Source organism: Collinsella sp. OM04-5 (genome assembly GCF_003439125.1).
In the GTDB taxonomy this organism is placed as follows: Bacteria; Actinomycetota; Coriobacteriia; order Coriobacteriales; family Coriobacteriaceae; genus Collinsella.
The window spans coordinates 1-57,671 of sequence record NZ_QSUU01000014.1; the positions used below are offsets into that span (position 1 = coordinate 1).

The 57,671-nt window shown below is 60.1% G+C and carries 50 protein-coding genes (1 of these 50 running past the window's edge); 13 read left to right on the plus strand and 37 right to left on the minus strand.

Annotated features, from left to right (window positions below; translation table 11 throughout):
* Nucleotides 1-170 precede the first annotated feature (170 nt).
* From groL to DXB53_RS08480, 3 genes are all read right to left on the minus strand, one after another.
* A complete protein-coding gene (groL, locus tag DXB53_RS08470; protein WP_006234938.1) occupies nt 171-1,808 on the minus strand; it encodes a chaperonin GroEL in 1,638 nt (545 codons plus the stop codon).
* Between the two features lie 96 nt (nt 1,809-1,904).
* Nucleotides 1,905-2,198 (minus strand): co-chaperone GroES, encoded by a 294-nt coding sequence (gene groES, locus DXB53_RS08475; protein ID WP_022094351.1) that lies wholly within the window; start codon nt 2,196-2,198, stop codon nt 1,905-1,907.
* Between the two features lie 918 nt (nt 2,199-3,116).
* Nucleotides 3,117-4,754, minus strand: coding sequence for an amidohydrolase (locus DXB53_RS08480; RefSeq protein WP_233503852.1), 1,638 nt, complete (start codon nt 4,752-4,754; stop codon nt 3,117-3,119).
* 168 nt (nt 4,755-4,922) lie between these two features.
* Here DXB53_RS08480 and DXB53_RS08485 point away from each other — a divergent pair, with 168 nt between their 5' ends.
* Nucleotides 4,923-6,386, plus strand: a complete 1,464-nt coding sequence (locus tag DXB53_RS08485; protein WP_117584118.1) for a M20 family metallopeptidase — start codon at nt 4,923-4,925, stop codon at nt 6,384-6,386.
* A gap of 140 nt (nt 6,387-6,526) precedes the next feature.
* Here the strand turns inward: DXB53_RS08485 and DXB53_RS08490 are convergent, their stop codons facing one another.
* The 11 genes from DXB53_RS08490 to DXB53_RS08540 all read right to left on the minus strand — a co-directional run bounded on the left by DXB53_RS08490 (nt 6,527) and on the right by DXB53_RS08540 (nt 17,003).
* A complete protein-coding gene (locus DXB53_RS08490) occupies nt 6,527-7,843 on the minus strand; it encodes a zinc-ribbon domain-containing protein (RefSeq protein ID WP_158551633.1) in 1,317 nt (438 codons plus the stop codon).
* A 150-nt stretch (nt 7,844-7,993) separates the two neighbouring features.
* Nucleotides 7,994-9,016 (minus strand): YitT family protein, encoded by a 1,023-nt coding sequence (locus tag DXB53_RS08495; protein WP_117584120.1) that lies wholly within the window; start codon nt 9,014-9,016, stop codon nt 7,994-7,996.
* Nucleotides 9,017-9,222: 206 nt separating this feature from the next.
* Complete coding sequence (locus DXB53_RS08500; RefSeq protein ID WP_055251999.1) at nt 9,223-9,738, minus strand: Asp23/Gls24 family envelope stress response protein; 516 nt, start codon at nt 9,736-9,738, stop codon at nt 9,223-9,225.
* A gap of 44 nt (nt 9,739-9,782) precedes the next feature.
* Complete coding sequence (locus DXB53_RS10140; RefSeq protein WP_233503061.1) at nt 9,783-10,160, minus strand: DUF2273 domain-containing protein; 378 nt, start codon at nt 10,158-10,160, stop codon at nt 9,783-9,785.
* Nucleotides 10,153-10,698 (minus strand): hypothetical protein, encoded by a 546-nt coding sequence (locus DXB53_RS08510; protein WP_117640268.1) that lies wholly within the window; start codon nt 10,696-10,698, stop codon nt 10,153-10,155. The genes DXB53_RS10140 and DXB53_RS08510 overlap by 8 nt, the downstream gene beginning before the upstream one ends.
* Nucleotides 10,699-10,864: 166 nt before the next feature.
* Complete coding sequence (locus tag DXB53_RS08515; RefSeq protein ID WP_117584122.1) at nt 10,865-11,671, minus strand: YebC/PmpR family DNA-binding transcriptional regulator; 807 nt, start codon at nt 11,669-11,671, stop codon at nt 10,865-10,867.
* Between the two features lie 164 nt (nt 11,672-11,835).
* Nucleotides 11,836-14,019 carry a DUF6020 family protein gene (locus DXB53_RS08520; RefSeq protein WP_233503853.1) on the minus strand — a complete coding sequence of 728 codons (2,184 nt, stop codon included), beginning with the start codon at nt 14,017-14,019 and terminating at the stop codon, nt 11,836-11,838.
* Nucleotides 14,020-14,164: 145 nt separating this feature from the next.
* Nucleotides 14,165-14,986 (minus strand): prolipoprotein diacylglyceryl transferase, encoded by an 822-nt coding sequence (gene lgt / locus DXB53_RS08525; protein ID WP_117584123.1) that lies wholly within the window; start codon nt 14,984-14,986, stop codon nt 14,165-14,167.
* A 109-nt stretch (nt 14,987-15,095) separates the two neighbouring features.
* A complete protein-coding gene (locus tag DXB53_RS08530) occupies nt 15,096-15,374 on the minus strand; it encodes a NifU family protein (RefSeq protein WP_035137589.1) in 279 nt (92 codons plus the stop codon).
* Nucleotides 15,375-15,544: 170 nt separating this feature from the next.
* Complete coding sequence (locus tag DXB53_RS08535; RefSeq protein ID WP_117584124.1) at nt 15,545-16,069, minus strand: dCMP deaminase family protein; 525 nt, start codon at nt 16,067-16,069, stop codon at nt 15,545-15,547.
* An 82-nt stretch (nt 16,070-16,151) separates the two neighbouring features.
* Nucleotides 16,152-17,003: a type III pantothenate kinase gene (locus DXB53_RS08540; protein WP_117584125.1), complete on the minus strand. Its 852-nt coding sequence runs from the start codon at nt 17,001-17,003 to the stop codon at nt 16,152-16,154.
* Nucleotides 17,004-17,292: 289 nt separating this feature from the next.
* On the opposite strand from DXB53_RS08540, the gene DXB53_RS08545 reads away from it, so the two are divergent.
* The gene (locus DXB53_RS08545; RefSeq protein ID WP_117584126.1) at nt 17,293-18,996 is read left to right on the plus strand and encodes an OPT/YSL family transporter; all 1,704 of its coding nucleotides are present in this window, start codon (nt 17,293-17,295) and stop codon (nt 18,994-18,996) included.
* Between the two features lie 201 nt (nt 18,997-19,197).
* On the opposite strand, the gene DXB53_RS08550 is transcribed toward DXB53_RS08545, so the two are convergent.
* Both DXB53_RS08550 and DXB53_RS09970 read right to left on the minus strand, forming a co-directional pair.
* Complete coding sequence (locus tag DXB53_RS08550; protein ID WP_117584127.1) at nt 19,198-22,599, minus strand: CAP domain-containing protein; 3,402 nt, start codon at nt 22,597-22,599, stop codon at nt 19,198-19,200.
* A complete protein-coding gene (locus tag DXB53_RS09970) occupies nt 22,520-22,702 on the minus strand; it encodes a hypothetical protein (RefSeq protein WP_158556519.1) in 183 nt (60 codons plus the stop codon). Before DXB53_RS09970 ends, DXB53_RS08550 begins: the two co-directional genes overlap by 80 nt.
* 307 nt (nt 22,703-23,009) lie before the next feature.
* On the opposite strand from DXB53_RS09970, the gene DXB53_RS08555 reads away from it, so the two are divergent.
* Nucleotides 23,010-24,149 (plus strand): DUF389 domain-containing protein, encoded by a 1,140-nt coding sequence (locus tag DXB53_RS08555; RefSeq protein ID WP_117584128.1) that lies wholly within the window; start codon nt 23,010-23,012, stop codon nt 24,147-24,149.
* A 125-nt stretch (nt 24,150-24,274) separates the two neighbouring features.
* Here DXB53_RS08555 and DXB53_RS08560 read toward each other — a convergent pair whose 3' ends face one another.
* The 10 genes from DXB53_RS08560 to DXB53_RS08605 form a co-directional block, all read right to left on the minus strand.
* Entirely contained in the window at nt 24,275-24,724 is a 450-nt protein-coding gene (locus DXB53_RS08560; RefSeq protein ID WP_147329328.1) for a hypothetical protein, read from the minus strand.
* Between the two features lie 481 nt (nt 24,725-25,205).
* On the minus strand, nt 25,206-29,996 hold the full coding sequence (locus DXB53_RS08565) for a 2-hydroxyacyl-CoA dehydratase (protein ID WP_117584130.1): 4,791 nt from the start codon (nt 29,994-29,996) through the stop codon (nt 25,206-25,208).
* Nucleotides 29,997-30,007: 11 nt separating this feature from the next.
* The gene (locus tag DXB53_RS08570) at nt 30,008-30,718 is read right to left on the minus strand and encodes a TetR/AcrR family transcriptional regulator (RefSeq protein ID WP_117584131.1); all 711 of its coding nucleotides are present in this window, start codon (nt 30,716-30,718) and stop codon (nt 30,008-30,010) included.
* Between the two features lie 121 nt (nt 30,719-30,839).
* Nucleotides 30,840-31,697, minus strand: coding sequence for an HAD-IIB family hydrolase (locus tag DXB53_RS08575; RefSeq protein ID WP_117584165.1), 858 nt, complete (start codon nt 31,695-31,697; stop codon nt 30,840-30,842).
* A 115-nt stretch (nt 31,698-31,812) separates the two neighbouring features.
* A complete protein-coding gene (locus DXB53_RS08580; RefSeq protein WP_117584132.1) occupies nt 31,813-33,075 on the minus strand; it encodes an MFS transporter in 1,263 nt (420 codons plus the stop codon).
* A 100-nt stretch (nt 33,076-33,175) separates the two neighbouring features.
* On the minus strand, nt 33,176-33,838 hold the full coding sequence (locus tag DXB53_RS08585) for a TetR/AcrR family transcriptional regulator (protein ID WP_158551690.1): 663 nt from the start codon (nt 33,836-33,838) through the stop codon (nt 33,176-33,178).
* Between the two features lie 74 nt (nt 33,839-33,912).
* Nucleotides 33,913-34,251: a P-II family nitrogen regulator gene (locus DXB53_RS08590; RefSeq protein ID WP_099432138.1), complete on the minus strand. Its 339-nt coding sequence runs from the start codon at nt 34,249-34,251 to the stop codon at nt 33,913-33,915.
* Nucleotides 34,252-34,405: 154 nt separating this feature from the next.
* Nucleotides 34,406-35,683 carry an ammonium transporter gene (locus DXB53_RS08595; protein ID WP_117584134.1) on the minus strand — a complete coding sequence of 426 codons (1,278 nt, stop codon included), beginning with the start codon at nt 35,681-35,683 and terminating at the stop codon, nt 34,406-34,408.
* A gap of 198 nt (nt 35,684-35,881) precedes the next feature.
* A complete protein-coding gene (locus DXB53_RS08600) occupies nt 35,882-36,901 on the minus strand; it encodes a putative ABC transporter permease (RefSeq protein WP_233503854.1) in 1,020 nt (339 codons plus the stop codon).
* A gap of 3 nt (nt 36,902-36,904) precedes the next feature.
* Nucleotides 36,905-37,462 (minus strand): HD domain-containing protein, encoded by a 558-nt coding sequence (locus DXB53_RS08605; RefSeq protein WP_117584135.1) that lies wholly within the window; start codon nt 37,460-37,462, stop codon nt 36,905-36,907.
* Nucleotides 37,463-37,690: 228 nt separating this feature from the next.
* Here DXB53_RS08605 and DXB53_RS08610 point away from each other — a divergent pair, with 228 nt between their 5' ends.
* The 6 genes from DXB53_RS08610 to DXB53_RS08635 all read left to right on the plus strand — a co-directional run bounded on the left by DXB53_RS08610 (nt 37,691) and on the right by DXB53_RS08635 (nt 44,247).
* On the plus strand, nt 37,691-39,472 hold the full coding sequence (locus DXB53_RS08610) for a 1-deoxy-D-xylulose-5-phosphate synthase (RefSeq protein ID WP_117584136.1): 1,782 nt from the start codon (nt 37,691-37,693) through the stop codon (nt 39,470-39,472).
* Between the two features lie 456 nt (nt 39,473-39,928).
* Nucleotides 39,929-40,921, plus strand: coding sequence for a glutamate ABC transporter substrate-binding protein (locus tag DXB53_RS08615; protein WP_117584137.1), 993 nt, complete (start codon nt 39,929-39,931; stop codon nt 40,919-40,921).
* A 138-nt stretch (nt 40,922-41,059) separates the two neighbouring features.
* Nucleotides 41,060-41,719 (plus strand): amino acid ABC transporter permease, encoded by a 660-nt coding sequence (locus DXB53_RS08620; RefSeq protein WP_006234894.1) that lies wholly within the window; start codon nt 41,060-41,062, stop codon nt 41,717-41,719.
* On the plus strand, nt 41,716-42,549 hold the full coding sequence (locus DXB53_RS08625; RefSeq protein WP_117584138.1) for an amino acid ABC transporter permease: 834 nt from the start codon (nt 41,716-41,718) through the stop codon (nt 42,547-42,549). The genes DXB53_RS08620 and DXB53_RS08625 overlap by 4 nt, the downstream gene beginning before the upstream one ends.
* A gap of 36 nt (nt 42,550-42,585) precedes the next feature.
* Nucleotides 42,586-43,350, plus strand: coding sequence for an amino acid ABC transporter ATP-binding protein (locus DXB53_RS08630; protein WP_117584139.1), 765 nt, complete (start codon nt 42,586-42,588; stop codon nt 43,348-43,350).
* An 87-nt stretch (nt 43,351-43,437) separates the two neighbouring features.
* Entirely contained in the window at nt 43,438-44,247 is an 810-nt protein-coding gene (locus DXB53_RS08635; RefSeq protein WP_117584140.1) for a gamma-glutamyl-gamma-aminobutyrate hydrolase family protein, read from the plus strand.
* A gap of 111 nt (nt 44,248-44,358) precedes the next feature.
* On the opposite strand, the gene DXB53_RS08640 is transcribed toward DXB53_RS08635, so the two are convergent.
* The 8 genes from DXB53_RS08640 to DXB53_RS08675 all read right to left on the minus strand — a co-directional run bounded on the left by DXB53_RS08640 (nt 44,359) and on the right by DXB53_RS08675 (nt 51,287).
* On the minus strand, nt 44,359-45,177 hold the full coding sequence (locus DXB53_RS08640; protein WP_117584141.1) for a hypothetical protein: 819 nt from the start codon (nt 45,175-45,177) through the stop codon (nt 44,359-44,361).
* Complete coding sequence (locus tag DXB53_RS08645) at nt 45,161-45,985, minus strand: hypothetical protein (RefSeq protein WP_117584142.1); 825 nt, start codon at nt 45,983-45,985, stop codon at nt 45,161-45,163. Before DXB53_RS08645 ends, DXB53_RS08640 begins: the two co-directional genes overlap by 17 nt.
* The gene (locus DXB53_RS08650) at nt 45,982-46,743 is read right to left on the minus strand and encodes an ABC transporter ATP-binding protein (protein WP_117584143.1); all 762 of its coding nucleotides are present in this window, start codon (nt 46,741-46,743) and stop codon (nt 45,982-45,984) included. Before DXB53_RS08650 ends, DXB53_RS08645 begins: the two co-directional genes overlap by 4 nt.
* A gap of 144 nt (nt 46,744-46,887) precedes the next feature.
* A complete protein-coding gene (locus DXB53_RS08655) occupies nt 46,888-47,217 on the minus strand; it encodes a helix-turn-helix transcriptional regulator (RefSeq protein WP_089572320.1) in 330 nt (109 codons plus the stop codon).
* Between the two features lie 8 nt (nt 47,218-47,225).
* Nucleotides 47,226-47,765 (minus strand): hypothetical protein, encoded by a 540-nt coding sequence (locus DXB53_RS08660; RefSeq protein WP_147327752.1) that lies wholly within the window; start codon nt 47,763-47,765, stop codon nt 47,226-47,228.
* A gap of 251 nt (nt 47,766-48,016) precedes the next feature.
* Nucleotides 48,017-48,373, minus strand: a complete 357-nt coding sequence (locus DXB53_RS08665; protein WP_117584145.1) for an Hpt domain-containing protein — start codon at nt 48,371-48,373, stop codon at nt 48,017-48,019.
* Between the two features lie 24 nt (nt 48,374-48,397).
* Nucleotides 48,398-50,278 carry a diguanylate cyclase gene (locus DXB53_RS08670; RefSeq protein WP_117584146.1) on the minus strand — a complete coding sequence of 627 codons (1,881 nt, stop codon included), beginning with the start codon at nt 50,276-50,278 and terminating at the stop codon, nt 48,398-48,400.
* A 211-nt stretch (nt 50,279-50,489) separates the two neighbouring features.
* The gene (locus DXB53_RS08675; RefSeq protein WP_117584147.1) at nt 50,490-51,287 is read right to left on the minus strand and encodes an alpha/beta fold hydrolase; all 798 of its coding nucleotides are present in this window, start codon (nt 51,285-51,287) and stop codon (nt 50,490-50,492) included.
* Nucleotides 51,288-51,512: 225 nt separating this feature from the next.
* Between DXB53_RS08675 and DXB53_RS08680 the strand changes: the two genes are divergently transcribed.
* The 3 genes from DXB53_RS08680 to DXB53_RS08690 all read left to right on the plus strand — a co-directional run bounded on the left by DXB53_RS08680 (nt 51,513) and on the right by DXB53_RS08690 (nt 54,406).
* Complete coding sequence (locus DXB53_RS08680; protein ID WP_117584148.1) at nt 51,513-52,289, plus strand: radical SAM protein; 777 nt, start codon at nt 51,513-51,515, stop codon at nt 52,287-52,289.
* 160 nt (nt 52,290-52,449) lie between these two features.
* Nucleotides 52,450-53,337, plus strand: a complete 888-nt coding sequence (map, locus tag DXB53_RS08685) for a type I methionyl aminopeptidase (RefSeq protein WP_117584149.1) — start codon at nt 52,450-52,452, stop codon at nt 53,335-53,337.
* A gap of 133 nt (nt 53,338-53,470) precedes the next feature.
* Complete coding sequence (locus tag DXB53_RS08690) at nt 53,471-54,406, plus strand: D-2-hydroxyacid dehydrogenase (protein ID WP_117584150.1); 936 nt, start codon at nt 53,471-53,473, stop codon at nt 54,404-54,406.
* Between the two features lie 232 nt (nt 54,407-54,638).
* Here the strand turns inward: DXB53_RS08690 and DXB53_RS08695 are convergent, their stop codons facing one another.
* The 3 genes from DXB53_RS08695 to DXB53_RS08705 all read right to left on the minus strand — a co-directional run bounded on the left by DXB53_RS08695 (nt 54,639) and on the right by DXB53_RS08705 (nt 57,107).
* Entirely contained in the window at nt 54,639-55,133 is a 495-nt protein-coding gene (locus DXB53_RS08695) for a PIN domain-containing protein (RefSeq protein ID WP_117584151.1), read from the minus strand.
* Nucleotides 55,126-55,506: a translation repressor RelB gene (locus DXB53_RS08700; RefSeq protein ID WP_117584152.1), complete on the minus strand. Its 381-nt coding sequence runs from the start codon at nt 55,504-55,506 to the stop codon at nt 55,126-55,128. Before DXB53_RS08700 ends, DXB53_RS08695 begins: the two co-directional genes overlap by 8 nt.
* Before the next feature lie 215 nt (nt 55,507-55,721).
* Nucleotides 55,722-57,107 carry a M18 family aminopeptidase gene (locus tag DXB53_RS08705; RefSeq protein WP_233503855.1) on the minus strand — a complete coding sequence of 462 codons (1,386 nt, stop codon included), beginning with the start codon at nt 57,105-57,107 and terminating at the stop codon, nt 55,722-55,724.
* 161 nt (nt 57,108-57,268) lie between these two features.
* Here DXB53_RS08705 and DXB53_RS08710 point away from each other — a divergent pair, with 161 nt between their 5' ends.
* Nucleotides 57,269-57,671, plus strand: the beginning of a protein-coding gene (locus DXB53_RS08710; protein ID WP_117584153.1) for a carcinine hydrolase/isopenicillin-N N-acyltransferase family protein. Its footprint extends 683 nt past the window's final position; 403 of the gene's 1,086 nt are visible here — the first part of the coding sequence; its start codon is at nt 57,269-57,271; the stop codon falls past the right edge of the window.

Consider the following 57,671-nt stretch of genomic DNA (forward strand, 5'->3'; position numbering starts at 1 on the left):
GCGCAAAATGGATTCTAAAAAACACCTTGCCAAATAGGAGCGTCAGGACGCAAAGAGGCTCCGCAGCGCGAAGCGCGATGCGGAGCCTCTTTGCATGTCCGAGGACGTTCCGGAGGGAAGCCCCCGTCACGCCCCCGGATTCCCGGTGGGAGTTCTAGACCTTGTCGGCCTTAGTACATACCGCCGCCCTGCTGACCAGCGGTAGCAGCAGCGATAGCGTCCTCAAGCTGAGTGTTTTTGGGCACATCGGAGACGGTGGCCTCGGTGATGAGGATCAGGCTGGCGACAGAAGCAGCATTCTGCAGGGTGACGCGGCTGACCTTGACGGGGTCGAGGACGCCCATCTCGATCATGTCGCCCCACTCGCCGTTGGCAGAGTTGAGACCCTGGCCGGCGGGCAGCTCGGCAACCTTGTCGACCACGACAGCGCCCTCAAAGCCAGCGTTCTTGGCGATAGTAGCGACCGGAGCGGTCAGAGCCTTCTTGACGATATCGACGCCGATCTTCTCCTCGGGGTCGTCGATCTCGACAGCATCGAGCGCAGGAGCAGCGTCCATGAAGGCGACGCCGCCACCGGCGACAATGCCCTCCTCGACAGCAGCGCGGGTAGCCTGCAGGGCATCCTCAACGCGGTGCTTGATCTCCTTGAGCTCGGACTCGGTAGCAGCGCCGACCTTGATGACGGCAACGCCACCGGAGAGCTTGGCCAGGCGCTCCTGGAGCTTCTCACGGTCGAAGTCAGAGGTGGTGTTCTCCATCTCGCCCTTGATCTGAGCGATGCGGGCGTCGATGGCCTCCTTGGAGCCGGCGCCGCCGACGACGACGGTGTTGTCCTTGGAGATAGTGACGGACTTAGCGGTGCCGAGCATATCGGCGGTGATGTCAGCGACCTTCACGCCCAGCTCGTCCAGAGCAGCCTGGCCACCGGTGAGGACGGCGATGTCCTCCAGGATGCGCTTGCGGCGATCGCCGTAGCCCGGGGCCTTGACGGCGCAGACGTTGAGAGCGCCACGGATCTTGTTGAGGACCAGGGTCGGCAGAGCCTCGCCGTCGATGTCCTCAGCGATGATGAGCAGGCCACGGCCGGCGCGCTGGACAGCCTCGAGAACAGGCATGATGTCCTGAACGCTGGAAATCTTCTGGTCGGTGATGAGGATGTACGGATCCTTCATCACGGCCTCCATGCGGTCGTTGTCCGTGACGAAGTAAGCGGAGACATAGCCCTTGTCGAACTGCATGCCCTCGACGGTGTCGATGGTGATGTCGAACGTCTGGGAATCCTCGACGGTGATGACGCCGTCCTTGCCCACGACCTCCATGGCCTCGGCGATCTTCTCGCCAACCTCGGGGTCACCAGCGGAGATGGTGCCGACGGAAGCGATCTGCTCCTTGGTCTCGACCGGCTTGGCCTGCTTCTTCATCTCGGCGACGGCGGCGTTTACAGCCTTGTCGATGCCGCGACGGATGGCCAGCGGGTTGGCGCCGGCGGCGACGTTGCGCAGGCCGTCGTTGACGATGGCCTGGGCGAGCAGGGTTGCGGTGGTGGTGCCGTCACCCACGGTGTCGTTGGTCTTGGTGGCGACCTCCTTCACCAGCTGAGCGCCCATGTTCTCGATGTTGTCCTCGAGCTCGATCTCCTTAGCGACAGAAACGCCGTCGTTGGTGATGGTCGGGGCACCGAACGTGCGCTGCAGCGCAACGTAGCGGCCCTTGGGGCCCATGGTGACGGTAACGGCGTCGGCCAGAGTGTTGACGCCCTTGGCGAGCTTAGCGCGGGCATCGGTGTTGAACGTAATGTTCTTTGCCATGGTGAGTAATCCTCCAAAAGAAATGTGACTCGCGTCGCCGCTTCCGAGTCCTATGCGACGATCGCGTTCAAAGACGAATCAGAGATTCTGACGAGACTAGGCCTCGACGACGGCGTAGATGTCGTCGGCGCGCATGAGCAGATACTTCTCGCCGTCGACCTTGACCTCGTTGCCACCGAACTTGCCGTAGATGACAACGTCGCCAACCTTGACGTCCATGGGGATGCGCTCACCCTTGTCGTTGACCTTGCCGGCGCCCACGGCAACGATGGTGCCGCGCTGCGGCTTCTCCTGAGCGTTGCTGGCGATGTACAGACCAGAAGCGGTCTTCTGCTCGGCCTCGTCGGGCTTGACCAGGACGCGATCTGCAAGCGGCTTCAAAGACGACATGCTTGTTTCCTCCTTTGTGGGCCGCGCGGTCATGCCGCGCGGGTTAACCCTTTTTGTTTGCGTACGCGTTGAATGGTACCCACGAATGGCGGGTTATACAACACGGAGTCAAAAAATCTTATTTTTTGGCACTTAGATTTTCTGAATGCCGGGGGATAACTTAGCGATGCCTCCCGTGTGGCTCCGGAGGGGCGGGGCATAAGGTTTCCTGCTCGGGCAGTCCTGCTCGCACGAAGGCCACATTAAGTGGCCTTCGGCTCGTGCGGAACTCGCGATAAACCTTATGCCCCGCCCCTCCGGAGCCACACGGGAGGCAGGTTAACTAATTCGGGCCCGGCATTCAGAAAAGTCAGTGCAGCAAAATGGCGATGCGGATAGGAATGTGGGCATGGTCTTCGCTGCGCGCACGGGTCCCCTGGGGAGCACCGTGCATTTTTGGGAGTATTCAGCAAGCCAGGACGGCTGCATACGCGCCGGACATACCTTATTGGTCCCAAGAACGCCTTCAGCGGGCGGTTTTGGTCGGTGGGCAGACCCCGTTGGGACAAATGGGCGTACTTCGCGCCGTACCGGAGCCCAAAATGACGTCAATCTCCGTAACGTTACTCAGCCGCAGCGGCACCGGCAGAGCTCGCGGTGCTGAATACTCCGTTTTTTGCACGGCCCAGGCGGGGGTACATCAGGACCGGAAAGAACATCTCAGCTTTTTTATGCAATCTGCAACTGGAAGTATGCAAAACACCATGAGGTTTCACTGCTGATGTCCAAATTGAACGCACGGAGCAGCACCTCAACCCCGCGCCCAAATCCAACAGAGCAGGGGCGCACATGGCGGATCCTCACCGAAACGCAAACGCGGCTCGAGCGCCATCCCAAAATAAGCTGCCCGAGCCGCGTTTAACGGTAAGACATGAATACTTAGCGCTCGTAGATCAGGTTGCCGGCTAGGTAGGTGGCTTGGACTTTGGTGGCTTGGAGTTCTTGGGGGTCGATGGTGAGTGGGTTTTGGTCCAAGACTACCAGGTCGGCGTATTTACCGGGTTCCAGGCTGCCGAGGTTTTGCTCGTCGCCCGCTGCATAGGCGCTGCCCAGAGTGTAGTTGCGCAGAGCCGTTGCCGCATCGATGCGCTCGCTCGGCAACCAGCCGCCCTCGGGCCAGTGGCTTTTGGGGTCCTGGCGCGTGATGGCCGTGTAGAGCACGTTCATGCTGGTAACGGGCGTGATAGGGCTGTCAGTTCCGAAGGCTTGGCGGATGCCGCGCTGCTTATAGGTTGCGAACGGCCACATGATTCGGCTTCGCTCCAGGCCAAAGTCGCGCTCTGGGCCACCCGGATCGAGCGTGATGTGGCAGGGCTGGCTCGAGGCGACCACGTTGAGCTTGCGCAGGCGATCGATGTCCTGGGGCAGGAGGTTCTCCAGATGCTCGAGTGTGTTATGGCCGTGCTGGGGCAGGCCGTAGAGCTCTGCCGCCTCCTCAAAGATATCGAGCGCAGCATGGATGGCACCGTCGCCGATGACGTGGATACGCACAGTGTGGCCGCGCTCCGCGGCCGCCAGAACCAGCTTACGCATGCGCTCGGCAGGAACTGTCAGACGGCCCTGGTCGCCCGGGAAGCGCGGATTGGTATAGGGCTCGGTGAGATATGCCGTGTGTTCGCTCGACACGCCGTCGAAGAACTGCTTAAAGCCTGGCGCCGAGAGCAGCGCGTTGTTCGCGTAGCGGGTCTGTAGCTCTTCCAAGCGCGATTGGTCATCCAGCAGCGTGGGAAACAAATGGGCGCGGATGCCCAGCTTGCCGGCTGCCTGCAGTTTGTCGTAGACATCGTCGCGGATAAAGTCGCAGCCCGGCATGGGCATGAGCGACATATCGCATATCGAGGTGATGCCCTGCTCGGCCATCCGCCTCATTTGATCGGCGTAAGCGCTTGCGATGCGATCCTCGCCCAGCCACTCAAGGCAGCGCGGTAGCAGCTGCATGGCAGCCGCCTCGTGAGCAATGCCCGTGAGCTCGCCGCTTGCGTCCTTGTCGTAGCCACCGCCCGCTGGCGGCTCGCTGTCGCGCGTGACGCCGAGCGCCTCGAGTGCGCGGCTGTTGAGCCACAGCGTATGGCCGTCGCCCGAATACATAACGCAGGGGCGATCGGGGAATGCCGCATCGAGCGACGCCTTGGTAGGATGCTCGGGCGGGTCCCAACGGTAGTCGCGCCAGCCCTGCGTCACAACCCAAGCGTCATCGGGCAGGTCCTGGGAAAACTCGAGCGCGTGTTGCACCAGCGCCGCCTCGGACGTGCCCATATCCATGAGCATGTACGGCGAGGAGCCGACCGAGGTATGGAAGAAGTGCAGATGAGCGTCATGGAAACCTGGGCAGACAAACTGCTCGCCGTAGTCGATAACCGGCGTGGCGGCAGGCGCGGCGGCAATCACGTCATCGGGCGCACCGACTGCGACGATACGGTCGCCTGCGATGGCAATCGCCAGCTCGCGGGCGGTATCGATGCCGTCTTGCGCGGTAAAGACGTTCTTGGAGCGGATAATCCGATCGATATGTTGCATGGGCATCCCCATCTCTGGCAGGAAATTCAACACCCCCGAGTGTACTCCCCCGCCCTTGTAACAAAACCCCAAGCGGCAAACGGCAACTTTACCAGCCCTAGCGGCAGGTGGCATACTGGAGAGAGCCTGTACGATTTTGCGATCAACCCAGCAAGGAGCAAATCGACCATGACGAAGACCAAGGCACAGCAGATTATGGCGGCGACCGAGGCTCGCGCGGCTGACGACGTCACCGCAGCCATCAAAGATATCGCTACCGAGTTTGAACCCTATATCATCAAGCAGCGCCGGCACTTCCATAAGCACCCGGAGCTGAGCCTTGCCGAGGAGCGCACGACCTCCGACATCGCCAACCAGCTCGACGCCATGAATATCCCCTACGAGCGTCCGCTCAAGACCGGCTTGGTGGCAACGCTTCGCGGTACCGCGTCGGATGCCTATCGCGAGGACGGCACGCCACGCCGCCGCATCCTGCTGCGCGCCGACATCGACGCCCTGCCCGTCACCGAGCAGACCGGCGAGGAGTTTGCCAGCGTCAACGAGGGCTGCATGCACGCCTGCGGCCACGACTGCCACATCGCCATGATGCTCGGCACGCTGCAAATCCTGCGCCATATGACCGACGACATCCACGGCGAGATCCGCATCGTCTTCCAGCCCAGCGAGGAAAACGGCCAGGGCGCCAAGCTCATGATCGGCACGGGCGTGCTCGACGGCGTCGATGGCGCCTACGCCGCGCACATCTGGAGTGAGGTCGACGCCGGCACCGTGAGCTGCGAGCCCGGACCGCGCATGGCCAATACCGACTGGTTCCGCATCGACGTCCGCGGCACCTCGTGCCACGGCGCCATGCCCCAGCGCGGTCACGACGCCGTTATGGTTGCCGCCGAGATCGTCAACGCTCTGCAGACCATCGTTTCGCGCGAGATCAGTCCCTACGAGCCGACCGTCATTACCGTCGGCGAGCTGCACGGCGGCACCGCGCGCAACGTTATCGCCGGCACGGCCTACCTCGCCGGCACGGTGCGCACCTACGGAGATTCGACCCACGAGGAAATGCCGGAGCTCATGCGCCGCATCGTGGAGCATACCGCGGCCGCCTTGGGCGCCGAGGCAGAGCTCACCGACTACACCATCGCCAATTACAAGGTCGAAAACGATGCCGCCTCGAGCGAGCGCTGCCGCCAGGCAGTAATCAAATGCCTGGGCCCCACCGGCCAAGGCCATTATCGCGGCACACTCTCGGGTGAGGATTTTTCAGAGTACCTGCGCCGCGTACCGGGCGTGCTCGCCTTTGTTGGCACGCGCAACCCCCAGATTGGCGCCACGTACGCCCAACATTCTTGCTTCTACAAGATTGACGAGTCGGTACTGGCCAAGGGCTCCATGGTGGCCGCCCAATATGCCATCGACTTTTTGGCCGAGCCCACACAAGAAGAGCTCGACGGCCCCACGATTGCCGCGGTCGCCGAGACCAATCCCGACCTGGCAGCCAAACTGCGCTCTGCCAAGGCCACGGCCGCCGAGGCCCGCGACGCCATGCACGATGCCCGCACGGCGCGCCATGCCGCCATCAAGGGCATCCATGATGCACGTGCCGCCGCTCGCCGCGAGGAGAAGCACGACGAGTAGTCGATCCACGACCATCTCGCAGTCATAGCCGCATCGCGATATCAAAGCGGGGGCGGACGCTTCGGCACGTCCGTCCCCGCTTATTTGTCAAGCGCTATTTCTACCGTTTCTACCCCGTCCCCAAATGGCAGGTGGCAGGGTTACTCGTCCTGCGGGTCCTCGTCGGAGCTTGGCGCAGGCTCGGGCTCAGGCACGGGCTCAGGCGCAGGCTCGGGCTCCGGTTCCGGCATGGGCGCGGGCTCGGGCTCAGGCACGGGCTCAGGTTCAGGCTCAGGCACGGGCTCGGGCGCGGGCTCGGGCTCGGGCTCGGGCGCAGGCGCCGCAGCGGAATCGGATACGGGCGCTGCGTCGGTGCTAAAACCAGCCGGAGCAGACTTCTTCTCAAACGGCAGCACAAAGGTCAGGACGTCATCCTTATCCTCATCAGCCCATTCAGCTGCATAACGCGCTACCCAATAGCCAACGGCACGATGCTTGAGCATCTTGCCAAAGACCGTAAGGAATACCGTGACAAACGCCGTCAGCACCAAGAACAATACGAGCGTGATGCCACCGCCGGTAACAAGCGCCTCAATAGCCGAAGGACGGTAGTAGTAGTTATACATACCGACAGAGGCAATGGCGCCGAAGACGAGCGTCAGGATCCATGTGACAACGTTGGCGACCAGACCCGTCAAAAACTCGGGAAGGAACGAAGCGCAGAACAGCTTGGTCTTGTTGTGCTTAAACGCCGCCCAGACCTTGTCGAGCGAAAACGCGCTCTCGACACGACCGGTCACCGCAAAGTGCATCACGGCAATGTCGGCGAACATCTTAAAGAAGACCCCCAAGACCGCCGTGGCAATCATAGCCAGGACAAGCAGGCCAAGCGAGCCAAACAGCGCTGCCTCGAGTGCATAGGAGCCGTAATACGAATACGAGCCCGCGGCGCCAATTACCACGCTCTCCACCAGCGAAAGCACTACACCGATAACGGGAATGGCAGCGATAACCTCGAGCACGACCGAGATAACGCTCGAAAAGACTCCGAGGCCAAACGACGTGGAACGCATGAGTGGACGATCCATACCGCCATCAACCTTGAGCGACAGATCGCGACCCCACTCAATACCAAAGCCGGAACCACACACGCTCGCAATGCAAGCTGCCAAAAAGCCGATGGCAGCTGCAATGCCGCCAATAACGGGAATAAACAGCACGAGTACCGACACAACACAAATCAGCGCCGGTAAAAAGGCAATCTGGCACACGCGCTGCAGCACGCCCGGAGTCTTGGTCATATCCTCAAACGCCTGAGCCACACAGCCCTTGGACGCATTCGCCACGGGCGGTTGCGGAACAAACTGCTGGGGCTGACCCTGAGGGGCAGAGGCTGCGGCACCGGCATTGGGGGCACCACACGCACCACAGAACTTATCGTTGTCGCCCATGGGGGCACCACACTGCGAACAGAACATCGAGATCATCCCTTCGTATCTTGAGCGAATCATCTGGATCGCAAACGATGTCTTTAGCATCATTATCACCCAATGTGGGGACAAATACTCCAACATGACGCATTTGCAATGCGCAGGGCGCTATTCGATTGTTTGATGAGCTCGACCGCGTTAGTTCGTTCCGCGGAAACCCTTGCCGACGATCTCGGAGCTGTCGACAATCGTGATAAAGGCACCCGGATCGACTTCGCGCGCATAGCGGCGCAGCTGCACGGCCTCGCGACGGCTTAGCACGCTCATGATCACCGTCACGCACTTGCCCGAGAAAGCACCGTAGCCGCGGCTGATAGTCGCCGTACGGTTGAGATGCTTGACGATAAACTCCTCGACCTTAAGGGGCTCGGAACAAATGACCGTGCAGACTTTGCGCAGGTGAATGCTCTCGATGGCCTTGTCGACCACAAGCGTCTTGGCAAACAGGCCGAGCACGCAGTACAGACCGACGCGCGGACCGTACAAGAAGGCCGCGATGGTCACGATGCCGATATCGACCAACAGCAGCGCACGGCCGATCTCAAGCGTGGTGCGGCGTTTGAGAATCATGGCGAGGATGTCCGTGCCGCCCGTCGAGGCACCAATATCAAAGACGATGGCGCTGCCGAGCGCCGGCAGAATCACGGCAAAGCACAGGTCGAGCCACATATCGCCCGTCATCGAGACATCGGTCGGAATAAAGAGCTCAAACAGCGAAACATAGGCGGACAGCGCAAACGAGGCAAAGACACTCCACAGGATTGCCTTGCGCTCCAAAAAGATAAAGCCCAGAACGACCAGGACCGCATTGATAATCCACATAAAGACGCCGACGGGCAGGGTCGGGAACAGCGTGGACAGAATGACCGACACGCCCGAGGTGCCGCCAAAAGCAAAGTGATTAGGGGTTTTAAACGCGACGATGGCAAAGGCCGTGAGGATCAGGCCCAAATTGAGCTCGGCAAAAAAGCGCGGAAAGCCCGGCTCCTGGCTGCGCTTGCGACCAGCGCGCTCGCCCCGCTCGATAACATCGCGATCGACCACGCGTTCCATCGGCACTACGGGAGGACGATGCACCTCCTCGGCAGCACGCGACGCCGCCTCTGCCGCAGCGGCCTCAATTGCCCATGCCTTGCTTTCTGTTTCGTGCTCGTCGGCCATTACGGCAACCCCTCGTTAACAATTTGGAAACAATGCGCCCATTAGAGTAACGCGGAACGTGGGGATTGCAACCCTTAGTTAGACGAGCGGTATGACTATATCGGGAGCGTACAAAAACGGCCGGCCACGCTTTTGCTTGCGCGGTCGGCCGTTTAATGTTTTCGCAGATAAAACCTGCCAAAACAAACCTGTCCCTTTTTGGAAGGTTATTCGTGCTGGCTGGTGCGGTGCTCGTACTCCTCGGGGGTGATGACATCCTCGATGCGCAGGTTGACGCCCGCCACCTCAAGGCCAGTCATCGCGGCAAGGCGCTCGGTGACACGTGCCTTAACATCGTCGAAGATCGCGGGCGCATAGGCGCCGTACTCGATGATGACGGAGATGTTGACGACCACGCGATTATCGTCGGTGACCTCGACCGTCACGCCCTTGGTCAGATTCTCGGCACCAAACTGCTCCTGCACAAAGTGCATGAGGTTACCCTTCATGCCCAGAACGTGCGGAACCTCGCGGGTGGCCATGGCAACGATCTTCTCGATCACGCCGTTGGAATAGGTCAGCGAGTCCTCGGACTCATCCGCTTCCTCGTCGTCCTCATCCGTATCGGACTCGGCCTCGACGAGAGCCTCATCCTCGAGCGTCACATCCTCAGCTTCGGCGACGACCGCCTCGTTCTCCTCGAGCTCGGTATCGGCTACATCGACCTTCGTATTAAAAGCCATGGTTCCTCCTTATGCCCGCCGCGGATGCGACAGTCGAATACATATTAGCGGCCGCTAAACAGACGGCCGAAGAAGTTCACGATCCCGTTCTCGCCGTCGCGAATTTGGCCGATCACAGCGCCGATCAGCACGAAGAATGCAATGACGAGCGTGTCCCACAGGCCCAACGTGAGCACCAACACGGCGAGGATAAAGCCGGCGACGGCGCCGAGCGTGGTGTTGGGATGACGCACAGCATAGCTCCAGACGGCAGCGCCCGTACCCTTGATGAGACCCATAGCCTCGTCAAAATCCGCGGCTGCCGCGTCTTGTAACTCGGTTGCCTCTGCTTTGGAATCAACAGGTTCGCTCGCCGACGTGGCGCTCTGGTCAATCGTCAGGCGCGGCGTACGAGCGGTCTTATCTTGATTGGTATCACTCACCGGAAACCTCCACGGTCTGGACGGTAGTCTTGGACGGCAAAAAACGGACGCGCGCGGTCGTACCCGGCGCGCCGAGCATGGTATCGCAGGCTTCTTCGATGCGCTGCTGCATCGCGGTAGCCAGAGATGCCACGTCCTTATCGTCAAGCGCGATAGCCTCGACCTTAAAACGGACGTGCGAATCGTCGGGGCCTTGGACGCGAGCCTCGACATGCTCGACCATCACGCGGTCGTCGCGCTCGGCAGCAACCCTGGCGCACGAAGAAAGCGCCGCAAGGGTAACCTCGATATTGCGCTCCCCCGCCGGATGCACGCAGGACGGTTCGCGACGGGCGAACATCAGGCGGAAAAAGCTCAGCAGTACGCCGATCGCCACGACGCCGGCGCACGCCGTCACGACGATGCGCGGCATGGGGTCGCGCATCAGCAGCATAAAGCGATACGTATACGGCCCCCAAAACTGGCAGACAAGCGTACCCAGTGCCACGATGGTGGCGGCAAGATACACGATCGCTAGGGCTCGTTTGAGTACGCGCACGCGGCGCTCCCTTCAAATCTCGGCTCTCGAAATGCAGAACGGTTCGCATCATTATAAAAGAGCCGGGTCCGGTGCTCTACGCACGCGGATCCGGCTCATCTATTCCACGAGGCTTGCATGCTCGCTTCATTATGCCCAGATATGCACGGCTCAATCCGTGCTGGCGCTACTCCTCCTCGAGGGCAGCGATGACCTCGTCGGTCATGTCCATGGTGCTGTAGACGTCCTGGACGTCGTCGAGCTCCTCAAGACGGTCGATGAGGCGCTGGACCTTCTTGGCGTCGGCGCCGGAAACCTCGGTCGGGGTGGTCGGGACCATGGTGGTCTCGGAGCCCTTGACCTGGACACCCTGCTCCTCGAGCGCCTTGGAGACAGCCATGACCTCGTTGGCAGCAGTCCAGACGATCCACTCCTCGCCGGCATCCTCGTAGTCCTCGCCACCGGCCTCGGCGATAGCCATCATGAACTCATCCTCGTCACCGGCAGCACCGTTGGCGATCATGGTCTCCTTCTTGGCGTTCTCATCCAGGATCTCCTTGGCGACGACGATCTGGCCCTTGCGCTCAAACTGGAAGGCGACGGAGCCGGAGGTGCCCAGGTTGCCACCAGCGTGGGAGAAGGCGGAACGGACATCAGCGGCGGTACGGTTGCGGTTGTCGGTCAGGCAGTCGACGTAGACGGCGACACCGGCGGGACCGTAGCCCTCGTACACGATGTTCTCGTAGACGGCGGCGTCAGCACCCGAACCAAAAGCCTTGTCGATAGCGGACTTGATCTTGTCCTTAGGCATGGACTGAGCCTTGGCCTTGGCAACGGCAGCGGCGAGGCTGGCGTTGTTCTCGGGCAGCGGGTCACCGCCGAGACGGGCAGCAACAGTGATGTTGCGGCTGAGCTTGGAGAAGAGGGCGGAACGCTTGGCGTCCTGCGCGCCCTTACGATGCTTGGTTGTGGCCCACTTAGAGTGTCCGGACATACGTGTCTCCTATCGGTTTCGACCTAAAGCCCAGCGCAGATGCTCGGGCAATATAAACAAACGTCGTTATGATATACCTACTAGCCTGCGAGATAAACCCCAAAATGAAGGCGTCGTGATGATGTCCCCTTTGGTGCAAAGAAACCTGACCCCAATGCACCAAGTTAGGACCAGAGGAAGTCGCTGCGGGTGACGGTGGCGCCGATGGCGAAGGGCATGCAGGCGATGACCGGATACAGGTAGCGCATGTAGGTCGAGCCGTTGCACGGACCAATCAGGCACACGGCGAGCACGCCCAACAGCGGCACCCAGATCGCCAGCGCACGCCATGAATGACGACGCAGCAGGTAGACCACCACGGCAATCATGATCCACACATAGGTGGCCGAGCTCATGGTGAGCGAAATAAACGGGATGCGCTGCACCGCCACACGGTACAGATTGATCAGGTGGTCGCACCAGCGCACCACGTTGCTGTCAACCGGATGGAAGTCGAAGTACTTGAGGTTGTCGGGACGCGCCATGATCTCGGCACTACGCGCCGTGCTGTAGACCCAGGCATCGCGGGCACTCGGATAAAAGTAGCCGTAATAGTTATTGATGAGCGCCGAGATATAGCACTCGGGATCCTTTTTGAACATCTGCGCCCAGACCTCAAAATAGGCCTTGATGTCCTCCTGCGAGGCGTACTCGTTAAAGCAGTTCTTGACGGCATCGGACTTGTCAGGGTTGTAGCGGCGGCCCAGGTTCTCGTACTTGAGCACGCGATCGATCACGACGCGCTCCTCGTCGGTCACCAAGCCGTCGCAAGGAGCCTCCGCGATAGTGCCGTCCTCCTTTACCGTGGGGTTGACACCCGAGTTGAGGCCATCGTGCTTTTGAACGAAACGAGCCGTCTGCTGGAACGGAATCGAGAGAATTTCGCGCTTGGAGCCGGGCGTGATGTCGTGCGCCGGCATAAAGACCTTGGTGAAGTACATATTAGAGGCAAGGCAGAGTACGAGCACCGCGAGGACGCCAACCCAGCGGAAGCGCGGCGTGGCGCATGAGACCGCGGTGCCCGTCTGCTTAGCCGCACGACGAGCGACATGTACATCCCATGCGCAAAACGCCGCCGCAATCACGCAGGCCGCCAACGGAAAGACCAGGCCGCCATTGCGCAAAAACGTGGAACCCATGGCAGCCAGCGCAAGCAACAGCCAGTCGTGGCGCGCAAAGAGCACGGGGGCTTTCTCGCCCGCCCGCTCGACATTGGCATCACGACGGGGCAAGCCACATGCCACGAGCTTGACGGTCTGTACCAGCAGCACCAAAAACGCGTCGGCAAAGAGCACGTCTTTGGTGAGCAGGGCCGCGTAGTTAGAGAACATCGGCATAAACGCAAAGAACAGCAGGATCGCACCGCGAACCGGCAGGCTCACGCCCAGTTTGCGCAGCGACGAAATGGAATAGGCCATGCAGGCAGCCGTGATGACAAATTGAGCGCAGGTATAGATGATGAGGCCCGCGTTAGCGCTGTTGAACAGCGAAAGCCCCAGCTGCACGCACGAGCCGATGATAGCCGTGTGCACGACCGGGTGATGCCCGTTGAGCAGGACATTGGGGTTGAGCAGGCGCAGGTAGTCGCTCGTGCCGTTGGGATAGTTGAACCACTGGCGAATCTGCGCACCCGTATCTCCCATAAAAAGGCCGGGCAGCGAAGCGATGAGCGTGGGCGCCCAGGCGATCATAAGCACCAGGAAGGGCCCGGCAAAGGGATGGGCCGAGAGCACGGCGTGAGCCACACGCCATACGCGGCCAAAGTGCGCTTCGGAAAACGGAATGCGCCGAGAGCTCAGCCAATCTAGACACTCAAAAGCCAGGTAGAAGGCAACGATCGCCAAGAGCATCCAGCCCGCGCCGCCAATCCAGGCACAGATGATGCGGGCCTTGTCGCCAAGAACAATCTCGGCCGAGTCGGTGAGGTCGTAGCTGCGGCCGAACACCATGCAGATGGCGAAAAACAGCGACGGCAGAATGATCGACGGGCGCCAGGTGTCGCCACGGCCAAAGAATACGTAGCGAAACGGCAGCGTGAGCAGGCAGGCAAGCGCAAGCAGCATGACCGCGTCGGTATGGCCGGCAAACGAGAGGAGCACCTCGTAGCACACGTACAGCATGCCCGAGGCTTTGGGGTCAATCGCCAAGACTGCGTTGCTCGAGACCGGCGCGGGATCGATGGAAAACGCCGTGGTCGCCAACAGCGCGAGCAGAAATGCGATGAGCGTCTGCTTGGCGGGGTAGCGCTTAAACCAGACGATGCGGGCAGCGTCGCGCGCAGCCGTTGTGGAGAGGTCGGAATCCTTCACAGTCCGAAAGCCTTTCTAGAAACCTGCCAAAAAGGGACAGGTTTATTTTGGCAGGTTTTATCTGGGGAAACGTTACGGTTCTGTCATCGTTGCCTAGCAAAACCACCACAAAGGTGCCTGTCCCCTTTGTGGTGGTATGTGGCGGTTAGGCGTCGAGATAGATGCGCTGGGGACGGTTGCGGTGACGGGCAAAGATGATGAGCGCCAGGCCCGCAATTACGAGTGGCAGGCTCAGCAGCTGACCCATGGTGATGACGCCGCCCAGCAGATAGCCCAGCTGGGCATCGGGCACGCGCACAAACTCAACGAGAAAGCGGACGATGCCGTACCCCATCACGAACACGCCCATAAACGTGCCCTGGGGCAGCAGCGGCTTTTTGCGGCTGAGCACCTGCAAAATACAGAAGAGCACGACGCCCTCTAGGAATGCCTCATAGAGCTGGGAAGGATGGCGCGGCATATCGCCCGCGGTGCCGCCAAAGACCACACCCCAAGGCAGATCGGTCGGCTTACCCCACAGCTCGCCGTTGACGAAATTGGCACAACGGCCCAGGCATAGGGCCAGCGGGGCGCCGATCACGGCAAGGTCGGCGACGGTCCAGGCGTCGAGCTTATACATGCGGCACACGATGATGCCGCCCAAGATGCCGCCCACCAGGCCGCCGTGGAAGCTCATGCCGCCCTCGTTGGTGGCAAAGATCTCGAGCGGGTGGGTCCAATAGTAGCCATCGCCGTAAAAGACGACGTAAAACAGGCGCGCGCCGATGATGAGGCCAAAGACCGCGCCGACCACGACGCTCGTCAGGTCATCGATCGTAATGTCGAAGCCCCAACGACGCTGCGTGCGGTACATAACGACCGCCGTGAGCAGAGCACCGACCACGTAGGCCAGGCCGTACCAGTAGATGGTGATGGGGCCCGCCGAGATCGCGACGGGATCAAGCATATGGTAGAGGTCGTTGAGCATATCGATCCCCCTGCTCCCTACATACAAATGCGGCCGCGGGCCTTACGCTCGCAGCCGCATATTTGGGCGTAACGTCTATGCGAAGCGTACCGTCCGCAGCTTTCGCATCTTAGAACGGCGCGTACTCGTCGTACAGGTCCTCGGCCTCGCCGGAAGCATTGACCTGCTCAACGCGGGTAACGCCGGGCACATGCTCCTTCAGGATGCGCTCGATACCCATGGAAAGAGTTAGCGAGCTCATGGGGCAGCCGGCGCAGGCGCCCTGCAGCTCCAACTTGACAACACCCTCGTCGTCGACGCCCACATACTCCATATCGCCGCCATCGGCCTGCAGGTTGGGGCGAATCTCTTCAAGAACCTTCTTAAGCAGCTCTTCGTTAACAGCCACAGGGGCTCCTTTCTCACAATAACGCGGGCACGCCCGCGGACAGGGGCTATGTTACTACAGCCATGTACCCGCTTAGGCGCCAGCCATGCGTGCGGACACGACTTTCACGAGCAGTCAATTTGGGACGGGGCTCTTTTGGCTGTTTTGCCGCCAGCTGGCGTTGGCACGCGCTACTGCCGAGCCTGTCCCCCGGTACCAATCTGGACATCGACGATGACCTGGCGGTAGCTGATGCCGCAGGAGTCGAGAATGCGGCGGCTGATACGGCCGTCATCGGTGTCGGCATATTTATTGTCCAGGTAGACGACCTCGCCCACGCCCACCTGCGCCAGGATCTTGGCGCAGTCGTGGCACGGGAACAGCGTGACGTAAACCGTGGAACCCTCGAGGTCCTTGAGCGAGCCACGGTAGTTGAGCACGGCGTTGGCCTCGGCATGGACCACGTAGTTGTGCTTGTCCTGCAGCGGGTCATCGCTCGTACCCCACGGGAAAAAGTCGTCGTTGAGCGCCGAGGGCGTGCCGTTGTAACCCACCGAAAGGATGCGGTGGTTGGTGCTGGCGATGCACGCTCCCACCTGCGTGTTGGGGTCCTTGCTGCGGCGCTGCGCGGCGATGGCCACGCTCATAAAGAACTCGTCCCAGCTAATAACGTCGCGGCGCTTGCCCGACGCGGTTTGATGAAGATCGTCCGACATGGCAGACACCTCCGCAATCGCAATAGTTTGGCCCATTGTAGCAGGTGAAAGGTAGGGGCGCTTATCCCACCAGCCCCTCGCCCTACGCGCAGCGGGGCTTTTGGTTGATGCGGTAGAGCTCGGCGAGACCCCGCAACGTCAGCGCGTCGTCTACCGTCAGGCTATGGCCGACCAGCGCCGCAAGTGCCTCGGCATCGTCGCCGGTAATGACGATGGGCACATCGCCCTCCCCCGCGGCCTTGGTCGCGCGCATCTCGGCAAGCACCATGTCGAGCATTCCGTCGATGCGGGCTACCTCGCCCAAAACCACACCCGAGCGCATGGCCTCGCGCGTGTTGCGTCCGATGACGTGCGTTGGCGCCGAGGGCTCAACCTGGGGTAGGCGCGCTGCTGCCGCCGAAAGCGAACGGGCGCCGAGGGCCAGGCCTGGCGCGATAACGCCGCCCACAAAGGTACCGTGCACGTCGATGACCTCGATATTGGTCGTCGTGCCCGGGTCAATCACGATGCACGGCGAGCCGTAGACGGCGCGGGCCGCCACGGCATCGGCGATGCGGTCGGGGCCGATCTCGGCCGGATCGTCGTAGTGCACGGGTATGCCGGTCTTAAGTCCCGGCCCCACGGTGAGCACGCGCCCCGTGCAGGTGCGGGAAAGTGCCGCCTTCCACGGGCGCTCGAGCGCCGGGACTACACAGCTCAGCACGGCCGCGGCGGGTGCAAGCACCCCGGGCACACCTGCATCGGCGGCGAGCGCGCCCATGACCTGCATAAGTCGCATGCGCGCTTCGTCGGCCGTAATGCTCGACGGCGTCGTGATCTCGCATGTCGCAAGCGGACATTCCTGCGCCGCGGCCGAATCCTCTGCAAACAGGCCAAAGCGAATGAACGTGTTGCCCACGTCGACCGTCAATATATATGCGCACCCATTAAGCATCGTCGGCGCTCCTTTCGTCTGCCCAGCAGTATATCCCGATGATTATTCTGGGACGGGGATTTAAAAATCATTGCGTACCTGATGATTTTTAAATCCCCGTCCCAGAATAATCATCCTTCGGCTTCGTTTGGGATAGCTAAAAAAGCCCAGTCCCAAATTAACTGCCGTGCCGCTATACTGGTGCGCGGTCGTTTGCGAGTTCACGCGGCGACCCTTGGTAACCCGACTTCCCGCGCCGTATCCGTAACGGCGCTCCCGGGGGAAGCGGATATACGCAAAGGAGTTTTATATGAGCAATCCCTCGAACCGCGCTTCGATGCGCGGGCAACTCACGCTGCGCGGCGTCGTCATCGGCGTCCTTGGCTGCGTGATCATCACGGCAAGCTCGGCCTACACGGCCCTCAAGATGGGTGCACTCCCCTGGCCGATTATTTTCGCTGCCGTCATCTCGCTGTTCTTCCTGAAGCTCATGGGTGACGCCAGCCTCAACGAGGCCAACGTCACCCACACCATCATGTCCGCGGGCGCCATGGTCGCCGGCGGCCTGGCGTTTACCATCCCGGGCGCCTGGATGCTGGGCTATGCCGACCAGATCAGCTGGCTCGACATGTTTATCGTGGCACTCGCCGGCACCATCTTGGGCCTGCTGGCAACGGCGCTCATCCACCGCCACTTTATCGTGGACGCCGCGCTGGAGTTTCCCACCGGCAATGCCGCAGCTCAGACACTGCGCGCCACCGAGGCCGGCGGCAAGACCGGCAAGCAGCTCTTTGGCTCCATGGCCATCGCAGGCATCTACAGCGTGCTTCGCGACGCTCTGGGCGTGGTGCCCAGCATGCTGTGCACGCTCAATATCCCCGGCGTGACCTTTGCCATCTATAACTCGCCCATGCTGCTCTCCATCGGCTTTTTGGTTGGCTTCGCCCCGGTTGCCTTCTGGTTTGCCGGCGCGCTGCTAGGTAACTTTGGCATCATCGTGGGCGGCACCGCTGCCGGTCTATTCGACGTTGTGACTGCGCAGGGCATCGTCAAATCGCTCGGCATGGGCCTCATGATGGGCTTTGGCGTCGCCGTCGTCCTCAAGGACATCCTGCCGCAGGTCGCCGGCATCGCCCGCGGCCTCGCCGCCGACAGCTCCAGCGACACCGACGAGCAGTCGCTCATCTCGGGCTCGCTTAAGCTCGACGCCGGCATCATCGGCCTGGGTACTGCCGCCATCGCCGTGATCGTCGCCATCGCGCTCGACCTTGGCCCCGTCCCGGCCGTCATCGTCACGCTGTTCACCTTTGTCACCACCATCATGAGCGCGCAGAGCTGCGGCCAGACGGGCATCGACCCCATGGAGATCTTCGGCCTCATCGTCATGCTCATCGTGGCTGCCTTCGCACAGATCGCCCAGGTCAAGCTGTTCTTTATCGCCGGCATCGTGGCCGTGGCATGCGGCCTTGCGGGCGACGTCATGAACGACTTTAAGGCCGGCGCCGTGCTGGGCACCAATCCGCGTGCGCAGTGGATCGGCCAGGCCATCGGCGGCATCGTGGGCGCCCTGGTCGCCGCTGCCGTCATGGTCGCGCTTGTCACCGCCTATGGTCCGGATGCTTTCGGCCCCGACAAGAGCTTTGTGGCCGCGCAGGCAAGCGTCGTCGCCACCATGGTCTCGGGCATCCCGAGCGTGCCGTGGTTCGCAGGCGGCTTTATCGCCGGCATCGTCATGTACTGGCTCGGCATTCCGGCCATGATGATCGGCCTGGGCGTGTACCTGCCGTTCTACATGTCACTCACGGCATTCCTGGGCTCCTGTATCAAGCTCGCCTACGACAAGTGGTCCGCCCACCGCGACGCCACAGCTGGTCTTTCTGACGAGGAGATGGCTGCCAAGGACGCCGCCTTCCAGGAACAGGGCTTGGTCGTTGCCAGCGGCCTGCTCGGCGGCGAGTCCATCGTCGGCGTTATCCTGGCGTTTGTCTCCGTGGGCTTAAGCCTGCTGGGCTAAGCTGAGCAGCTGCTCGACAGCAACCATATTGTCTACGATTTGCCCGGTCGGTAGCTTTCGCGGCTACCGACCGGGCTTTTTGATACCAACGCAAAGAAAGGCCGGCGCGCTGCGTATGACAGCGCGCCGGCCTTATCGGTTTAGCTATCGAAGCGTTCCTGCTATGAACCGAAGTTCGTTGCAGAATCTACGCTCGAAACGCTACATCTGCTTGCGGCGACGATCGCCCAGCGTCACACCCGCAGCCACGAGTGTAATACCGCCGATAACGAAGACCTCGCCCGCAAGCGCAGAGTCATCACCGGTCTGGGCGAGCGCGGCAGGCGCGGCCTGTTTCTTGGCAACGGGGGCCTTTGCAGCAGTCTGCGCAACCTGAGGCTTGGCCTGCGGCTCAGCCTTGGGATGATACTTGTCGTACTCGGCCTGCGCGGCAGCCAGGGCATCCTTGGCATCGCCAAGCTCGGCAAGCGCGGCGGCATAGGCGTCGTTGGCATCGGACAGCTTGGCATCGGCATCGCTCAGAGCAGCCTTGAGGCCAGCGGCGGCATCGACGGCGGCCTTATAGCGAGCGTAGGCAGCGTTCAACTTGACCAGCTTCTCGTTGCCCGTCGTGCCCGCGGCAAGGGATGCCTTGTGGTCGACAGCCTCAAGATCGGCCTTGAGTGCCTCGTCGTTGGCAAGCTCGGCCTTGGTCTTGACGATCTCGAGGTTCGCATCGACGACGGCTTCGTTGGCGGCCTCGAGCTGCTTCTGGGCATCGGCGACACCGGCGACGGCAGCGTCATAGGCGGCCTTGGCGTCGTCGACCACCTTCTGAGCGCCGGCGAAGCGCTCGAAGGCCTTGTGTGCGGTGGCAAGCTCGCCCTCGGCGGCCTTAGCCTTCTCCTGTGCGTCGGACAGGGCCTGCGTCTTGGCGGCAACTGCCTGCTTGGCGTCCGAAAGAGCGGTCGCGGCGTGCGCATCTGCGGCCTGAGCCTTGTCAACGTCAGCCTGGGCAGTGTCGTCGGCCTTCTTGGCCTCGCCTAGCGTGCCCTGCTTGTTCGCAAGGTCCGTATTGGCGGCATCGCGCTTGGCGGTAAGGTCCTTGACCGAAGCAGTGGCGTTGTCATACGCCTCATTGGCCTGATCGGACTTTGCCTTGGCGGCATCGCGGGCGCTGCGAGCCTTCGCCTTGTGAGCAGCGGCATCGGCTGCCTTCGTCTTGCTGTCAGCAAGCGCGGCGTTTGCCTTATCGAGAGCTGCCTGGGCAGTAGCGGCCTTGCTCTTGGCGGCATCGAGGTTCTGCTTGAGGGACTCGATGTCGATTCCGCCGAGTGCGTCCTTCGCGGCGTCGTATGCCGTCTTCGCGGCGGCGGTGTCGGACTTAGCCTTCTCGTACTCACCCTTGGCGGTGTTCATGTTCACATCTGCTGCGGTGAAAGCGTCCTGGGCGGCATCCTGCCCGTTTACAGCTGCGAAGTAAGCTTTCCTAGTAGTTCCAAAGTTCTTCTGCGCCTCGGCGAGCTTGCCCTGAAGCTCCTTGAGCTGCGCCTTCTGCGCCTGCGTGCCGCCAGCGTTATAGGCAGAGTCGATGTAGTCGTTCACGAGCTTCTTGAACTCGGAGACAGTGAAATCAGCCTGAGTATCATCAGCGCTGTAATCGAATACGGTTACCTCGGAATCGGTGTTCTTACCGCTACCGGTCGCGATACCGATAGCCACCGTAGCGGAATCGATAATGTTGAGATAGTGCCCGCAGGTGTCTCCTCTTTGATTGCCATTCTTATCTTTTGTACCGTGATACACATCGTAATAGTTTTGGTAGATATAGTACGAATCATAGCGATGAGCCATGAGATCTTTGCCGGCCTCGCTATCCACACCGTACTTTTTAATCCAATTCTCGTAATTAACCTTCTCCTGAGTGTAGAGGCCGGTATAGGGCCATCCGAGAGTGTCCTCAGTCTCGCCGCCGGTATATGCGCCGCCGCCAGCAAGGTTTTCCCCATTGTCGAAGTAACAGTCCGAGTGTCCCCAGATGTTCGATGAATATGATGCATTAAGGGCGGCTGCCACAGTCATGCGGAGGCTGACGCTGAGCGCCGACTGACCGTTCGCCTTGCGGAGGTTGTTCTGGGTGTCGAGATATGTCAGGGCGTTGCGCATCTGCTCCAAGGAAAGCGGGTTGGTGTCGCGAGACATGTCCTGATCGACGTACTGGTCATACCATTCGGCCTTGTCAGCGGCACCGGTCAGCATCGATACGGCGTCCTGGGCGTTCTTTTTCTGCGTGGCTGTGAACTGGCTGCCGTCGCTAATATAGTTCATGAAGCCGAGTATACCTTGGCTGATGACTTCCTGGTCAACGGTCATGTTGGACTTGAGGTCAGCAATCTGCTGCTCAAGAGCCTCAACCTGGACATTAGCAGCGTCATAAGCCTTTTCCGCGGCGTTCGAAGCAGCGCAGGCTGCCTCCCACTCGCTGCGCTTCTGCTTGCGAACTTCGACAAGCTTATCGTACTCCGCCTTCTTGTCGGCCTCGGTCTGCTGGGCCTGCTCGTATGCCGTCTTCGCGGCGTCACGCTTACTGGCCGCGTCCTTGTACTCCTTGTTTGCCGCATCGTATGCAGACTGGGCAGATGCCACAGCAGCGTTGGCGGCGTTGGCCTTCTCCTGCGCGGCAGCGACGGCAGCCTGGGCGGCCTGCAGATTTGTCTGTGCGGTGGCGTCGGCATCCGTCGCGACATTGAGCTCCGCCTGCGCGGTCTTGAGCTCACCAGCAGCAGCTTTCTTGGCGGCCTCAAGCGCACTCAGGTCAACACCCGTACCCGAGACGGCAGCATCGAGCGCGGCCTGCGCCTGGTCGAACTTCTGCTGGGCGTTATCGCGCGCGGTGGTTGCGGCTGCGAGAGCAGCGGCAGTCTCCTGCTTCTTGGCCTGGGCAGTCGTCAAAGCTGCCTCGGTATTCTGCTTTTCCTGCTGGGCGCTGGCCTCGGCAGCCTTGGCCTGGTCCAGATTGTCCTGTGCAGTAGTAACGGCCTTATTGGCGTCATCGAGCTTTGCCTGCGCGTCCTCGACGGCCTTCTTGGCGGCCTCGTACTCGTCCATACCCATGGCCTCGAGCTTGGCCTGGGCATCATCGAGGGCCTTCTTGGCCTCATCCTGCTTTGCCTTGGCGTCCTTGAGCGCCTGGGTCTTATCCTCGACACTCTTGTTGGCCTGTTCGAGCTGATCGTTCAGGTTGCCCAGCTTCTTCTGCTGCTGCTCAGTCTTTTCGACGGCTGCCTTAAGCTCGTCGATCTTCTCCTGAAGCGCGGCTACCTCGGCCTCGTTCTGCTCGGCGGCGTTATCGGTCACGGCCTGCGAGGCCTGATTCTTTTGCTGCTGCGCTTGCTTTTGAGACTGGCCCGCCGCGTCGGCCTTCTTCTGGGCGGCATCGTAGGCGGCCTGAGCGTCCTTGAGCTGCTTTGCCGACTCCTCGGCCAGCTGGGCAGCCGTCTTTACGACCGCTTGGTTACCGGCGGCAACGGTGTTCTCTACAGAACTACCCCCCCTGAACAGAATCGCCGTTACCGGTTGACGGTGCGGCGATTGCCGCCAGCGGCGACATGAGCGGCTGAGCAATGAGGCCCGCCGTCAAAACGGTTGCGACGGCGCGGTTAGCAACGCCCTTGACGTTGACGGCCTTGGCCCGAGGCTCAAAGTGCTGTGGACTGTAGTTTGCCATGGCTTTCTCCCTTTGACACGGATGTATCCATACGCTTCAAAATGTAGGAGCTGATTTTTGAATTCTGTTGCGCAACATTGGTCACCAGCGGATTTTTTGAAATTCGCGCTCTCGTGCTTCACAATTTCGTCACATATGTAGGAGCTGGCGCATCATATTCTTGCGGGATCGAATTGAGCCTGTGATTTGCATTTGCTCCCGCGTCATCCGCCCTATCGGATTCCGCATCCAACAGACACCCCGCCCGCCACGGTGTAGAGTAAGGGCGACGGGCGGGATACGCGGCCCTTGCCAAAACGAGGTGGACATGGAACTCGATAAACAACAGATCAAGCGGCTGCGCGAACGCCATCACCGGCGCCACGGCATCCGCCCTGCCCATAGTGAGGCCATGGAGAACGCCACCCGCTTCCTAAAGCGCGCATTCAACATTCGCGAGGGACGCGCGCCCTATCACGTGATCCGCAAGCGTTTTGTAAACGGGGCGCGTCTGACCGGCTCCCACCTATGCATCCTCATCATCGCCATGTTGATCGCGAGCATCGGCCTCGATATCGATTCGGACATCGCCATCGTGGGCGCCATGCTCATCTGCCCGCTCATGGGCTCGGTTCTTGCCATGGCATACGGCATTGCCACGCTCGACCGCGAGATTACCGTCGAAGCCGTCGCCAGCCTTGCGCTGCAAATGGCCTTTTGCCTGGTCACATCCACGTTGTACTTTAAGCTCTCGCCCCTTGGCACCACCACGGCCGCCATTATCGACAATTCGACACCAACTGTCTGGGACCTCGCTGTCGCGCTCGCCGGCGGCTTTGCAGGCGGCCTGGGCAACTCGCGCGACCAGGAACCCGCCACGCTCATCGCCGGTGTGGCCGTGGCGACCGCGCTCATGCCACCCCTGTGCGCGGCGGGCTACGGCATCGCCATCGCAAGCGGGTCGCTGTTTCTCTCGGCGCTTTACGAGTTTGGCATCAACGTGGTCTTTATCGCACTGGCTGCCGAAGCCGTACTACTTCTATTGCGTGTGCCGCTCAAGCGCGACCTCAACGGCGACGGTATTGTGACTGCTGAGGAAAATGCCGAGGTCGACGAGCTGTCACGCAAGGTGCGCCGCCGCATTATTGTGGGCACGGTGATCTTTGCCATCCCCTGCATCGTTATGACCGCGGGGTCTATTGGCTCGGCGCAGGTCGGCGTGCAGGACGGCTACGGCGTCACCGAGACCACACGCGAGCTTGCCGCGGTGCTGCCGGGCTTTAAGGATTACACCGTCGCCGTCGAGACCTCGGCCACCGAAGGGGACGAGGAAGGCATTGTAGAGCGCGAAATCGTCGCCCACGTGACGACGAGCGAGACACTCGGGGCACACGACCGTCACGTCGCCCGCAAGCTCATTGACCTCAACGTGCCCGAGCTCGATCGCGTGGAGTTTGATGTGAAGTGATGCCGGCGCGGGATGAATGCTCGCACGGACGCAAGCCACGACAAGGCACAGACGCGATACGGACACGAGCAAATTGCGGGGTGCAGTTCACACCCGAGCCCCGCTCGCTGTTTTATTGCCGTGAATCAACTGTCCGCATCGACATCGCCAGACTCCACCGTAAACGCCGGACCGGTACTCACCAGATAAAAACGGGTCACCCTGGTATCTCTAAATAGGTAGAGCAAGCCCTGATCGCGTCGGCGTGACAAGTACGCCACGTGGACCGCACCGAATTCTTCACCGTTTTCCTTCTTTAATATCAGGATGTTGGGGTCATCCGTACGCTTAAACTGCCCGTCTGTGCAGATTCCGTCTTGGTCGACCAGCTGCCATCGACAGTTGTCCTCCTCAAGAAAAGCCAGGGTTTCCCGACTCGTTTTGTCATCCCGATAGTAACCGTCAATGGCAAAGCCTTCGGAAACGCATTCCTGCATATAGGATGTTTCTCGATTTATAGCAAACTGCCCTGCAGCGCCCAGGAGCACAGCCAGGCAAACCACCGCAAGGGTTATCGAAATAACACGGCGATCCATGTTAGCCCAACCGATAGTTGTTTAACGGAGCACAAAACATACCCGGAACCTCCGATATCAGGGCAAACGTCACCTACGGCCTGCCGGCAATCATATGTTTCCAACATCAAACCATATGGTTACAACTCGTTGGAGATAGGTTCCATGAACGGACGATAATTTGCGGCGAACGGCTACATATGTTCATTATCTCAGGGTTCTGGAGGCAATTTTTGGTGCCACCGAGACGTTGTTTTCGGAAGTATGCGGCAAATTCCGGAGCCCTCGAGCACACCCCGGTTTTTCACCAATAAAACCGCAGGTACAAAGCTTGGGCATATCCAGTGTGCTCGGCCTATTCAAATTTTGCCGCATACTTCCGAAATCCGAGTCCGCTGAAGGCGCCTGCAACGCTATTTACGCAACATATGTGCAATAAAAACGGGTGGCAGCCGGTACGGCTACCACCCGTTTGTCTCATATCCAGCACAAAGCAGGCCAGTTACTTCTTAATGCCGCGTCCCAGGCGCTCGGCGACCGATGCCACGGCCTCCTCGCTGGCCGGCCCGCAGCTCACACAGCCGTCATGAGCACGCATCTGGCCGGTGACCTCGTCCATCGCGAGCGGCGCCACCTTCTCGAGCTTAAAGCCCTTACCGGCGCGCATGTTCTCCTTGGCCACACTGATCATGAGCTTAATACGGTTGAGCTGGTTGACCTCGGATGCACCGGGGTCGTAGTCCACCGCGACGATGTTGCTCTCGGGGTGCTGACGGCGCAGCTCCTTGATCACGGCCTTACCCACCACATGGTTAGGCAGGCACGCGAAGGGCTGCGTGCAGATGATGTTGGGCGCGCCATGATCGATCAGGTCGAGCATCTCGGCCGTGAGCAGCCAGCCCTCGCCCATGTTGTTGCACACCGAAAGCACCGTGCGGGCCTTGTCGGCCATGGTGCCGATGCGCTCGGGTGCCTCGAAGCGGCGGGACTTCTCGAGCATCTCCTCCACCGGCGTGCGCATCCAGTCCACAAGCTTGATGAGCGCCTGCATGCCCGCACGCGTCGTGGCAGAGCTGCCTAGCTCGTCTTTTTGCAACTCAGCATTGCTCATGGAGTACAGAAAGAAGTCGAGCAGGCCCGGCACCACGGCCTCGCAGCCCTCGCGCTCGATGACATCGACCACGTGGTTGTTGGCCGTGGGGTGGAACTTGACCAGGATCTCGCCGACCACGCCCACACGTGGCTTGGTGCCCTCGCCCACGAGCGGCATGGTGTCGAACGCGCGGATGGCCTCGCGGCACAGCTTGGTGTAGTTGTGCCTGTTGAACTTAGGCGCCAGCTTGCGGGCGCGCGCCATGTACTCCTCGTAGAGCGCGTTGGCGGCACCGGGCGTAGCCTCGTACGGGCGGCAACGATAGAGCATCTGCATCATCACGTCACCAAAGAGCACCGCGTAGACTGCTTGCTTGAGCAGCGCCGGCGTAATCTTAAAGCCGGGGTTGTCCTCGCCGAGCGCCACGGCCGAAAGCGAGATCACCGGGATCTCGGGGTGGCCGCTCTCGCGCAGGGCCTTGCGGATGAGCGCGATGTAGTTGGTGGCACGGCAGCCGCCGCCGGTCTGGCTGATAACCACGGCCGTCTTGGACAGATCGTACCTGCCGCTCTCGATGGCCTCCATAATCTGGCCCGTTACCAGGATCGACGGGTAGCAAATGTCATTGTTCACGTAGCGCAGGCCGGCCTCGACGGCATCGTGATCGGTCGAGGGCAGCAGCTCCAAGTTGTAGCCGGCACCGCGGAACACCTCTTTGACCAGGTCAAAGTGGATCGGCGCCATCTGCGGGCACAGGATGGTGTAGCCCTCCTCGCGCATCTGCTCGGTAAAGGGCACCTTGGGCCACGCGGTCGAGGCGCTTTCACGCTGCGCCTCGAACGTGTACTTGCGGCTCGCGAACGCGGGGGCATCCTTGGAGGGAGCCACCGGCGCGGCATCGCCCTGCTCGTAGGCCTCGCCCGCGGCCGTGGCCTCGGCCAGGCGCTCGGCCTCCTGGTCCTTAAGCGCGGCCATGAGCGAGCGGATGCGGATGCGCGCGGCACCCAGGTTGGATACCTCGTCGATCTTGAGCACGGTGTAGATCTTGCCGCTGGCTTCCAGAATCTCCTGCACCTGATCGGTGGTCAGGGCGTCCAGACCGCAGCCGAAAGAGTTGAGCTGGATCAGGTCCAGGTCGTTGCGCATCGTCACAAAACGGGCGACGGCGTACAGGCGGCTGTGGTACATCCACTGGTCGACGACGCGGATGGGGCGCTCGGGCTTCACGAGATGCGCGAGCGAATCCTCGGTAAAGACAGCAAAGCCAAAGCTCGAGATAAGCTCAGGCAGGGCGTGGTTGATCTCGGGGTCGTTATGGTAGGGGCGGCCGGCGAGCACAATGCCATGGCCACCGTGGTCCTCGACCCACTTAAGGGCCTCCTCGCCCATGGTCTGGATGTCCTCGTGGAAACGCGCGTCGGCCTCAAAGGCGGCGTTGACGGCGGCATCGACCTCGGAGCGCGTGATCTTGGGTCCACGCACGCGACCGCGACCGGCTTGCGCATCGGCCACACGGTCGACGGCGAGCACCTGGTACAGACGGCGCTTGAGCTCGGTCTTATCGTGATAGGGCACAAACGGGTACAGGAACTCGATGTTCTGCTCGCGGATCTCGTCGATGTTGAGCGCCAGCGCCGTGGGATAGCTCATGACGATGGGGCAGTTGTAGCAGTTACCGGCGGTCGGGTCCTCCTTGCGCTCCCAGCGCACGCACGGCATCCAGATAAAGTCGACGTCACGGTCGATGAGGTTCATCACATGGCCGTGGCTCATCTTTGCCGGGTAGCACACGCTCTCGGACGGCATGGACTCGATGCCCGCCTGGTAGGTCTTCTTGCTCGACTGGTCGGACAGCTGCACGCTAAAGCCCAAGCGCGTAAAGAACGCATGCCAGAAGGGGTAGTTCTCGTACATGTTGAGCGCGCGCGGGATGCCGACGGTACCACGCGGGGCCTCGTCGGGGCTCAGTACCTCGCGGTCAAAGAGCAGCTCGTTTTTCTTTTTGAAGAGGTTGGGTGCCTCGGTCTTCTGCTTTTTGTGGCCGGCGCCCTTCTCGCAGCGGTTGCCGGTGATAAAGCGCCTGCCGCCGCCAAAGTCGTTGACGGTAAGCTGGCAGTTGTTAGAGCAACGGCCGCAGCGGACGTGCTTTTGCGTCACAGTGAGGTGCGCGATGTCCTCGGCCGAGAGGATGGTCGAGGTGCCGTCGGCGCCGGCGCGATCGCGGGCGAGCAGGGCCGCACCATAGGCGCCCATGCATCCGGCGATGTCGGGGCGCACGGCGTGCACGCCGGTGAGCTGCTCAAATGCACGCAGCGTGGCGTCGGACATAAAGGTGCCGCCCTGGACGATCACCTGGCTGCCGATCTCCTTGGGGTCGCGCAGCTTAATGACCTTGAACAGGGCATTCTTGATGACGGAATAAGACAGGCCGGCCGCGATGTCGCCCACCGTGGCGCCTTCCTTTTGCGCCTGCTTGACGCGCGAGTTCATAAAGACCGTGCAGCGGCTGCCCAGGTCGACGGGGGCCTTGGCATGGATGGCGGCATCGGCGAACGCGCGCACGTCCATGTTCATAGAGACGGCGAAACTCTCGATAAAGCTACCGCAACCCGACGAACAGGCCTCGTTGAGCATGATGTGCTCAATCACGCCGTCCTTGACGCGCAGGCACTTCATGTCCTGGCCGCCGATGTCCAGGATAAACTCGACGCCGGGCAGGAATGCCTTGGCGCCGCGCAGGTGCGCGACGGTCTCGATCTCGCCGGAATCGGCCTTGAGGGCCTCGATGAGCAGCGCCTCGCCGTAGCCCGTGGTGGTCACGTGGCCGATGGTGCAGCCGGCAGGGATGTGATTGTAGAAATCGGCCATGATGACCTTGGCCGTGCCCAGGATGTCGCCGTTGTTGTTGCCGTACCAGGTGTGCAACAGCTGGCCGTCCTCGCCCACGAGCGCGGCCTTCATGGTAGTGGAGCCGGCGTCGATGCCGATGAACACGCGGCCGGTGTAGCCGTCGAGCTTACCCTTGGGGACGACTTCCTGGTCGTGGCGGTTCTTGAACTCGGCAAAGTCCTCGTCGGTGGCAAAGAGCGGATCCAGGCGCTCGACCTCGGCACCCTGCGTGTCACCCAGGCTGTCGATGGCCTCGATAAGCTGCGGGAACGTGCTGAGCTTGTTGGACTCGTGCGCCATGGCAGCGCCGCTCGCCACAAACAGGTGGGCGTTTTGGGGCACAATGCGGTGCTCCTCGTCCAGGTTGAGCGTGAGGTAGAAGCGGTGGCGCAACTCGGAGAGATACTGCAGCGGGCCGCCCAGGAAGGCGACGTTACCGCGAATGGGACGGCCGCACGCCAGGCCCGAGATGGTCTGGGTCACGACGGCCTGGAAGATGGAAGCGGCGACGTCCTCGGGGCGGGCGCCCTCGTTGAGGAGCGGCTGCACGTCGGTCTTGGCAAAGACGCCGCAACGGCTGGCGATGGGATAGATGGTGGTGGCGTTGGCCGCGAGCTCGTTGAGGCCGCTCGCGTCGGTGTGCAGCAGAGTGGCCATCTGATCGATGAACGCGCCCGTGCCGCCGGCGCAGGTGCCGTTCATGCGCTGCTCGATGCCGTTGTCAAAGTAGATGATCTTGGCGTCCTCACCGCCCAGCTCGATGGCGACATCGGTGGCCGGGATAAGGGTCTCGACGGCGCGTTTGCTGGCGATGACCTCCTGGACAAACTCCAAGTCGAGCCACTGGGACAGCAGCAGACCGCCCGAGCCGGTGATGGCGCAGGTCATCTGGGCCGTCGGCAGCACAGTCGCGGCGCCCTCGAACAGATCGCGGGCGCAGGCACGGACGTCGGTGTGGTGGCGCTGGTACTTGGCGTAGACGATCTGGTTGTCATCGTTGAGCACGGCAAGCTTGACGGTGGTGGAGCCCACGTCGATGCCCAGGTGCAGGTTGCCGCGGGCGGCCTCGGGGTTGAAGATCGCGCCTTCGGGGGCGTGGGCGGCGGTGGCGGTTACGGACTCGGCAACGTTGGGCGTGGCTGCGTCAGCGGTGAGCGTCTCCCCTGCCGCGTTCTTGGCATCGGCAACTGCCTCGGCAACTTTCTCGGCAGCCGCGGTCGCGGCCTTCTGCGCGGCGTCCACCACGGCGGGCGCGGCCTCGCGTGCGGCAGCGACCATACGATCCTTGATGCCCTCGACGAGTTTGCTCATTGTCTCTCCTCTTAGTTGTTGGACTCGACGGTTGCGGCGGTGTCGACCGCGTCCTCGAGCTGCAAGTTCAATAGCTTCATGCCGTATTCCGGCACGTTGATATCGATGGGTTGGCCATACAGGTCACCAGGGCGCACAAAAGCGAGCACCGTCATAATGCGCGCCATGGCCTCGGGCGATTCGGTGAGCCCACGCTCAAACCAGCGCTGAATCATGCCGACCTCGGCGCTCACGACGTAGGTGACGTAGTAGTCAAAGAACGTGCCCAGCGCCAGGCCCAAAATGCCCGTCTGCGCACGCGGCACCACAGCCTCACGCGCGGTGTCGATGATCCTTTTAATGAAGGCCTGGTCGCCGCCCGGACCCAGCAGCGCACCGATTAAGTCGCGGTTGGCCGCAAGATAGCGCAGCAGTTCAACCGAACCGGGCGCCGGCTCGAGTTCATCGATGTTGTGGTAGAGATCGGGCAGCTGAGCTGCGGTGATGAGCTCAATGCGTTCACGGATCTCGGCCAGCAAGCCGTCCTCGATTTGATTGATGAAGTCGGGGATATCGCGGTAGTGCGAATAGAACGTGCGGCGCGTAAGGCCGGCGCGCTCGGTGAGCGACGCGACATTAATGCGCGAAAGGTCGCCGCTTTCGGCAAGCTCGCTGGCAAGTGCCTGGCGAAGGGCACGCTGCGAGCGAAGGGACCGGCGATCGCATTTCTCGAGCTGGGACAAGCGTCCTCCTTGTTACTCAGCCTGTGCGCTATTGCACAGTGCGAGTATTATTGCACACCGTGTGCATCAACACGTAAAGGCAATATTTGGAATGTGACGAGGGGGCAGTCCCTTTGTCACATTATTCGATGATGGTGCGGGAGCTCTGCTTATGCATGGTGGCGAGCATGTGTTTGGGGACGGCGTGGACCATGCAGCTGCCGATAGTTGCGCTCGCGGCGACCTTGGCTGCATCGCTAGCGTTTTTGGTCGCGTAGCTGTGGCGGAAACGCTTGAGCATGGCGATGTCGTTTCCGCCGTCGCCATAAACCGCGACCTCGTCCTCGGCAATGCCGTAGTAGCCCGCCAGCCAGGCCACACTCTCGCCCTTGTTACACGCCACGTCCGTGATCTCGAACATCACCGGATCGAACGGCGCGTTGACCACACGGTCCGAGCGCTCGGCAAGATACGCCTTAAGGTCGCGCTCCAGCTCGGGCGAGGTCACGCGACAATTGATCTTGCATACATCGTGGCGCAGGATGTCACCGATCGACTGGTCGAAATACTGCTCCTCGTGATACCCGCCGCGCGCACGCATGCCGCGCATCACGATGCGCTTGATGGGACTGTCCTTTTTAAAGCCCGCCTGATGCATCTCGAACGAACCGCTCGAGTACATGCCATCGGGCGTGGAACAATCAAAGCAAATGTCCGGGAACGCCTTGAGCAGTTCCTCAGTGACCTGCGGATCGATGGTCCAAGTCTTGAGCACCTCGCCATGGCTGTCGCGCACGATGGATCCATTGGAGCAGCAGGCGTCAAGCGCCAAGCCCGTAAAGCCATGCTCGCCGATCGGCAACGTCGAGCGTCCAGTCGCGGGAACCACGTGCAGGCCAGCCACAGCCAGCTCGCGAATGGCGCGGCGGATGGTCCCATCCGCCTCGTGCAGGGCGTTCAGCAGCGTTCCGTCTAAGTCACTCGCGAACATCTTGATCATGGACATGCCTCTCCTTCGTCTGCCCGATATTGTAGACGAAGGAGAGGCATGTCCAAACAATGCCGTCCCGGCGCGGCGTACCACCGCCTTCACAAATTCACGGTGCCCCAGCGCGTTAAATCAATCGCCACAAGCGACTTTTCAGCCGATAAAACAGCGCCGTCGTCAACGTCAGCACCGCCAGCATGCCTGCGAATACAATCGCCGGAGTCCATCGATCGTATGCGAGCCCGTAAACCAATTGGCCAATAGGCGTTGCGCAGGAAAGAACCGTGTAAACGACCGAAAGCACTTTTCCGCAGAGCTCAGTCGGCGCTGCCCGCTGAACAAACGCGATGATTTCAACCGACGCAATGGCTGCCCACACCATGACCCATGCCGAACCAACCGCAAACACGGTGAACACGCATACATCTGCGCCGAACAGTAGCGTAACAATAATCGGTACGACTCCAAAACAGATCATCGCAACATATCGACATATGCCATTGAGAGAAAAGCGATGCGGCCAAATGCCGACCAAGCCACTGCCGGCAAGACCACCCAGGCCCATAGCAACCTCAACTATCCCAACGCAGGACGATTGCATGCCGAGATGCTTTGTAACAATAATGGGAGCGCCAATCGTTAGCCCAACCAACGCAAGGTTCAAAACGGCCGCAAGCAAAATCACAGCGGCCAATGATGCATTTTGCAACAGATACCGAATCGACTCCCGAAAATCGTTTCGGCATGTCGTGCGAGTCACGCCGTCTCCCATCGTTTCAGATGAGGCATTTTGCTTGAGTGCGACCCCAAACAAGAAAGCTGAAATCGCAAACGCCACCGACGCGGTTGTGCAAAGAGTATCGATGCCAAAGCACCCATAGACTGCCGTCCCGACCGCAGGGCCCAAGATATTGCTCACCATGGTCATCTGCGAAACCAATGCAGTGGCCCGCTCAACCTTCTCTTCACCCGCCATGCGCACCGTCTCAATTTGGAGCATTGGCTTCAGCAGCGATTGAACACCATATTGAACACAAAGTATCGCTACTACGACGACCGCAAGAGGCAATGAGCGCTTCATGGGGATAGACAGCAGTGATGCAGTCATCAGAGCAATGCCGAGGGACACGAGGACCTCGCGATGTCTTCCCCTATCCGCCAAGATTCCGCCAACCGGAGTTGCAAGTACGCCGGGTATGAACGCTATCGCCGCGACGACGCCATATAACGTTGACGATCCACTGCGATCGAACAAGTAAAGTGGATACGCAAAGCACAGCGCCGACAGCATCGAATACGTGCACAGCTGCGCAACCAGAAGTTCCGCGAGCCTGATTGACCGCACTGTTTTTGATTTCAACGAGACACCGACGTCTCTCAGCCCAGCCATAAGCCCACCCCCTATACATACCACTAGTATGTATTTAATGACTTGAAAAGGGCAGCCGTGGCTACCCTCACAAATCAATTACATACCGTTGGTATCTATATTACCACCCGGCGCGGTCCCATACGCCCCAAATCTGCGCCGTTGTCTGAAGCACTTCATTACCCAAATCGAGCCCCACCGCGGCAGCCATCTGCGCCAAACATTGTGCGCGAGCGAGCATTCGCTCCTTGGGCTCGAGCGGACGGAACAATGGCAGCAGCCAAAGATTCGCCAACAACGATACGGCCTCCGCCGCTTCGCGCGGGCATTCGCACGCAATGGAGCCGTCGGCGATGCCCTCCTCGATCACTGGCAAGAGACAGCCATCGGCCGACTCGTCAAATGAGCCCTGGTACTGCATCGCCAGTAGGCGCGAGCTTTTTACCGGATCTGCTGCAGGACGCATACGTGCCCATAGCTCAATTTGTGGAACAACGGACTCGGGAGCGTACAGTCGCTTGAGCTTTTGGGCTCCGGTCATATTACCGACGCCAAGCATCGAGCGGCGGTGCTCAACAATCGGAGTCATCGCCCGATCAAACGCGGCGTTGAAAATCTCTTCTTTGCTCTTGAAGTGATGATAGACAGCGCCCTTGGTCATGCCGTCGAGACGGTCAACGATATCTTGAATACTCGTCCCCTCATAACCCTGTGCGCAGAATAGCTCCAGTGCCGCGTCGAGAATCTTCGCGACCGTCTCCTCGGGATATTTATTGCGACCCATAATCCGCCCATCCGCAACGCAAGCCTTGTGCCTCATTGCAGCATTTTAACGTTGCGGATGGCAGACGGTCGATTCTACACCGCGGCGGGGCCATGTTCGCCGGTGCGAATGCGGATGACTTCCTCGACCGGCTCGACCCAGATCTTGCCGTCGCCGACGGCGCCGGTGCGGGCGGCATTGCAGATGATGTCGACAATTCCGTCGACATGTTCATCGGCGCAGATGAGGGTGAACTGCACCTTAGGGATCGTGTTGACAAGCAACTCGTTGCCGCGCACGTATTCCTTCCAGCCATGCTGCGCGCCGCAGCCCTGCACCTGGTTGATGGTCATGCCGCGAACATCGGCAGCAAACAGCGCGTCTTTGAGAACCTCAAGTTTTTCCTGACGGACGATCGCCGTGATCTTCTTCATAGTGAATTCCTCTCTTTAGTAAAGAAATGAATTGCCATTCAATAACGCGGGTTTTCCAAGTGCCCGAGATTGCCCCGAAAGAGGAGCGCCGCGTACTTCGGTACGCAAGCGACGGTTTGAGGGGCAAGGTCGGGTGCTTGGGAAAGCCGCGCTGCTAATCGAGTCCGGAGAACGAGGGGTACGCGCTCTCGCCGTGCTGACTCGCATCCAGGCCCAGTGCCTCGTCGGCCTCGTCCACGCGCAGGCTACCGTGGAACAGCGCCTTGACCACCGCGGCGATCACCAAGTCGAGCATCAGCACAATAACGACCGTCACCACAATGCCCAGAACCTGCGAGACAAGCAGCGACACGTCGCCCGTGTAGAACAGGCCGCCCTTACCGGTCCACGAGAGCTCCGGCACGCAGAACAGGCCCGTGAGCACACCGCCCAAGATGCCGCCGATACCGTGGCAACCGAACGCGTCGAGCGCATCGTCGTAGCCGAACTTGGTCTTAAGATGGCTGATGGCCAGATAGCAGACGGGCGATACGATCAGGCCCATGACCAGCGCCGCCCACGGCTCGACAAAGCCCGCACCCGGCGTAACCACCACAAGGCCCGCAACCAAACCGGTGCTAGCACCCACCAGCGTGGGACGACCGGTGTGCACGCGCTCGACGACAAGCCACGAGACCATGCCCGCCGCGCTGGCCGTCACGGTGTTGAGGATGGCGAGTGCCGCCACGGCGTCGGCCTTAAACTCGCTGCCGCCGTTAAAGCCAAACCAACCAAACCAAAGTAGACCGGCGCCCAGCGCCACAAACGGCACGTTATGCGGACGGTAGCTCACCATGCCAAAGCCGCGACGACGGCCGAGCATTAAGCAGAGAATCAGGCCCGTGAGACCGGACGAAATGTGTACCACGTCGCCGCCGGCAAAGTCGAGCGCGCCGATGATGTCGCCGATAAAGGAACCATCGCCGCCCCAAACCATGTGGGCGAGCGGCGCATAGACCACGAGCAGCCAAATGCCCAGGAAGGCCGTCATGGCACCAAACTTAACGCGGCCTGCCAGACTGCCCGTAACGATAGCGGCGGTGATCATGGCAAACGCCATCTGGAAGGCGATGTTGATGATCTGAGGGTAGACGGCACCATCCGCAGCATTGCCCTCGGCCGCCTGCAGCACCTGGTTGAGCACCGGCAGGCACAGCAACTGGTCAAAGCCGCCAATAAACGGGCTAGAACCGTCGCCACCGTAGGCCAGCGACCAGCCGGCAACAATCCACAGCACACCAACCAGGCCAATGGCGCCAAAGCACATAAGCATGGTGTTGATGACATTTTTGCGCCTGGACAGGCCGCCATAGAAAAACGCCAGACCCGGTGTCATTAAAAACACGAGCATGGTGCAGATGAGCATAAACGTTGTCGATCCCGTATCGTACATTCGCTCCCCCTTGGTCGCATGAACGTTGTCGGCGCTCATGATGCGGCCGAGGGGCAACTGGTGTAGACCAGATACGGCGTTGTTAAACGCTGCGTTGTCGAATGGAAACGGCACCGCAATCTTGGAAACGGCGCGGCAACGGACGCGAAACGAACGGGAAACGTGCGAACGAGAAGGGCGCGCTTGGCTCCGCTCTGGCTAGCGCCGGAACAGCTCGCGGGCTCGGTCGCGGAGGTCGGTAGCTCGAATGACACCCTCGTAACGATTGATGCGCAGACGCGGGAAGGCGTTAAAGAAGCGTAGGTCGCGGCGGCTGAGTGACACGCTCGGTACCGGGCGGCTCATGCGCTTGCCGGCAAGGCGACGACCGAGCGACGGACGCGGCATACTCGGCGCGGCATCGGCCACGCGGCGGGCAGCGAGCGCCAGGCCGCGAGCACCATCCGAGATAAACGTCGGCATCGAAGTCTTCTCGCGCAGGGCATCGAGCGCCGCGTCGCCCAGCTCGGCCAGCCAAGCGTTAACGGCGCGACCGCGGATATGCGTCTGCGCCACCGAGTCAATCGCCGAATCGGGAATACGTTCGAGCATAGAGTCGGAGACGTCGGCAAGCGACTCATTGATGCGGTCGGCAAGGTCGGCACGCACACGCTCAAGCTGATCGGACAGACGCCGCCAGCTCGCCAACGAGCACACCGCATCGACCATCATCGCGACCGCGACGATAAAGGCGGCCAAGCGCACGATTAGCACCGGCAGATGGCCAAGCAGCCCCAGCAATGCCGGCTCCACTAAACGGCAAATACACAACGCACCCAAGCCAAACGCGCAGGCCCAGTACAGGCAGATGCGTCCGTGCAGGTTAAACGGCAGATGCGAGTAATCCCAAAACCGGGCACCCGTCGTTTTTTCCAACAGCACGCCCACGCTATATTCGATCACGCTGCATACGAGCGCGGCAGCGACAAACTGGCTCGAGGCGTCTGGGATTCCACGCAGCAGCAACCAGCACGCAATGCCGCCCGCACCGTAGATGGGACAACACGGCCCTAGCAAAAAGCCGCTGTTGGCAAAGCGTCCGTGGTTGAGCATGGCGCAGACTGTCGACTCCCATACCCAGCCGCAAAAACCGTAGAAGGCAAACGAGAGTACCAGCGCCGAGAGCGGACAGGCGGCAAGCGTCGCGCCGTCAAATGCCATGTCGATCGCGGTTCCCACCGTCTACCCACTCCTCTTTTCGTTCGATTCTTTGCTCGAGCCGTCACTCGGGCCCTCGTTCAAATCGTTCGCGCCGCCTTTGCGCGGCAGACGGCCGGCAATCGTCTCGCGCAGTGCGCACCATTTATCCGCCAGGCACACAATCCATGCCTCACGACACGTCGGCGGCACCGGTACCAGCGGAAACATATGCCGTACGATAATATTCCGCTCGCGCGGCGTCAGCTCAAAATCTTCCTCCGCACGCGCCAAGGCAAAAAACGGGTGACGAAAGCCATGCAGTCGATGGCTTGGGTCGGGATCGTGCCAGTCATAGAGAAAGTAATCGTGCAGCAGGGCCCCGCGCAGCAGCGATAAGCGGTCGACGGAGATACCGACGCGGCCCAGGCGCTCGGCAAAGGACAGACTTGCCCGCGCTACCGAGGTCACATGCGTATAGACCGTCACATCGCCATGTTGGATAAACTCATGCATCAGGTCCAAGCGGCCCGCCTGGGCAAGCTGACGGGCGGCATCGTCGACCTCGCGCGCGATTTTCTCGGCACGAACGGTATCGGACATGCGGCCTCCTTCCGGCGGCGCTCGGCGGCAAGCCGCGGCCTGCGCGCAATGAATAAAATCATCATCGAATTTACCAGTATGGCATCGGACAAAACGTTTTGCCCCACCAGTTGGCGAATTACCGCGCCGCCGTCACATATCAAACGCCAAAATGTGCGAGACTGTCTTGTGCAATTGTGCCGGCCGAGGGAGTGCCGGCGCACGATTCGCATGGAGTAACCCACAACGATGCTGCTTACGCAAACGACAACGCCCGAGGACGTCAAGGCTCTCGATCGCGCCGAGCTTCCGCTGCTCTGCGGCGAGATCCGCCACGCCATCCTCGAAAGCTCCGCCGCCGTCGGCGGGCACGTTGCCCCCAACCTGGGCGTCGTTGAGCTTACGGTTGCGCTCCATCGCGTGTTTAACTCCCCCATCGACAAGATTGTCTTTGATGTTTCGCACCAGACCTACGCCCACAAGGCGCTGACTGGGCGCGCGTACACTTATATCGACCCGGCACGCTACGGCGAGGCCTCTGGTTTTGCCAATCCTGACGAGTCCGAGCACGACCTGTTCGCCATGGGCCACACCTCCACGTCGGTGAGCCTGGGCTGCGGCTTGGCGCACGCTCGTGACCTGGCGGGCGATGCGTACAACGTCATCACCATCATTGGCGACGGTTCGCTTTCGGGCGGTCTGGCGTTTGAGGGCTTTAACAATGCCGCCGAGCTCGACAGCAACCTGATCATCATCGTCAACGATAACGACCAGTCCATCGCCGAAAACCACGGTGGCCTGTATCGCAATCTGGCCGAGCTACGCGCCAGCAACGGCACCTGTGAGCGCAACGTTTTCCGCGCGATGGGGCTCGACTACTGCTATCTGGACACCGGCAACGATGTGTTGGCCCTGGTCGACACGCTGCAGGAGCTGCGCGATATCGATCATCCCATCGTGCTGCACGTCTCCACCGCAAAGGGCAAGGGCTTTGAGCCAGCCCAGAGCGACCCCGAGCGCTGGCATCATGTGGGTCCGTTTGACATGGCGACTGGGCGCAAGCTCTGCCCGGGCCATCCGAGCGAGCCTGCGCCGCGCACCTATGCCGACATTACGGGCGAGGCGCTCAGCGCCGCCATCGAGCACGATCCGCAGGTCGTGGGCATCACGGCCGCCACGCCCTACATCATGGGCTTTACACCCGAGCTTCGCGCCGCCGCCGGCAAACAGTTCGTCGATGTGGGCATTGCCGAGGAGCACGCCGTGACCTTTGCCACCGCGCTTGCGCGCTCGGGTGCCAAGCCAGTCTTTGGTGTGTACGGCACGTTTTTGCAGCGCGCCTACGACGAGCTGTGGCACGACCTGTGCCTCAACGATGTCCCCGCAACCATCCTGGTGTTTGGCGCATCGATCTTTGGCACCACATCCGAGACGCATCTTTCGTTCTTTGATATTTCTATGCTGGGCGCTCTCCCCAATATGCGTTACCTGGCGCCTTCCTGCATGGAGGAATACCTATCCATGCTGAGCTGGTCGCTCGACCACCGCGAGCATCCCGTGGCGATTCGCGTGCCGGGCATTGGCTTGGTAAGCCGCCCCGATCTTGCGCCTGCCGAGGACGCCGATTACGGCGCCGTTCGTTACAACGTGGTGTGCCAGGGTCGCGACGTGGCCGTGCTCGCGCTTGGCGATTTCTTTGAGCTGGGCGAGCGCGTGGCAAACCGTCTGACTGCCGAGTACGGCATCGAGGCCACGCTCGTCAACCCGCGCTATGCAACCGAGCTCGACCGCGAGTTCCTCGACAGCCTTGCCGCCAAGCATCGCGTTGTCGTCACCCTCGAAGACGGCATCTTGGACGGCGGCTGGGGCGAGCGCGTCGCGTGCTACTTGGCCTGCACGCCCGTGCGCACGCGCACCTTTGGCATCGCCAAGGGCTTCCCCGACCGCTACGACCCCAACGAGTTGCTCGCTCAGAACGGCATGACGGCCGAGAACATGGCCGCCGAAGCCGTTAGGCTACTTAACGAGTAAAAAACCTCCGCAAGGGAAGCACCCCTGCGGAGGTTTTTATTTTCGCGGCGCGATTATCTCAATCTGTAACATCTAGGGCCCGAATTCCCGTCTAACTGTTACAGATCTAGACAAACCATCTTTGCCCCTGACCTTTGTCTCGATCTGTAACAGAAAGGGAGCTTTTGTCCGTCTAACTGTTACAGATCGAGACATTCGAATTCCCCTGAAGAGAAAATCTCAATCTGTAACAGTTACTCGGCAAAAATGGCTGCAGATGTTACAGATTGAGACAAAGCAGCGAGACAGGCCACCACATCTGCAAGAACCACCACAAAGGTGCCTGTCCCTTTTTGGTAGGAAGAATTACCCATAAGGTAAGTATGTTTCTGAGTTATTTCGTGTTGACCCATTTGAGCGCGATAGGGTATAACTCTACTCAACCGCTAGGGATTTTATTGAGAAAGGTGTTCTACCATGAGCAAGAACCTCTCCCAGCAGGTCGTTCTCGACCGCCGCGGCTTCGTTGCCGCCACCTTCGCAACCGTCGCCGGCCTTGGTCTTGCCGGCTGCTCCGACACCAGTGCCGAGGCCGACAAGGGTTCCGCCGGTTCCTCCAAGAGCTCCGAGGATACCGAGGTTTCCGCCACGCTCGACGCCAAGGCATTCGACAAGCTCGTCAACGACGGCCCCAAGGCCGATGATGACGCCATCGCCGCCAGCACCTGGGCTACGGCCGTCAAGGCTGCCGGCGTCTTTACGATCGGTGGCGTCCAGACCTCCACGCTCTTCTCCCTCCTCAACGAGAAGGACGGTCAGACCCGCGGCTTCGACGCCGGTATCGCACAGCTCCTGTCCAACTACATTCTGGGCGAGAACAAGGTCGAGATCACCCAGGTGACCTCGGACACGCGCGAGTCCGTCCTGCAGAACGGCCAGGTCGACGCTGTCTTTGCCACCTACACCATCACTGACGAGCGCAAGAAGCTCGTCTCCTTCGCCGGTCCCTACTACTACACCCAGCAGGCCATCCTGGTGCTCGCCGACAACGACGACATCAAGAGCGTCGACGACCTGGCCGACAAGAACGTCGCCGTCCAGTCCGGCTCCAACGGCCCCGCCATCCTGGAGGAGTTCGCCCCCAAGGCCAGCCAACAGGAGTTCAAGACCGACGAGGAGGCCCGCCAGGCACTTCAGCAGGGCCGCGTTGACGCCTACGTCATCGACAACAACATGCAGCAGAGCGCCCTGGTCCGCGAGCCCGGTAAGTACAAGATTGCCGGCAAGCCCTTCGGCAGCAAGGAGCCCTATGGCATTGGCCTGCCACTCGATTCCGACGGTGTCGCCTTTGTCAACGACTTCCTTAAGAAGATCGAGGATGACGGCACCTGGACCGAGCTGTGGCAGATCTGCATTGGCGACCGTACGGGCGACACCAATGTTCCCGAGCTGCCCGAGATCGGCGCCTAGGCAGCGAGCCTAGTAACGGCCGCTACGAAACCATACGGAAACGCACGATGCGCTTTATTGCGCTAAACTGTTTCCTCACTGAGTTGTCGGGGCTTCCGTACACACGGGAGCCCCTTTCCTTACCGGCGGGAGGTCCGCATGAGTCTCTCCGAGCTCTGGTCGCTCTATGGCCAGAACTATATCGACGCGCTGCTAGCAACCTGGGGCATGACGCTTGAGTCGTTTGCCATCGCCATGGTGCTGGCCGTCGCCGTCACCGTGATGCGCGTGTCGCCGCTCAAGCCGCTGCGCGTCTTTGGCGACCTGTATGTCCAGGTCTTCCGTAACATCCCCGGCATCGCGCTGCTCATTATCGTCGTCTATGCGCTGCCCCCGCTCAAGGTCGTCCTGCCCTACCGCACCTGCGTCATCGTCGCCACGGTGTTGCTGGGCTCGGCCTTTGGCTCCGAGAACTTTATGAGCGGCATCAACACCGTCGGCGTCGGTCAGGTAGAAGCCGCCCGTTCGCTCGGCATGAGCTTCAACCGTATCCTCGCCAAGATCGTGATTCCGCAGGCGCTGCGCTCGAGCGTGCTGCCCATGACCAACCTCTTTATCGCCGTCATGCTCACCACCGCGCTCGGCAGTCAGGTACCGCTTAAACCGCAGGAGCTCACCGGCGTGGTGAGCTACATCAACACGCGCTCGCTCGGCGGCGTCGCCGCGTTCTTTATCTCGGCGCTTGGCTACCTGGGCACGGCCTTTGTGGTGAGCCACATTGGCAACTACATCGATAAGAAGGTGAGGATCCTCCGATGAGTAAACATTCCTCCCCTGCACTTACCATGCGCGATGCGCTCTACGAGGCTCCCGGCCCCAAGATGCGCGCCAAGATTCGCGTCGGCACCGCCATCTCACTTGTTGCCGTGGCCGCGCTCATCGCTCTGGTACTGCAGCGCTTTTACGTGACCGGCCAGCTTTCGGTCCATTACTGGTACTTCTTTACGCACCTCACCACCTGGAAGTTCCTGCTTGCCGGTTTTGAGGGCACCGTTAAAGTCGCACTCACCGCCGGCGTCATTGCGCTGGTACTGGGCTTAGCCCTTATGCTCGGCCGCACCAGCGACATTAAGCCGCTGCAGCTGGTCTGCCGCGTGCTCACCGATTTCTTCCGTGGCGTGCCGAGCCTTCTGTTCATCTACTTCTTCTTTTTGGTGCTGCCCCAGTACAAGATCGCACTGCCGTCGTTTTGGATGCTCACGCTTCCCGTCGCGCTCGCTGCGGCCGGCGTACTGGCCGAGATCTTCCGTGCCGGCGTCAATGCCGTGCCGCGCGGCCAGGTCGAGGCCGCCCAGGCGCTCGGTCTCTCCAAGGCTAAAATCACCTTTAAAATCGTGCTGCCGCAGGCCATTCGGTTTATCATTCCGTCGTTGATTTCGCAGCTTGTGGTCGTCGTCAAAGACACCACCGTCGCCTACGTGGTGAGCTACCCCGACCTTATGCAAAACGCCCGCGTGCTCATTACCAACTACGACGCCCTCGTGTCGGTCTACCTAGTGATCGCGGTCATCTATATCCTCATCAACGTCGCAATCAACAAGGCCGCTGTCTACGTTTCGCGCAAGACCGGCGCGACCATCATTCGCTAACGATTTACCATTTCGAGTCATAAGGAGCCGAGCACCATGGCACAGAGCACTTCTTCTACCGGTAATCAGCCGCTGATCGAGCTCAAGCACGTCGATAAGCACTATGGCGATCTGCACGTCCTCAACGACATCAATCTCTCGGTCGACCGCGGCGAAGTCGTCGTCGTGATCGGCCCCTCGGGCTCGGGCAAGTCGACCATGTGCCGAACCATCAACCGCCTGGAAACCATCGACTCGGGCGAGATCCTCATCGAGGGCGAGCCTCTGCCGCAGGAAGGCAAGGATCTTGCCCGCATGCGCGCCGAGCTGGGCATGGTGTTTCAGCAGTTCAACCTGTTCGCGCATATGACGGTGCTGCAGAACGTCATGCTGGGGCCGGTCGACGTGCTGGGCGTGTCCAAGGAGGAAGCTCGTGAGCGCGCCATGGACCTGCTGAGCCGCGTGGGCGTTGCCGAACAGGCCGACAAGGTGCCCGCTCAGCTCTCGGGCGGCCAGCAGCAGCGCGTGGCCATTGCCCGCTCGCTCGCCATGCAGCCCAAGGCCATGCTCTTCGACGAGCCCACGAGTGCCCTTGACCCCGAGATGATCAACGAGGTGCTCGAGGTCATGGTCCGCCTGGCCCAGCAGGGCATGACGATGATCGTCATTACGCACGAGATGAACTTCGCCAGCCGCGTTGCCGACCGCGTCGTGTTTATGGCCGACGGCCAGATCGTGGAAACCGGCACGCCCGACGAGTTCTTCGACCATCCCCAGACCAAGCGCGCCCAAGACTTCCTCAACTCCATCAAGGGCCACTAGCCAGCCACCCCGTGGGACAAATCCATTGAAAGTGTTGTCCTACGTCTCTCATGCGCCCTGTCACCTTTAGATTCGAAAGCAACACCTATGATCGGAACTCGCACTTCATCGTCCTACACCCCACATGTCGACGTCGCCCCCACCGACCGCCCACTCATCCTCGTCGCACCACGCTGGGAAGAGGCAAAGCCGTTTTTAAGCGAGATGCTCTCCCCCAATGAGGAAATCGCAAGCGTCTTTGTCGACGCCATCCTTGCCGCCGGCGGCCTGCCGCTGCAGATGTCCATCACCGAGGACATTGAGGTCATCCGTCATTACGTCGATATCGCCGACGGCATCGCCATTCCCGGCGGCCCCGATGTCAACCCCAAACGTTGGGGCGATGATCGACCCTACGACCCCACCCTCTGCTGCGAGATCCGCGATAGCTTTGAGTTTAAGCTGGTCGGCGAGGTACTCCGCGCCAAAAAGCCGCTCTTTACCACCTGCCGCGGCACGCAGTTGCTCAATGTCGCCACTGGCGGCACCCTGTGCATGGACGTGCCGAGCCTGGGCGCTCGCGAGGGCCGCACGCAGTGGCGCCATACCCACGTGCTCAACGACCCCGTGCATCCCGTCGAGGTCGTGCCGGGCTCGCTGTTGGAGCGCGCGCTTGGCGGGCACAGGCTGATCCAGACCAACTCCGCACACCACTGCTGCGTCGATCATCTGGGTAAGAGCACGCGTTTGGTCGCCAAGGCAACCGACGGCGTTCCCGAGTGCATCGAGGTCGAAGGCCAGCCATTCTGCTTGGGCGTGCAATGGCACCCTGAGTACACGTGGAAGACGCTCGAAACCGACTTTAACCTGTGGAAGTCGTTTGTCGAAGCAGCGGCCAAGGTAAAGCAGGCCCGCTAGCTCGCGAACCACTCAGGTTAAAGCCTCCTAAGCCAGGGGGGGGGCGGACACCAGCTACGGTGCCCGCCCCCTGTATTTGATATGCTCGGTATGATTATCCCTCGCAAACAATCAGAGAAATCTCGACCGCAATCGGTCGACAGTAAAGCAAATGGCAACAACGCTTGCTACGTTTATGAGACAGTCAATTAAAATCGAAATGCATTGACCATTCCCCAACGGGGTCACGCCGCAAATCCACATGAGCATCGAGGCTGGAAGCGGAAGCATGGAATTGGCCCCGATCTGTATGTAGATCGCTACGACGTTGACAAGCAACAGCATGCCAATCGGACCGAAGCCGGACCCAAAATAGGAAACAACGATTACGCAAGAAACCACGTATGCAAGGCAGGCAGCGGCAGCAAGAACAAGTCGATAGCAAAATACATGCAAGTTGAAATACTGCTGAGCATCCAAAACGATCGCGCAGTTAAGACAGTACAAAACGACACTCGTCAGGATAAACGCGCCCAAAAGGGCAAAAGAAGACAGCACCACTCGCGCAACGATAGCGCACACACGCTTCCCTCCCCGAGCCTCCGACAGCCCCCACGGTTCCTCAATAAAGTCCGAACTGACAAAGCGCGGCACAATGCAAGCCGCGATGAACGGAAAGAACAATGCATGAGCCAACGGAGCCACGTTGAACAGCAGGCCGCGAAAAACCTCTGCATTACCAAATAGAAGGGCATCCTCTGCCGATAGCCGAAGCGTCGGGTCTGGGAAAAAGCCCAAGAAGCTGTTCTCACGGAGGCTACAGAACCACATCGGGAAAGAATTAAGCTGCAATACCACCATGCACGCATAAATTACCAGGATTAAGGCGTACGCCCATTTGCTCACATGCTTCAATTCTGACTGGAGAAGTCTTTTAATCTGACGAGCCATTGAGCACACCCCCAGCGCGAAAGCTCAAGAGAGCGTAAATCAATACCGATAGACAGCTGGCTGCCACGCCATATCCCAGAAGCGTCAGCTGCCCCATATCGCTATACCCAAGGGCACATCCGACTCCAAGGTACGGCCCCGGAAGGAAGAAGATCCATCGCAAGGATGGTATAGGTGCCTGAAGGAAGGCTCCGTAGAGCGTCAAGCTCATGACAAATCCGACTATCACCACGGCCCCACTCAATACAGCGCTGCCCGTTATCCGATAGATGGTCACCGTCTCCAGCGCAACCGATATCACCAATACGGCGTTGACTATCATTGCAGGCAAAAATACAGTTAGTATGTTGTGCGAGTAGTTATGCCCTCCACGTATTATGGCTATTGCAAAAAGAAGAAGGCAAAGCGCGCTATACGCTGCGCCAATTATTAAAGCAGACGAAAATGCATGGGCTAGAGCCCCATAAAAGCGGTTGAGACCTCTTGCCGAAGAAATTCGGTGCCCCTCTTTATAGCCATGCTCCTGTAAAAGCACCAAACAAACGATGAGTGGAACGAACAGGGATGTACCGGCAAAAGCGCTGCGCGCAAGGGACTCATCAGGCGCAGAAGGATCGATTGCATTCCAGAGGAAACCAATATCCTCCCCACAAACGCCATAGCCAAAGGCGAGCAACGTTGTTCCGTTTTTTAGAAAGATGCCGAAGAGAAGGCCGAACGCCAGCATAAGCGCAAGACCAAACTTCGCCGGAAATATCCTGTGCAAACGCATCATATCTGCCTTTATGGGATGGATCGCCCGCTTCATAGCGAGACCGCCTTCATCAAGCGCCTGTAATACTCTTTTAGGGATGGCGCCTCATCCCTTATGACGTCCATCGATTCCTTTTTTAGCAGTTCACCGTCATGAAGAAACAGGCAGCTTGTTGCAACCGATGCCAGCTCATCCAAGTCGTGGCTAGAGATAAGCATGGTTTTGCCCTGCTCCCGATTCAATCGACCGATAAGGGCCCATATACTCTCGATGCCCAACGGATCCAATCCATTTGCCGGCTCATCGAAAATTAGTACGTCGGTGTCGCCCAATAAAGCCGTAGCTATATCCAGTCGCCGTTTCATTCCCAGAGAAAAACTGCTCACGCTCTTTTTCTCATCGACGTCCAGCCCGACTAGGCCCAAGACGCGAGGAACCTCACGTTTCTCATCGAGTCCCCATTCCGCACATCGGATCCGAAGATTCTCAGCCGCACTGAGGGATTGGTATGCTCCGCAGGAATCTGGCACATAGCCGACACGCGTCCGCATCAAGCTCAGCTCTTTTTTCGACTTGCCTCCAAAGAGCTCCACGCTCCCCGACGATGGCTCACAGAGGCCCAGCACTATTTTAATAAGCGTGCTTTTGCCCGCCCCGTTTGCACCAACAAGGGCGCAAAGCTCAGACTGATCCACCTCGAAGGAAACGTCATGCAAAACGCGGCGCCTCCCATAGCGCTTTGACACCCTTGATAGCCTTATCGTCGATGCGTTCATTGGCCTCCCGTTCCGCTTGATAGCAAAACCGCTCATATCGTTCCTTCTTTACTTTATCGTTTTCCATAGTTGTTATTGTTTTTCGATAACTCATATTTGCCAAGATAATCTAAAAGAAAGAACCCGTGTTAGACACGGGTCCCTTCACGCTGATATTTCGTTTTAGTTGTTCGCCTTAAGCTACTCGTCGCTCAAATCGACAGCAAAGACTGATGTCGGAAGCGACGCCTCATTGCCTCCGCCGTCCCGCATCTGCCTCACAACGTTTTTTGCACGCTCAACAATAAGCTCCTCAAGCTCTTTCTCACTCACGCGCTGAATAATATCTCCCGGTTGACAATCAAGCTCATCACAGATATCGAGGAGCGTCTTTAGGCGAATAGCTTTTATCTTTCCGTTTCTAAGCTTTGAAATATTAGCCGGAGTATGCCCCGTCGCCCGAATCAGATCAGCACTGGTCTTTCCGGTCTTAAGCAGCTGCGTCTCAAGCTCGATGATGAGATAGCTCATGTTTCCTCCTACACAAGCTCGTCAGACTGCTCTTGGAGCAGCGAGGCATAACTCCAGATCGCCGAGATAAATAAACAGACAACTGCGCCGATAAACGACCCCGCATCAAAGGTAGCGCCTTGGCAAATCTCAATAACGAAGGAATGAGGCACGATGTAAAGCTCCAGTCCGCCAATGGTGAGATTGACCGATCCATAGGCACCAACAAGCGAAACCGCGGCGTTAACAGCAAAGGCAAGCGCGAGAACACGGATAAGCCGCACATGCGTCTTGGTAAAGGGCGAGACGCCTCGCGAGATGTTACGGCTGATCCCGCACAGAACGACAAGCGAAATACCCATAACAAGCGCCATGCACAGTCCGCTTGGGATAACGATGCACCCGCCATCGAGAAGCGTCACGACACCGAAAGAATCGACAGAAGCAACGTTTGCAACCGCATACCAGATCACGTAAACAACCAACGCGGCAAAAGCGACGAGCATCCCTGCAAAAACGGCTGCCATGCAAAAACCGAGCTTCCTGATATTTTCGCCCGCCTTGGCCATACGCTGAACGCTGTTGGACATACACTCACCCTCATCGACTCTATCGTTATTCGAACGGTTTATCGAACAACGATATGGATTGCATGCGGAAAGCCCCGACAGTGTGCATAGGCAATTCACTAATCAGAAGAGGTGAGCGTGGATTTTTGGACACGTATCGAACGAGCGTGGATAATCTCCCACTTTGAGGCCGCCACCGGGCCTAAAACGGGAGATTATCCACGCTCATAGTCATCAAGGCTCACAGCCTCTTACTCGGCCGCCTCGCGCAGAGCCGACATCGTAGCCGCATATTGCTGCTGCAACGCATGCATCCCCTCGCGGGCGCCGTCAACGGCATCAGCGCCGCGCAGCGCTTCGGTTACCACGACCGCCGGCTCGTACAGATTATCGAATCCCAGGTTCTGGCTCACGCCCTTGAGCGTGTGCGCTGCCATAAACGCACTCTCGGCGTCTCCTGCCGCCATGGCAGCCTCCAGCTTGTCCATGCTCTCGTCATCCAAAAACTTGAGGGCAAAGCGGGCAAGCATTTCCCCGCCCATCAGCCGAGCGCACGCGTCGTCATAATTAGCGCCGATCTTCTCATACGCCTCACGCATGGAAATCATGGATTAAAAACTCCTTTGGTCAAACTAAATCGTGGGAAACGCGACGACGTCGGCGGGGCGTGCCAACGTCTCGGCAATTTGGTCTTGCACCTCGAGCAGGCAATCGAGCAGCAGCGGGTTAAAGGTGCCGCACTTACCGTCCAGGATCATCTGGATCGCCTCCTCGTGCGGGATAGCGTCCTTGTACACGCGCACGCTCGTCAGTGCATCGTACACGTCAGCCACCGAAACCACCTGCGCGGCGATGGGAATTTCGTCGCCCTTAAGGCCATCGGGATAACCCTTGCCGTCCCAGCGCTCGTGATGCCAACGCGCAATCTGGTACGCATATTCCATAAGCGCATTGCCGGCGTGATGGCTGCCCAGCTCGAGCAGCATGTTGGCGCCAATCGTGGTATGCGTCTTCATAATCTCGAATTCCTCGGGCGTGAGGCGCCCGGGCTTGTTGAGGATCGCATCGTCAATCGACATCTTGCCGATATCGTGCAGCGCCGAAGCCAGGGCGATCGTGGAGCGTTCCTCATTGTCGAGGGAGATCGTGCCGCTACGCTGGACCAGATAGCCAAGCAGCAGCTCGGTCAGCTTTTCGATGTTCGTAACGTGCCTACCGCTCTCGCCGTTGCGAAGCTCCATGACGCCGGCCATGATGTCGATGAGCATGCGACTGTTCTTGACGCGCTCGTTGTACTGTTGGGACAGCAGGTTCGTCAGGCGGCGCTGTTTGGCGTACAGGCTGATGGTGTTGCTTACGCGGCGGCGCACGACACGGGAGTCAAACGGGCGGTTGATATAGTCCGAGGCGCCCAGCTCGTACGCGCGCAGAACCGCATCATCGGAATCTTCGCTCGAAATCATGATGACAGGCAGATTATCGATACCCGATCGGCGCGACAGATCGGCCAGCACCTCAAAGCCGCTTATGCCCGGCATCACAATGTCCAGCAGCACGAGCGACAACTCATCGCCATAGCGGTCGACCATGTCGAGCGCCGCACGACCGTTATCGGCCTCGAGGATGCAATGCTCGTCCTTGAGCATCTCGCTGAGAATGGCTCGGTTCATCTCGGAGTCATCGGCGATAAGCACCAAAGGCTTTTCGCTTTGGAAGGCCTCGATGGAATCGGCATCGGTCACGACCGTACCGGCTTTTGCCTTAGCGCGGCTCAGTAACTGAGCAGCGCGGCCAACGCCCTCATCGACCGTCTCGCCATGAATGCGAACGCCACCAACACATGCCGTCAAGCTCACGTACTCATGGCCCGGAATAATCGTGGAATGAACGGCATCGGACACCTGATGCAGGCGACGGGTGAAGTCATCGGAGGGAATATTGGGCATGACAACCACAAACTTGTCGCAGCCATAGCGCACAAGCTCGTCAGTCGAACGGATTCCGCTGCGTATGGCTGTCGCCACAGCACCGAGCGCAAGGTCGCCGGCATGACGGCCACACGTATCGTTGAAGACCCTAAAATCATCAAGGTCGATCACCGCAACGCCGGCATTCACGCGGGTGCTACGGAGCTTTTCCTCGTAATATCGGCGATTGCGCACATTCGTCAGCACGTCGGTGTAGACAAGGTCCTCTTCTGCGGCCTCTTGCTCATCGATCGGACGCACCATCAGCAAGACGTGAGGCTCGCCCTCGACCTTCAAAGGGCGTAGACGGGCGCGGTACTCAGTGCCATCATTGAGCAGTTGCTCCGACACCTCATCGGAGTCTGCCAAAGCCTCAAGACTTGACTGACGCAGACAAGGACACCGATCACCGGCGAGCAGGCAGTTAGGCTCACTCTTAATCTGATCGGCCGACAGCAAACGCACCACGGGGTAGGTCTTCGCGACACGGGCGACCTCGGCGGCAGCCTCCTCGTCGGTTAGATTGACCTCGTGATTATTGAGCATATGGGGCCCTTTCGATAGTTTCGCATGGTAGCGGTGGGTTCCAAATGTTACAAGGGTAACACCTTGCCGATGCAGGTAAGCACGTGAATGCTGTTACATTTTTATGAGTTGGCAGGCGGCGCGATTGAAGCCGCAGACGTGAGGTTTTGAGCACATTTGTTAACACGGCCGAAACGTTTGCGAGTGAAGACTGTTTTGATTTTTACGGCTGCTAGAGCTCCAGGATGCTACGGACAGTCTGGGCAGCCGCTGCCGGGCGATCGCGCAGGCCGTTGTGCGCGCCCGGGATTGTCACGAGGGGGCAATCGAGATATTCGGCAGCCGCTCGCGTACCAGCCTCGCGGGATGTGCCAATCGAGAGCTCGCCCAGGAGCACGGCGGCCACCGTTTTTGACGCGCGAACGCTATCCCAATCGGGAACGCAGGTCATAGCAATCCCGTATTCGTTTGCCATGAAACTGCGGCCGTTGCGCAGGGCATGTTTGGCTTCCGCTTCGGTCGTTCCAGGAGCCTCGGGGTCCAAGTCGCCGAGGGCTCCCAAGAAAAGCCGGAGCGCCCTTGAAACCTTTCCCGCCGCAATCATATCGAGCAAAACCGGAGCTGCGCCCATACCGACGCCTTTGTCCGACACAGCCGGCTCATGCAGAATCGCACGGGCAACGAGATGGGGTTCGGTGCGAAGAAGCTCCAGCGCCACCAACGTACCGGCGCTATGCGCAAGCACATTTGCCGGAGCGCCAACGTGTTCGATCACGGCTTGCAGGTCGGCGGCCTGAGCGGCAAGATCATAGCTGCCGTCTGCCGCATCGCTGCTGCCACCGCAGCCGCGGCGGTCGTAGGCAATTACGCGGTAGTTGCGGCTGAGCTCACAAGCGATACCGTCAAAAAATGTGCCGTCGACACAAGCGCCGTGCACGCACACCAAGGCAGGAGCATCAGGCGACACATCCGGGCCGACATATTCGCGACAGGCGATCGTGGTGCCCGCATTCTCGACCGTAAAATCCATGTTGTGCCCCCGTCATCAATGCTCATCCAGTTGCACGTCAGTGCGGTTGGATAGACCCGCATTGCCTTACACCTTGTTAACAGATTAACTTTACCCGACCCGAGGCTTTTCATGGCACGGCATCATGAGCGACGTGAAAAAACGAAACTTGTAAAGCAAGAGCCCACACCTTGCTTTGGAGCCGATGCTATGCTTAGGCACAATTGTCTTGAGGAGCATATGCCTATGTCTACGTTTTTGAATGCCAGCCCCATCTTTGGGCCCGTTCGCAGCCGTCGCCTTGGTCTCTCGCTCGGCGTCAACATGATGCCGGCCAGCGGCAAAATCTGCACGTTCGACTGCATCTACTGCGAGAACGGCCTCAACGCCGAGCGCCCCTGCCATGAGCCGTATAACACGGCTGCCGTGGTACTCGAAGCGCTCGAGGCAAAGCTGCGCGAGATGGCAGCCGAGGGCGAGCTCCCCGATGTAATCACCTTCGCAGGCAACGGCGAGCCCACCGCCGCACCGGAGTTTCCACGGGCCATCGCCGGCGCCGTCGCACTGCGCGACGAGCTTGCCCCAAACTCCAAGATCGCCGTGCTCTCCAACGGCACACGCGCCGACCGCCCCGAGGTGCACGACGCGCTCATGATGGTCGACGACAACATTCTTAAGCTCGATACCGTCGACCCGGCGTTTATCCAGCTGCTCGACCAGCCTGTTGGCCCCTACAACGTCGAACACCAGATCGAGACGTTCGCAAGCTTTGACGGTCACGTTATTATCCAGACGATCTTTTTGACCGGCGAGTATCAGGGCAAGCTCATCGACAATACCGGCGAGGAGTATGTTGCCCCCTGGCTCGCGGCGCTTGAGCGCATTCGTCCGCAGGAGGCGACCATCTACACGGTCGCGCGCGAGACACCAGTCGCCGGCCTTGCCAAAGCAGCGCCCGAGGTGCTCGACGCCATTGCCGCGCGCGTGCGCGCCCTCGGTATTCCCTGCCAGGTGAGCTACTAGCAAAACCACGCAGCAGCTAGTGCCCGCCATCCCGCCCCATCAGTTGCGGTGATATAGTTCCTATTTGTGCTGTTAAACCGCTTAAATCGGAACTATATCACCGCAACTTTTATGGCCGCGTGGGTGGGCTATACTAGCTGCGAATGAAAGGAAGTTAGCCATGTATGACAAAGGACCCGTGCCCGGTCGCAACGACGCTTGCTGGTGCGGCAGCGGCAAGAAATACAAGAAATGCCATAGCGCCTTTGATGAGCGCCTCGAGCGCTTGTGGGAAGAAGGCTGGGAGGTTCTGCCTCGCACGCTCTACAAGACTCCCGCCGATATCGAGGGCATCAAGCGCTCGGCAGCCATCAACGTGGGCGTGCTCGATTATGTGGGCGAGCATATCGCCGCAGGCATGACCACCAACCAGATCGACCAGATGATCTACGACTACACCGTCGAGCACGGTGGCACGCCGGCCGACCTCAACTACGAGGGCTACCCCAAGAGCGTGTGCACCTCGATCAATGATGTGGTCTGCCACGGCATTCCCTGCGATACGGACGTGCTGCACGAGGGCGACATCATCAACGTAGACTGCTCCACGATCTTGGACGGTTACTTTAGTGATTCGAGCCGCATGTTCTGCATCGGCGAGGTCTCGGCCGAGCGCCAGCGCCTGGTCGACGTCACCCGTGCCAGCGTGGAGGCGGGTCTGGCAGCCGTCAAGCCATGGCTACCGCTCTCCGTTATGGCCGAGGCAGTACAAAAGACCGTCGAGGACGCCGGCTTTAGCGTGGTGCGCGAGTACGGCGGACACGGCATCGGTAAGGAGTTCCACGAGGACCCGTTTGTGGGCTTTACCACCGAGGCGCCCGATGTGGACACCATCATGGTGCCGGGCATGGTCTTTACCATCGAGCCCATGGTCAACGCCGGAGCGCCCGACATCAAGATCAGCAAGGGCGACGGCTGGTGCGTGCGCACCAAGGACGGCAGCGATTCGGCCCAGTGCGAGGTACAGCTCGTGGTGACCGAGGACGGCTACGAGCTGCTGAGCTGGTAGCCGTGGATGCGCCGGGCTTCACGATGGATATGTTAACCATCGCGAAGCCCGGCGTTTTTATAGCGTTTTGCCTGATAAAACCCGCCAAAATAAACCTGTCCCTTTTTGGCGGGTCAAGCGGAAAGGACTACTTGTGAACATCTTGGTTTTGCTGCCCGTCAACGACCACCATCGCGCAATTCTTGAGTCGAGCGCTCCGGGCGAGGACTTTATCTACACGAGCGCCGACGCTATCACGCGCGAACAAGTCGCCAACGCCGACGTGATCTTGGGCAACATCGACTCTGACATGCTCACGGCATGCGAGCATCTCCAGCTGCTGCAATTGCAGACCGCCGGCTATGACGACTACCTTGCCGCCGGCACCGTGCCAGCCGACGCCAAACTGTCTTGCTCGGTGGGCGCCTACGGCCAGGCCGTGAGCGAGCACATGTTTGCCATGGTCCTTTCCATGATGAAGCGCCTGCCCGGCTATCACGACTTGCAGCGCGAACATCGCTGGGAGGATTTGGGGCCAGTTACCTCGCTCAAAAACGCCAACGTGCTGGTGCTGGGCGCGGGCGATATCGGCGGTCACTTTGCCACGCTCTGCCGCGGCATGGGCGCGCACGTCCGCGGCATCAAGCGCCATCCACTCGTCTACCCCATTGTGTTTGAGGACATGGACGGCATGGACGCCCTACCTGAGCGCCTGGCAGAGGCCGACATCGTCGCATCCTTTATGCCGAGCACGCCCGAGACCCGCGGTCTGGCGAACGCCGAGTTCTTTGCCGCGATGAAACCAGGTGCCTTCTTTGCCAACGGCGGCCGCGGCGACCTTGTGGTCACCGATGACTTGGTTGCCGTTCTGGAGTCGGGACATCTCGCCGGCGCCGCGGTCGACGTCACCGACCCCGAACCGCTGCCCGCGACAAGCCCCCTGTGGGATGCGCCCAACATGCTCATCACGCCGCACGTCTCCGGCTGGTTCCACCTGGCAGCCACGCTCAACAACGTCGTCGACATCGCCGCGGAGAATCTGCGTCACCTGCAGGCCGGCGAGACCCTGCGCTGCTGGATCGAACATTAGGGTTCCGCCGTTCTAACGAACGGCGGACCGGCCGACGCTGCGCGCCGCCCAGGGCGACAATTTGTCATTCAAAAGGCAAGGCATGACCAGAAGGTCTATGCCTTGCCTTTTTCATGCCAACTTGTTCGCCCTGGACACCGCTCGCTGACGTTTGCTCAACCTGCGGCGCTTTGCTGGCGCGGCCCTACCTGTGGACTCTCGCTGACCATTATTCGACCAGAGGGGTCTAGCGCTATTTAAGCGTTGTTAGATAGTTTCTTGCGTTTTCGACGTTCATTGCTGCGACGGGAGCATGCGAACAGAGCTTGACATCGTTGGTGACCAGTAAATCTGCTTGAGCGCGTATCGCTGCCGCAATGATTAAATCGTCTTCGTAATCGCTATGGAGCTCACGCTGTCTGCTCGCCATCCAGATGTCGCTCAGGTCACAGGGCACTGGCGTGGCAAGCTGCGACAGCACGCTAAGACAATCCCATGCAAGCGAAGTCGCTACCGTAGCGGCATACTGGGAAAGCGAACCGTGCTCTCGCCGATACCATGCCTTATGTTCGCTTGAAATCAAATAAAACAGGTCTTTGGACGATGTCGCCGCATACAGCAAATCAACCTGCGCCGTGCATGCATCGCGTAAAAACTCAATCGCCACCGAACGACCACGTCGTGAGGGAATGAAGTAATCGAGCCACACGTTGGTGTCAACCAAGATGCGCTTTGGAGTCTCACTCATAGAGCCAGCTCATCTCCTCGCCATAGCGATCCGCATAGGCATTCCGTTTGAGCTCTTCGTCGTCCGATGGCTGAGCCTTGACCATATCGATTCCCGACTCACAGCAAGCGGCAGCGAACAGCTTCGACCCCTGATCCATAAGCTCGAGCTTACGTTTGGCGGCCTTTTCGCGCTCGCGCTGTTCCGCCCGGGCACGACTGGGCAGCAGGATATCCTCGAGCGCACCGGGGCGATCGGCCAGCGATGCTGCAAGCTGCCAGAGCGCTCGCACCGCTTGGCTCGGCGTCATACCGGCCTTGGAGAGAGCGGCGTCCCCACTCCTTTTAAGATCGGCATCGAGACGTACGTTGATCTGAGCGGCTGTTGTGGTCATGACCCCTCCTTAATACTTCAAAATATCATAAAGCTCTATGGTAGATACGTAAAGCATGTATAGCATTTATAAGCATTAGCCGTACTCTGTACACAAAAAGCCGCCGAGGCGCACTGCACCTCGGCGGCCACGTATCGCAGATCTAGTTCGGTTTCACCCTTTGCATTCGCCCAGATAAAACCTGCCAAAATAAACCTGTCCCTTTTTGGCAGGTTTTAGAGCTCCACTCTTTCGGCGCCGTTGATGGTCAGGTCACGCTCGTAGAAGGCGGTGAGGGCGCGGATGGCGTACATTACGTCGCGCACGCCGCCGGTCTCGTAGCTCGAGTGCATGGCAAGCTGCGGCAGGCCCACGTCCACGGCATGCATGCTCGCCTGCATATTGGACAGATTGCCCAGGGTAGAACCGCCGGCCATATCGCTCTTGTTGGCAAAGGCCTGCGTGGGCACGTCGGCGTCATCGCAAATGGCCTGGAACACCGCGCGGCTAAAGGCGTCGGTGCAGTAGTGCTGGTTGGCGGCCTCCTTGATGACGATGCCGCCGTTAAGCACAACCTGGTTGCGGGCGTCGCACTTCTCGGCGTGGTTGGGGTGCACGGCATGCGCGTTGTCGCAGCTCACGAGCATCGAAGCGGCAAGTGCGCGGTGGTACGACTCGTCATCGAAGCCCAGCGACCCGTTGATGCGGCGCAGCGCGTCGGCCAAGAACGTCGACATGGCGCCCTGCTTGGTCTCGGAGCCAACCTCCTCGTTATCAAAGCAGCAAAAGACCGAAACGTCGTGCGCATTCTCGGCACCCAAAAATGCCTGCAGCGAGGTGTAGGCGCAGGCCAGGTCGTCGAGCTTGGGCGTCGAGATAAACTCGTCGGCCCAGCCCCAAATGCGTGCATCCTGACGATTGACCAGGAACAGGTCGCGACCCAAAATTTGCTCGGGCTCAACGTCCAGTTCGTCGGCGATCAGGGCGTCAAAATCTCCCTGCTTAAGGTCGCCGGCGCTGATGAGCGGGCACAGGTCGACAGCTCGGTTGGGCGCAAAGCCCTCGTTAACGCCACGATTCATATGGATGGCAAGGCTCGGGATAATGGCAACTTCGCGCTCGGTAGCGAGCAAGCGGCTCTCGATACGGTCGCCCTCGCGCACCAGCACGCGGCCCGCAAGTGCCAGCGGGCGATCGAACCAGGTGTAGTCGATCATGCCGCCGTAGGCCTCGGTGTTCAGGCGCAGCGTCTCGCCCGCGCCGTCGAGCTCGGGCACGGCCTTAACCTTAAACGTCGGCGAATCGCTGTGTGACGCCGTGAGTTGAAAATGATAGTCGCCGGCAACGCCGTCCTCGCCCCACGTAGCGGCCAGGTCTTCGCCCACCTTAAAGGCAACGACGCTCGAGGTGTTGCGCTGCGTGTAATAACGCCCGCCCGGCTCGATGTCCCACGCTGCGTTCTCGGGCAGGTAGGTAAAGCCCGCCTCGTCGAGTTCGGCCATAATGGTCGCTGCCGTATGGAACATGCTGGGGCATGCCTCGATAAAGTCGATAAGGTCGTTGGAGGCCTCGATATCGTCGGCCGTCACGTGCACGCGCTCGATCGTTTCCTGATCCGTCATGCTCTCCCCTTTCGCTGGGTTGATGGTCCCCTCCAGCATACCCCGCCACGCCAGCGCCGCACTCTTCATTCCGTGCTTAATTCCGCGCCGCTCACCAAGTTGAGCCATCATGTCCGCGCTCCTTTTGCGACAATTGCGCTAACAGGACGAGAGGAGCCGTCATGAAGCCACGTAACATTGCCATCGCCTGCGGTGTCGCGGGTGTCGCCGTCGGCCTTGCCGCTGCCACCGGTATCGTTTATCACAAGCAAATCAAGTCCGCCGCGTCGCTCAAACGCTTGACCGGCTACGCGGATGGCTATGACCTGTACGCAATCGACATCGCCTACGACTACGATCTTGATCGCATCATCGCCGCCGGCGTACGCGACGACCAGGCCTACATCGATGCCGTGGTGGCGCAGGTGCTGCCCGGTGTGCCGGCACATGTCCAGGCGCCCCAGTTTGCCTGCAGCGCTTTTGTCGCCGTAGATGCCGAAGGCCGCGTGCGTACCGGTCGCAATTACGACTTTAAGGACGACACCTCGGCGCTGCTGGTGCGCAATCACCCACGCGGCGGCTATG

Coding starts and splice junctions, on each gene's coding strand:
- DXB53_RS08605 (WP_117584135.1), bottom strand. CDS start 37,462: ATGTCCGATACCGTTCGTGCCGAGAAAATCGCGCGCGAGGTCGACGAT.
- DXB53_RS08675 (WP_117584147.1), bottom strand. CDS start 51,287: ATGGATTTTACGGTCGAGAATGCGGGCACCACGATCGCCTGTCGCGAA.
- DXB53_RS08540 (WP_117584125.1), bottom strand. CDS start 17,003: ATGCTTAATGGGTGCGCATATATATTGACGGTCGACGTGGGCAACACG.
- DXB53_RS08665 (WP_117584145.1), bottom strand. CDS start 48,373: ATGATTTCCATGCGTGAGGCGTATGAGAAGATCGGCGCTAATTATGAC.
- DXB53_RS08480 (WP_233503852.1), bottom strand. CDS start 4,754: ATGCAACATATCGATCGGATTATCCGCTCCAAGAACGTCTTTACCGCG.
- DXB53_RS08705 (WP_233503855.1), bottom strand. CDS start 57,107: ATGACGGATCAGGAAACGATCGAGCGCGTGCACGTGACGGCCGACGAT.
- DXB53_RS08545 (WP_117584126.1), top strand. CDS start 17,293: ATGAGCAATCCCTCGAACCGCGCTTCGATGCGCGGGCAACTCACGCTG.
- DXB53_RS08610 (WP_117584136.1), top strand. CDS start 37,691: ATGCTGCTTACGCAAACGACAACGCCCGAGGACGTCAAGGCTCTCGAT.
- DXB53_RS08650 (WP_117584143.1), bottom strand. CDS start 46,743: ATGAGCGGTTTTGCTATCAAGCGGAACGGGAGGCCAATGAACGCATCG.
- DXB53_RS08700 (WP_117584152.1), bottom strand. CDS start 55,506: ATGACCACAACAGCCGCTCAGATCAACGTACGTCTCGATGCCGATCTT.
- DXB53_RS08595 (WP_117584134.1), bottom strand. CDS start 35,683: ATGTACGATACGGGATCGACAACGTTTATGCTCATCTGCACCATGCTC.
- DXB53_RS08645 (WP_117584142.1), bottom strand. CDS start 45,985: ATGAAGCGGGCGATCCATCCCATAAAGGCAGATATGATGCGTTTGCAC.
- groL (WP_006234938.1), bottom strand. CDS start 1,808: ATGGCAAAGAACATTACGTTCAACACCGATGCCCGCGCTAAGCTCGCC.
- DXB53_RS08565 (WP_117584130.1), bottom strand. CDS start 29,996: ATGAGCAAACTCGTCGAGGGCATCAAGGATCGTATGGTCGCTGCCGCA.
- groES (WP_022094351.1), bottom strand. CDS start 2,198: ATGTCGTCTTTGAAGCCGCTTGCAGATCGCGTCCTGGTCAAGCCCGAC.
- DXB53_RS08630 (WP_117584139.1), top strand. CDS start 42,586: ATGGCACAGAGCACTTCTTCTACCGGTAATCAGCCGCTGATCGAGCTC.
- DXB53_RS08490 (WP_158551633.1), bottom strand. CDS start 7,843: ATGTTCTGTTCGCAGTGTGGTGCCCCCATGGGCGACAACGATAAGTTC.
- map (WP_117584149.1), top strand. CDS start 52,450: ATGTATGACAAAGGACCCGTGCCCGGTCGCAACGACGCTTGCTGGTGC.
- DXB53_RS08560 (WP_147329328.1), bottom strand. CDS start 24,724: ATGGATCGCCGTGTTATTTCGATAACCCTTGCGGTGGTTTGCCTGGCT.
- DXB53_RS09970 (WP_158556519.1), bottom strand. CDS start 22,702: ATGGCAAACTACAGTCCACAGCACTTTGAGCCTCGGGCCAAGGCCGTC.
- DXB53_RS08625 (WP_117584138.1), top strand. CDS start 41,716: ATGAGTAAACATTCCTCCCCTGCACTTACCATGCGCGATGCGCTCTAC.
- DXB53_RS08615 (WP_117584137.1), top strand. CDS start 39,929: ATGAGCAAGAACCTCTCCCAGCAGGTCGTTCTCGACCGCCGCGGCTTC.
- DXB53_RS08585 (WP_158551690.1), bottom strand. CDS start 33,838: ATGGGTCGCAATAAATATCCCGAGGAGACGGTCGCGAAGATTCTCGAC.
- DXB53_RS08500 (WP_055251999.1), bottom strand. CDS start 9,738: ATGGCTTTTAATACGAAGGTCGATGTAGCCGATACCGAGCTCGAGGAG.
- DXB53_RS08680 (WP_117584148.1), top strand. CDS start 51,513: ATGTCTACGTTTTTGAATGCCAGCCCCATCTTTGGGCCCGTTCGCAGC.
- DXB53_RS08635 (WP_117584140.1), top strand. CDS start 43,438: ATGATCGGAACTCGCACTTCATCGTCCTACACCCCACATGTCGACGTC.
- DXB53_RS08580 (WP_117584132.1), bottom strand. CDS start 33,075: ATGGCTGGGCTGAGAGACGTCGGTGTCTCGTTGAAATCAAAAACAGTG.
- lgt (WP_117584123.1), bottom strand. CDS start 14,986: ATGCTCAACGACCTCTACCATATGCTTGATCCCGTCGCGATCTCGGCG.
- DXB53_RS08640 (WP_117584141.1), bottom strand. CDS start 45,177: ATGGCTCGTCAGATTAAAAGACTTCTCCAGTCAGAATTGAAGCATGTG.
- DXB53_RS08495 (WP_117584120.1), bottom strand. CDS start 9,016: ATGGCCGACGAGCACGAAACAGAAAGCAAGGCATGGGCAATTGAGGCC.
- DXB53_RS08660 (WP_147327752.1), bottom strand. CDS start 47,765: ATGGCCAAGGCGGGCGAAAATATCAGGAAGCTCGGTTTTTGCATGGCA.
- DXB53_RS08555 (WP_117584128.1), top strand. CDS start 23,010: ATGGAACTCGATAAACAACAGATCAAGCGGCTGCGCGAACGCCATCAC.
- DXB53_RS08655 (WP_089572320.1), bottom strand. CDS start 47,217: ATGAGCTATCTCATCATCGAGCTTGAGACGCAGCTGCTTAAGACCGGA.
- DXB53_RS08535 (WP_117584124.1), bottom strand. CDS start 16,069: ATGTCGGACGATCTTCATCAAACCGCGTCGGGCAAGCGCCGCGACGTT.
- DXB53_RS08485 (WP_117584118.1), top strand. CDS start 4,923: ATGACGAAGACCAAGGCACAGCAGATTATGGCGGCGACCGAGGCTCGC.
- DXB53_RS08575 (WP_117584165.1), bottom strand. CDS start 31,697: ATGATCAAGATGTTCGCGAGTGACTTAGACGGAACGCTGCTGAACGCC.
- DXB53_RS08620 (WP_006234894.1), top strand. CDS start 41,060: ATGAGTCTCTCCGAGCTCTGGTCGCTCTATGGCCAGAACTATATCGAC.
- DXB53_RS08695 (WP_117584151.1), bottom strand. CDS start 55,133: ATGAGTGAGACTCCAAAGCGCATCTTGGTTGACACCAACGTGTGGCTC.
- DXB53_RS08590 (WP_099432138.1), bottom strand. CDS start 34,251: ATGAAGAAGATCACGGCGATCGTCCGTCAGGAAAAACTTGAGGTTCTC.
- DXB53_RS08670 (WP_117584146.1), bottom strand. CDS start 50,278: ATGCTCAATAATCACGAGGTCAATCTAACCGACGAGGAGGCTGCCGCC.
- DXB53_RS08515 (WP_117584122.1), bottom strand. CDS start 11,671: ATGTCCGGACACTCTAAGTGGGCCACAACCAAGCATCGTAAGGGCGCG.